This window comes from Georgenia muralis (genome assembly GCF_003814705.1).
In the GTDB taxonomy this organism is placed as follows: domain Bacteria; phylum Actinomycetota; class Actinomycetes; order Actinomycetales; family Actinomycetaceae; genus Georgenia; species Georgenia muralis.
The window spans coordinates 2,960,916-3,018,586 of record NZ_RKRA01000001.1 but is presented as its reverse complement, the minus strand read 5'-3'; the positions used below and the strand labels follow the sequence as shown (position 1 = coordinate 3,018,586).

Sequence of the window (57,671 nt, the reverse complement as noted above, 5' to 3'; positions counted from 1 at the left end):
GGTGATGGCCCTGGTGGAGCGAGGACTGGTCGAGCTCGAGCGACCGGCAGCGCGCTACCTGCCGAAGCTCCCGATCGACCCGGGCGACGTCACCGTCCGTGAGCTGCTCGGCCACCGCAGCACGATCCTGGACTACACCGGGCCTGTGGGGGTCGACGCCGCCGCACGCCGGCCCGGCGACGCCTGGGAGACCACCGAGATCCTCGCACTCCTGCCCGAACCCCCAGAGCCGATACGCTCGGCGACCTACTCCCCCACCGACTACCTCCTGCTCGGCCTGCTCGTGGAGGAGGTCACCGGGCAGCCCCTGGACCAGGCGCTGCGCGAGGACGTCCTCGAGGCGCCGGAACTCGCCCGCCTGGTCGTCCAGCCGGCCGAGCGCCCCGCCGGCCCGGTCGCCCTCTCCGTGCGCCGGTCCCACCCGGCGGCCCTCCACGAGGAGGGCGGCCGCTACCTGCCGAGCCTGCGCGACGCCAGCTACGCGGGCGCCGCGGAGGGCATGGCCGGGGACGCGCCGTCGACCGCGCGGTTCATGCACCTGCTGTGCGGCGGGCACCTGGTGTCCCGGACGTCCCTGACCGAGATGGCCACGACGGATGGGCCGGTGCCCTGGGGGCTGGGGTTCACCGACGTCACCAAGAGCGTGGGCCCGCCGGCCGTCGGCAGCTTCGGACAGAGCTGGTACCACTTCGCGACGGCGCTGTGCCTGCCCGAGCAGGGCGCCGTCCTCGTCCTGCTCACCAACGACCCGTACGCCCCCGCCGTCGACGGCGCCGTGCCCCGGATGGTCGAGGCCCTGCGGGCCGGGTGAGGGCTTCCCTACCCCTCGCCGCGGTGGAGCCGCTCCAGCCGGTGCCTCTCGGCCGCGATGATCCCCAGGGCCACGAGGGCCACGAACAGCCCCAGCGTCGCGAGCCACGGCTCGATGCGGAAGACCGCGACCTGGGTGAGCAGGACGTTGACGAGCACCGCGCGGCGCAGCCACTGGAACGCGCGGTAGCGGTCGCGCCGCAACCACGTCAGCGCCCGTCCGACGGCGGCGAGGCTGAGCCCGACCGTCACCACGGTCGTCACGCGTGCCCACGTCGGGTCCGCCGCCTCGTCGAGGCTGAGGACGACCGCGCCGAGCGAGACCGCGACGAGCGCGCCGAGGGCGACCCCGACGCTGCGCAGAGCCCACTCGCGCCCCGCCACGGCGCGCATGACGCGCTGCAACCGACGGCCGGCGGCGTCGAGCGGGTCGGGTACCTCGGCGTCGTCGTCGGGGACGACGGCGAGCAGGGCCGCCGTCTCCGCGCTCCCCCGGGCGCCGTCGCCCTTGGCGAGGAGGTCCTCGGCGACGGCGCGGCGGCGTTCGCTCAGCCCGCCGGCGATCCCGGCGACGGCGTGGTCCGCGGCCGCCGCGACGTGCTCGATCGGGTGCGGCGGCCGGCGGCCGTGCAGGACGTCGGCCAGGAGCACCACCCCCACGAGGGTGAGGTACATGATCATCGGGGCCGGGGAGAAGAAGTAGTCGTTGTCCTGGGTGAGGAACTTCCCGACCTCGTCGATGAACAGGCCGAACCCCACCCCGCCGACGAACGCGACGAGCGGTCGCACCACCGGACCGGCGAACGACAGAGCGAGGACCATGGCGATCGCCATCGCCAGCCCGCCCCACAGGACGTGCGCGACGTGCAGGGTCTCGCCGCCGATCTGGGGGAACCCGGTGAGCTGGAGGTAGCCGCGCGTGACGACGATCGTCAGCACCGTCGTCACGACGAACCCCAGGACGTGGTCGACGGCCTTGGGGTCGCGCGGCAGGCCCCAGCGCAGCAGGCGGTCGGGCGCGACCGACGCGTCGGCCGCGGGCCGGCGCTCGGCGTCGCCCGTCGGTCCGCGCCCCGCGTCTCCCGGCCCGCCCATCAACGGCGTCGCTTCTCCCGCACCCGGACGCTGATCTCGATGGGCGAGCCCTCGAAGCCGAAGTTCTCCCGGAGCCGGTTCTCGATGAAGCGGCGGTAGCCGGCCTCGATGAAGCCCGTGGCGAAGATGACGAAACGGGGCGGCCGGTTGGAGGCCTGGGTCGCGAAGAGGATCCGCGGCTGCTTCCCACCGCGCACCGGGTGGGGGTGTGCCGCGGTCAGCTCGCCGAGGAAGGCGTTGAGCCGGCCGGTGGGGATGCGGGTGTCCCACGAGTCCAGCGCCGTCTCGAGCGCCCGCACGAGGCGGTTGGTGTGCCAGCCGGTCTTCGCGGAGATGTTGATCCGCGGGGCCCACTGGATCTGGACGAGGTCGAGCTCGATCTCACGCTCGAGGAACGGACGGCGGTCCTCGTCCATGAGGTCCCACTTGTTGTAGGCGATGACGAGCGCCCGGCCGGAGTCGATCACCTGTTGGATGACGCGGGTGTCCTGCTCGGTGAGCGGCACGGAGGCGTCGACGAGGACGACGGCGACCTCGGCCTTCTCCAGCGCCGCCTGGGTGCGCAGGGAGGCGTAGAAGTCCGCGCCGGAGGTCTGGTGGACGCGGCGGCGGATGCCGGCCGTGTCGACGAACCACCACGGCTTCCCGCCCAGCTCGACGATCTCGTCGACCGGGTCGCGCGTGGTGCCGGCCGTCTCGTGGACGACGACGCGCTCGGCCTTGGCGAGAGAGTTCAGGAGCGAGGACTTGCCGACGTTCGGCCGGCCGAGCAGGGCCACCCGGCGCGGGCCGCCCTCGGGCATGGGCGCCGCGACGGCGGAGACCTCGGGCAGGACCTTCATCGCGGCGTCGAGGACGTCGCCCGAGCCGCGGCCGTGCAGGGCCGAGACGGGGTAGGGCTCGCCGAGGCCGAGGGCCCACAGGGTGGCGGCATCGGCCTCCTGCATCGGGGAGTCGACCTTGTTCGCGACGAGGATCACCGGCTTGCCCGAGCGGCGCAGCATCCGCACGACCCGCTCGTCGGTGTCGGTCGGGCCGGTCGTCGCGTCGACGACGAACATCACGGCGTCCGACATCTCGACGGCGACCTCGGCCTGCTCGGCCACGCGCGCGTCGATGCCGGCGACGTCGACCTCCCAGCCGCCGGTGTCGACGAGCGAGAACCGGCGACCGGCCCACTCCGCCGGGTAGCTCACCCGGTCGCGGGTGACGCCGGGGGTGTCCTGGACGACCGCCTCACGGCGGCCGAGGATCCTGTTGACCAGGGTCGACTTGCCCACGTTGGGCCGGCCGACGACGGCGAGCACCGGCAGGCCGGGCCGCTCACCACCCGGGAGCTCGTCCGCCTCGCCTGCCTCGAGGACGGCGAGGTCCTCGTCCTCCAGGACGTAGTCGGCCAGACCGGCGCGCAGCGCCTCGGCGCGGCGGTTCTCCTCGGCGAGGTCGGCGGCGATCTCCTCGGGGGTGCGCTCGTCGGCCGCCGGCTCGAGCTGGTCGGCGGCCGGCTCGAAGCGCTCGTCGGCCGCCGGCTGCGCCTGGTCGAGGCGGTCGTCGTCGGGCTGCTCGGCGGTGCGCTCACGCGCGGGGTCGGTGCTCATGGCGCCATTCTCCCGTGCGCACGGCCATCCGACGACCAGACCGGCCGGTCCGGGTGGTGCGATCGGTCTCGATCCGCCGGCGTCGGTACCGCGGTGCGCCCCGGCGCGGGCGCTGCACCGTGCCTCCGTCGCGGCCGCTACAGGTCGCTCTTGGGCAGGCGCACGCCCGTGACCTGCTGCGCCTGGTCCACGTGCGCCTGCAGCCCGGCGCCGATCGCCGACATGGCGTGCGCCATCTTCTCGCGCCGGCTGCTGCCCTCGGGGAAGTGCAGCCTGATCGGCTCCCCGAACGCCACATGGAGCTTGGCGCGCGGCCGCGGGACGTAGCTGCGGGGGTCTCCGGTGCGCCGGGTGCCCAGGCATGCCGCCGGGACGATCGGGGCGCCGGTGTTCACCGCGAGCCAGGCGACGCCGGCGCGCATCTCGGAGGCGTCGCCGCGTCCGCGGGTGCCCTCGGGGAAGATCCCCACCACCCGGCCCTCGTCGAGCATCGCCTTGCCGACCGCCAGCGCCGCTCGCCCCGAGGTCCGGTCCACCGGGATCTGGCCCGCCCACGTCATGAGGAAGCCGATCTTGGAGTCGAAGAACTCCTGCTTGACCAGGACGTGCGACCCGCGCGGGAGTGCGCCGTGGAGCAGGGGGCCGTCGACGATCCCCGTGTGGTTCGAGGCGATGATGACCGGGCCCTCGGCCGGGACGTTCTCGGCGCCGAGGACCGTGGTGTTCCACCACAGGTGGTCCAGCACCCAGCCCACGCGCCGCGACCACACCGGTCCCCACCGGTAGATGTCCTCCGGGCGGACGGCCTGCCCGCGGCTCTGCGCCATCAGCGCCCGCCCGCCCGGGCGGCCTCGACCACCGAGAGCACCGCCTCGAAGGTCTCCTCGACCCCGTAGGCGGAGGAGTCGACCGTGACGACCCCGTCGGCGGCGGTCATGAAGGTCGAGACGGTGGAGTCGTCGGCGTCGCGGCGCACGACCTCGTCGCGCGTGCGTGCGACCGTGGCCTCGTCGGCGGTGCCGTGGAGCTCCTTGGCGCGCCGCGCAAGACGGGCGGTCTCGTCGGCGATGAGCAGGAGGCGCACGTCGGCGTCGGGCGCCACGACGGTGGTGATGTCACGGCCCTCGGCGACGATGCCGTTGCGACCCGCCTCGGCGGCGATGATCTCGCGCTGGAGCCGGCCGAGCTCGGCGCGGACGTCGAGGTTCGTCGCGACCCTGGAGACGACGGCGGAGAGCTCGGAGGCGCGGATCGCCTCGGTGATGTCGACGTCGTCGCACACCACGCGCGGGGCGGCCGGATCGGTGACCATGACGAGCGGCATCTGCCGGACCACGGCCGCGACGCCGTCGACGTCCGTGAGGTCGACGCCGCGCCGCAGGCACCACCACGTGGCCGCCCGGTACATGGCGCCGGTGTCGAGGTAGGCCAGGTCCAGCTCGGTGGCGAGGCGCCGAGAGATCGTCGACTTCCCCGACCCCGAGGGTCCGTCGATCGCCACCACGAGCGCGCGCCCGTTCGCCTGTGCCACCGTGTCCTCCTCCTGGCGGGAGGGTGCCCCCGCCGTCCGGTCCTTCTCAGTCACGCACGCCGCCTCCTGCCCCGCCGTCGGGTGGCCGCTCACCGGCGCACCACCCGCCAGCCGCGCCGGTCGAGCTCGGCCTCGAGTGGTTCGGCGGCAGCCGGCACCACGGAGAGGACCGCGAGACCGACGCTCTGGCCGGCCGAGTGCTCGAGCTGGAGGTCCTCGATGTTGACACCGGCCTCGCCGACCTCGCTGAAGAGTCGGCCGAGCTCACCCGGGGCGTCAGGGACGAGGACGGCGACCTCGCCGTACCGGTTCGGTGCGCCGCCGTGCTTGCCGGGGATCCGTGCAGCGCCGGCGTTGCCGGCGGCGATGACCCGGGCGAGCGGACCGACGGCGCCCTCGGTCAGCGGGCCGTGGGTGGCCGCACGGTCGAGGGCGGAGATGAGGTCGTCGACGTCGGAGCGCAGGGCCCGCAGCGCACGTCCCACCGGACCGGCGTTGCCGACCAGGATGGTGGACCACAGCTGCGCGTCCGACGCCGCGATCCGGGTGACGTCGCGCAGGCCCTGGCCGGACAGGCCCAGCGCCGACTCCGGCGCACCGTGCAGGCGTGCCGCGACCAGGGACGACGCCAGCTGGGGCACGTGCGAGACGAGCGCGACGGCGTCGTCGTGCTCCTGCGCACCCAGGGTCACCGGCGCCGCGCCGAGGTCGACGGCGAGGGCGCGGACCACCCGCACCGCCTCCGGTGTCGACTCCTCGCCGGGCACGATGACCCAGGGACGCCCGGCGAAGAGGTCGGCGTCCGCGGCCGCGGCGCCGGACCGTTCACGACCGGCCATGGGGTGGGAGCCGACGTACCGCTTCGCGTCCCCACCCGCCTCTGCCTGGACCTGCGCAGCCACGAGCGCCTTGACCGACGCGACGTCGGTGACGACCGCGCCGGGGTGCTGGCGGAGCTGGGCCACCACGGCGGCCGCGGTCACGTCCGGCGGAGTGGCCACCACGACGAGCGCCGGCTCGGGCTCGTCGGCGGTGAACGGCCGGCCGGCACCGAGGTCACGGGCCAGCGCCTGCGCCGTCGGGGACAGGTCGGAGAGGTGGACGTCGAGACCCACCGACGTCAGGGCCAGGCCGATCGAGGCACCCAGCAGCCCGGTGCCCACGATCTTCACCGGTCCGGTCGTCGACACGGTGGCGGCGGTCGGGTTCACGGGCACCCGGAGAGGGTACCGCCCGCTCTGTCAGCCCTCGGCGGGCTCACCGGTGACGCGCACGACGTGCGGGCGTCCCACCACTCCCAGAGGGTCATCAGGACCACCACTCCCCTGACAGGACCACCGCTCCCCTGACGGGCACCAGGACACGCGGGTGCCGGGCCACCGCACGAGCCGCGTCGCGAAACGTCACGGCCGGGCCCGACAACCATCCCCACCGTGGTGCCACCGTCCTGACCTCGCACGACGCACGCTTCGAGGGCGATGATGCTCCTATTGGTTGTCGAGCTGCTTGGAGCCATTGGCGGTAGGCGCGGGCGAGGTCGTCGTCGCGGCGGGTGCCGCGTTCGATGGTGGAGATGTGCATGGGCCAGACGCCGAAGTGGGCGGCGGCCTGGGTCAGGGTGATGTTCTTGGCCTGTCGGGCGGGGCGCAAGTCCGCGGTCGCGGGGGCCGTGACGACTCGGGTGAGGTACTTGAACATCTCCCGGGCGAGGGCACGTTTGAGGGTGCGGAGGATCTCTTTGCTCGAGCGGCCTCTGGCGCGTTGTCGCTGAACGTAGGCGCGGGTGGTGGGGTCGCTGGACATGCGGACCAGGGCGACGCGGTGCAGGGCGTTGTTCGCGGCGCGGTCCCCTCCCCGGGAGAGCCGGTAGCGGCGGGTCTTGCCCGAGGAAGCGGGCACCGGTGCGGTGCCGCACAGTGCGGCGAAGGAGGCCTCGTTGCTGAGCCGGTCGGGGTTCGCGCCGGCGGTGATGAGCAGCTGGGCAGCGGTGTCTGGGCCGACGCCGTGGGCGGCGAGCAGACCGGGGTTCATGGACTCCACGACGGTACGGATGTCGCGCTCGAGGTCAGCGGCCTGACTAGTGAGGAACTCGTGTCGTGCGGCGAGGTCCTTCAACGCGCGCATGATGGCCGCGCCGACTGGGTCGTAGCGGGTGGTGCGGCTTCGGGACAGTGCGGTGACCAGCTTGGTGTTGGTCATGGAACGGTACTTCTGCCGGATCGAGTCCGGTGCGGTGACCAGGACTTGGTGGATCTGGTGGATCGTCGCCGTGCGTGCCTTGACCGCGGAGCGGCGGGCCAGGTGCAGGGCGCGCAGGCCGAGGATCTTCTCGTCCTTGGGTGGCGAGGTCGCCCGGCCGGAGAGCACCGCACGGGCGGCGTGATAGGCATCGATGGGGTCGGACTTGCCCTGGCGGCGGCGGACGGTCTTGTCGGGGCGCAGCACCTCTCGGACCTCGAGCCCGCCGGCGGCACATGCCCGGGCGATCCCGGCCCCGTAGGAGCTGGTGCCCTCGATGCCGACCCGCTCGATCGCGCCGTGGCTGTTCAGGAAGTCGTACGCCGCCCGGTAGCCCGCCGGAGTGGTCGCGAACTCGGCGTCGGCGATCTCCCGCCCCAGCACGCTCACGACAGCCACATGGATGGTCTCGGCGTGGGTGTCGATGCCTCCGATGACCTCCTCGGCCCCGTCGTCACGGTCGTCATCTCCTGGTGCCGCTGTCATGCTGGAACCGCCCTTTCGCTGGAGTCGATGGGGTCGACGCCGGTCGGGACGCTCAGACAGGACACTGGTGAGGAACCGCCAAGCTCTTATCAGGTCATGACCGGCCCGGCCGGTGCCATGCCCGAGGGGCCGGACAGATCAACTGGAAGGCAACCCAGCAGGGCGCCAGTCAGTAGGCGGGTCACGACCCCTCGGAACACGCTTCCTATCATCGGTCAAGTCCTCTGGGGTGGTGTACGGGTTCGGCGTGATTCCTTCGTGGGGTGTTAGGCGCTGATGGCGCCGGCGATGGCGGGGTCCTCCTGTTCGGTCTCGGTGGTGGTGATGAGGCTCAGGCGGGCTTTGGCGAGGGCGTCGAGGCCGAAGTAGCGGCGGCCTTCGGCCCATTCGTCGTGCTGCTCGGCGAGCACGGCCCCGACGAGGCGGATGATGCTGGTGCGGTCGGGGAAGATGCCGACGACGTCGGTGCGGCGGCGGATCTCGCGGTTGAGGCGCTCGTTGGGGTTGTTGGACCAGATCTGGCGCCACAGGGCCTTGGGGAAGCCGGTGAAGGCCAGGATGTCGCCGCGGGCGTCGTCGAGGTGGGCGTGGACGTCGGGCAGCTGGGTCTCGACGGCGTCGAGGAGCTTGTCGAACTGGGCCTGGACGGCGGGGGCGTCGACCTGGTCGTAGACCGAGTGCAGCATGGCCTTCACGGCCGGCCAGGACGCCTTGGGGCACTTGGCCATGAGGTTCGCCGCGTAGTGCGTGCGGCACCGCTGCCACGCCGCCCCGGGCAGGGTCGCCCCGATGGCCTCGACCAGGCCGGCGTGGGCGTCGGACGTCACGAGCTTGACCCCGGTCAGGCCCCGGGCGACGAGGTCACGGAAGAACGCCAGCCACCCCGCCCCGGACTCGGCCGTGGCGACCTGGACACCGAGGACCTCGCGGTGGCCGTCGGCGTTGACGCCGGTGGCGACCAGGACGGCGACCTTGACCACCCGGCCACCCTCGCGGACCCGCATCGTGAGCGCGTCCGCGGCGAGGAACGTGTACGGGCCGGCGTCCAGCGGCCGGGTGCGGAAGTCCTCGACCTGGGCGTCGAGGTCCTTGGCCATCTGTGAGACCTGGGACCTGCTCAGCCCGGTGATCCCCAGGGTCTGGACGAGCTTGTCCATCCGCCGGGTGGAGACGCCCAGGAGGTAGCAGGTCGCCACCACGCTGGTCAGGGCCGCCTCGGCGCGGCGGCGCCGCTCGAGGAGCCAGTCGGGGAAGTAGGACCCGGTGCGCAGCTTCGGGATCGCGACGTCGATGGTCCCGGCGCGGGTGTCGAAGTCGCGGTGGCGGTAGCCGTTGCGCCGGTTGGTGCGCTCGTCCGAGACCTGCCCCCACGCTGCACCACACACGGCGTCGGCGTCGGCGGAGAGCAGGGCGTTGATGAACGTGGTGAGCAGCTGGCGCAGCAGGTCCGGGGACGCCTGGGCAAGGTGGTCCTGGAGAATCCGGGCAGGGTCGATACTGGAAGGAGCGGTCATCGCAGTCGGTCCTTTTCGAGAGTGCTGTGGAAGGTTCACTCGAAGGATCACGCGGTGACCGCACTCGTCTACGACGACACGCTCACCGAGCTACCGGTACACCACTCTGCTGGACGCAACTCTATCATCAGTGTCAGTGGTCGCACCTACGTTCGACGCATGAGTTCGAGACGCGGTCGCAAGATCGACCTCGCGGCGGCGAGGGCCCGGGGCTGGGACAGCCTGGTCGAGGCCTACCTCGCCGAGATCCGCGACGCCGCGCACGCCCACACTGGAACGGCGGGTGCGACGCTGGCGCCCGTCCCCGCTGCCGGCCCGAGGCGGCTCAGGCTCGTGGACGCGGTCTACGCCGAGCCCGTCGAGCTGGCCGTCGCGTTCCGAGAGCCCGACACCGAGCTCGGGCCCTCCGCGCTCGACACCGAGCTCGGGTTCGTGACCGACATCGCGGCGGACACCGGGACCGCCACGGACACCGGCGACACCGACACGGACACCGACACCGACACCGACACCGACACCGACACCGACACCGAGTCTGTCGAGCGGGCCGCCGCCCTGGACACTGCGGCCGGGGACACGGGGATGCCGACCGCGGAGGAGATCGCGTCCGCCGCGGCCGTCCTGTCCCGGGCTGCCGGTCTGTACGGCGCTCCGCTCGCGGCGACCCTCGACCCCGTCCCCGCCCACGGTCAGGACCCGGACGTCCTCGTCGAGCTCGTCGCCCACTGGAACCGCGTGATCTCCTGGTCCACCGCCCGCCGCGGCGAGGCCGTCGCCGCCCTGGCGGACGCTGCCGCCGAGCACGGCAGACACCTTCCCGGCCGCACCGTCGACCCCGTCACGGTGGCAGGCACGGAGATTGCCATGCGGCTGACCGTGTCGAAGCAGGCCGCCATCCGGATGGTGCGGACGAGCTCCCTGCTCAACGGGCCCCTCACGTCGACCGGGCTGAGCCTCGAGCACGGCGCCATCGACCCCGCCAAGGCACAGGTCATCGCCGACGCCCTCGAACACGTACCGCACCAGGTCGCGTGGGAGGTGGAGTGCGCGGTGCTCCCTGGCGCCCAGGGCCGCACACCTCAGCTGCTCCGCCGCGACCTCGCCCACGCCCTCATCTCCGTCGACCACCACGAGGCCGAGAGGCGCCACCGCCAGGCCCGAACGGCGCGTCGCGTCTGCCACCCGAAAGCCCTTCCGGACGGTATGGCCTCGCTCTACGCCGTCCTACCGGCTGAGGACGCCATCGCTCTCGACCTCACCCTCGACCACACCGCCCGGCACGCCAAGAGCGCGGGTGACCCCCGGACCATGGACCAGCTGCGCGCCGACACACTCGCCACCATCGGTGTCAACGCGCTCACGACCGGCCAGATCCTGCTCGCCCCTGCTCAGGTCCCTCCGAACACCGGGGCGACCCCGGCCGCCGACGGCACCCCGCCCGTGGCAGCGACGCCCGGCGCGGATCGCTCGGCGCAGCCACCGCCCGCGATCTCGCTCGGCTCCGCACCGGTCCGGGTCCACGTCACGGTGCCGCTGACCACGCTCCTCGGTGGTGGGGAGCCCGGCACCCTCGAGGGGTACGGTCCCATCGACCCCGCCACTGCTCGCGCGCTCGCGCTCCGCGGCACGTGGCGGCGACTGGTCACCGACCCGCTCACCGGGACGGTCCTGGACCACGGCCGCACCACGTACCGACCGCCCAAGGACCTGGCCGACCTCGTCCGCGACCGAGACGGCACCTGTGTAAGACCGGGCTGCGGCACCGCCGCGACACGATGTCAGCTCGACCACTCACTCGCCTGGTCGCTCGGCGGCACGACGGCGTTGACCAACCTCGGGTGCGCGTGCGGCGGTGACCACGACCTCAAGACCTGCGGTCACTTCAAGGTCCGCCAGATCCGCAGCGGCGTCTTCGAGTGGACGTCCTCGCTGACCGGTCTGATCTACCGCCGCGAGGCCGACGGCAGCGTCACCTACCGCAACCCGCGCCTGCCGGACCTGCCGCGCGGTACGGCGGTCGACGCGACCGGGACCGAACCGCCGGGCGCGGACCCGCCGTACTGAGCAGGAGTCCTGGCAGGCGCCATCCCCATGCCTACAGGTCGACGGCCTTCATGAGGGTGCCGAGCTCGGTCCCACCGATGACACGCGTGCGGCCGGGCTTGAGCCCGCCGAGATGGATCGGGCCGATCCTCGTGCGGGTGAGCTGGATGACCGGGTGACCGATCTCCTCCAGCAGACGGCGAACGATGTGGTGCCGGCCCTCGTGGAGCACGATCTCCACGAGTGAGGAGTCGGGCGTCGTCTCCTTCACCACGAACGAGTGGACCTGGACCATCCCGTCCTCGAGCTCGACGCCCTTCTTCAGGGTCTTCTCCATGCCGCGCGGCACCCGCCCCTCGACCGTGGCCACGTAGGTCTTGGGCACCTCGTAGGACGGGTGCGTGAGCCGGTGGGCCAGCTCGCCGTCGTTCGTGAGCAAGATGAGGCCCGAGGTCTCGGCGTCGAGACGCCCGACGTGGAAGAGGCGCTCGGGCCGGTCGGCCACGTACTGCGCCAGGCTCGGACGCCCCTGGGGGTCGTCCATGGTCGAGACGACGCCGACCGGCTTGTTGAGTGCGAGGGTGAGCAGCGAGTCGTCGAGCTGCACGCGGAGGCCGTCCACGTGGATGACCGCGCTCGTGGGGTTCACCCGGGTGCCGAGCTCACGGACGACCTGTCCGTCGACCGTCACCCGGCCGTAGGCGATGATGTCCTCGCACGCCCGCCGCGATCCCAGTCCGGCGCCGGCGAGCACCTTCTGCAGGCGAACCCCGTCGGGCTCGTGCACGTGCTTGCTCATCGAAGCTCACTCTCCACGTCGTCCAGGGTGCCCAGGTCGGGCAGGTAGGGGGCGAGCGGCGGCAGGTCCTCCAGCGAGGCGAGGCCCATCCGCTCGAGGAAGTAGCTGGACGTCCGGTAGAGCATGGCCCCACCCTCGGTGTCCGGGCCGGCCTCCTCGATCAGTCCCCTGGTGAGCAGGGTACGCACCACGCCGTCCACGTTCACACCGCGGATGGCCGCGATCCGCCCGCGAGCGACCGGCTGGCGGTAGGCGATGACCGCGAGGGTCTCGAGCGACGCCTGCGTGAGACGAGCGGTCTGGCCCTCGAGGACGAACTTGCCGACGACGTCCGCGTGGGGCGGCGCGGAGTAGATCCGCCAGCCGCCGGCAAGCTCGCGCAGCTCGAATCCGCGACGCCTCCCGCCGCGCTCGCCCCGGTACTCCGCCGCAAGGTCCTCGAGCAGCTCGGAGACCTGTCCGGTGGGCAGACCGAGGACGCTCGCGAGATCCGCGGCCGGCACCGGCTCATCGACCACCATGAGGATCGCCTCGAGCGCGGAGAGGTGCTCCTCCGGAAGCGCGTCGTCGGGGACCAGCTCATAGTGCTGCTCGGTCATCGTTCCTCCTCCGTGGGGCCGACGGCGAGGCCGTCGTGGGCATCGGCATCGGCATCGGCATCGGCATCGGCATCGGCATCGGAAGCCTCGCCGTCGTACTCCTCCGCGACGGCTACCTCGCCCTCCTCCGACCCGGACCACCGGATGGTCAGCTCACCGAGCGCCTCGGCCTGCTCGAACGAGACCGCACCCTCCCGGAAGAGCTCGAGCAGAGCCAGGAAGCGCGAGACGACGACGGCGGTCATCTCGGCGTCCTCGGTGAGCGCACGGAATGTGGCGCTGCGCACACGCCTCAGCCGGTCGACGATGAGGGCCGCCTGCTCGCGGACGGGCACCACGGGGTTGTGCAGGTGGGAGATCTCCACTTCGGGCGCGCCGGGCCTCGGCGCCAGCGCCGCGGCGGCAAGACGGGCGAGCTCCTCCGGCCCGACCTTCATGACCAGCTCCGGCAGGAGCGCCGCGAGGTGCTGCTCCAGCGGCACGCTCCGCGGAAAGCTGCGCGCGCTCGTCGTCCACAGCGTCGCGACGTGGTCGGCGACCTCCTTGAACGCCCGGTACTGGAGGAGGCGCGCGAAGAGCAGGTCCCGCGCCTCGAGGAGCTCCAGGTCGTCCTCGTCCTCGACCGCCCCGCGCGGGAGCAGCCGGGCCGCCTTGAGGTCGAGCAGCGTCGCGGCCACGACGAGGAACTCGCTCGCCTGGGACAGGTCCCACTCGTCCTGCGCGGAGATGTAGGCGATGAACTCGTCCGTCACCTGCGCGAGCGCCACCTCGGTGATGTCGAGGCGGTGCTTGGAGATGAGCGAGAGCAGCAGGTCGAACGGTCCCGTGAAGTTGGCGAGGGTCAGCTCGAACCGGCGCTTCGTCGACGGCAGGGCGTCCGGCGACGTCTCGCCGGCGGGGGACGCCGGAGCGTCGGGGAGCGTCACGCCCGGCGACGCCGTCACGTCGGGAGGCGTCACGCCCGGCGACGCCGTCACGTCGGGAGGCGTCACGTCGGGCGCCCCCAGGGAGCCTTGGTCAGGCGGCATCGCCGCGGGCGACGAGCTCGCGGGCGAGGCGCCGGTACGCCTCGGCGCCCGGGTGGCTGGGGGCGTAGGAGGTGATCGGCTCCGACGCGACCGAGGCGTCGGGGAACTTCACCGTGCGGGAGATCATCGTGTCGAAGACCTTCTCACCGAAGGCCTGCTGCACCCGTTCGATGACCTCGCGCGAGTGCAGGGTGCGCAGGTCGACCATGGTTGCGAGGATGCCGTCGATCCGCAGCCGCGGGTTGATCCGCTCCTGGACCTTCTCGATGGTCTCCACGAGGAGGGCGACGCCGCGCAGGGCGAAGAACTCGGCCTCCAGCGGGATGAGCACGCCGTGGGCCGCCGCGAGCGCGTTGACGGTGAGCAGACCGAGTGAGGGCTGGCAGTCGATGAGGATGACGTCGTAGTCGTCCTGGACCGGCCGGAGCACGCGCGCGAGGGCCTGCTCTCGGGCCACCTCGTTGACGAGCTGGACCTCCGCGGCCGAGAGGTCGATGTTGGCCGGGACGACGTCGAGGTTCTCGACGGTCGTCCGCTCGATGATCTCGCGGACGTCGCTGCGCGGCTCCATGAGGAGGTTGTAGATCGTGCGGTCGAGCTCGTGGGCGTTGATCCCCAGCCCGGCCGACGCCGCACCCTGCGGGTCGAAGTCGACGAGGAGCACGCGACGGCCGTACTCGGCCAGCGCGGCGCCGAGGTTGATCGTGGTCGTCGTCTTGCCGACCCCGCCCTTCTGGTTGGCCATCGCGATGATCCGCGCGGGCCCGTGACCGTCCAGCGGCGTGGGGACGGGGAACTCCCGCTCGGTCGCCTCGGCCAGGCCCGTGCCTGCGCGCGCGCCGCTCTCGGGCATCAGTCCAGGCTGCTCGTTGCTCACGCCGCCACGCTAGTCGACGCCTCGCGCGCCCCCAACACGGCACGCGACGCGACGACCCGGCGATTCGTGGGGTGACGTCGCTCACCCGTCCGGCGGGAACCCCGGTGACCGACCCGGCGGGTGTCGCGCTCACCGAGCCGGGAGCAACCCTCGAAGACCGAGCCCGCCGATCGCCCACCGAGCCGCGTGCTCGACCCAGCGCTTGCTCAACCCAGCGCGCGGGGGTGCGAGGCGGCGTAGACCTCGCGGAGCGTCTGGACGGTCACCTGCGTGTAGATCTGCGTCGTGGTGACCGAGGCGTGGCCGAGCAGCTCCTGGACCACGCGCACGTCCGCCCCGCCGGCGAGGAGGTGGGTCGCGAACGAGTGGCGGAGCGAGTGCGGCGAGACGTGCTCCGTGAGCCCCGCCCGCGCCGCCGCCTGCTGGAGCACCGCCCAGGCGCTCTGCCGGCTGAGGGGGTTGCCGCGGGTGTTGAGGAACACCGCCGGGTTGCCCCGCCCGGCGGCGGCGAGCGCGGGACGCCCCCGCACGAGGTAGGCCTCGACTGCCTCGACGGCGTACCGGCCCACCGGCACCACACGTTCCTTGCGCCCCTTGCCGAACAGCCGCACGGACGCTGCGGTGAGGTCGAGGTCGTCGACGGCGAGCCCCACCGCCTCGCTGATCCGTGCCCCGGTGCCGTAGAGCAGCTCGAGCAGCGCCCGGTCGCGCAGCGGGACCGGCCCCTCCCCCAGCGACGCCGCCTCGAGCAGCGCCTCGACCCGGTCCACCGAGATCGCCTTGGGCAGGCGCTTGGCCGACGACGGCGGACGCACCTCGGCGCTCGGGTCCCCCGCCACGACGCCCTCCTCGAGCGCGAACCGGTGCCAGCCGCGCAGGGCCGTCACCGCGCGCCCCGCGGAGGAGGCGGCGAGCGCCGAACGGCCGTCGGCGCCGGTACGCAGAGCCTCGACGTAGGCGACGACGTCACCCTCGCGCACCTCGTCGAAGGCGAGCCCGCGGGCCTCGAGGAAGGCCGCGTACCGTTCGAGGTCGCGCCGGTAGGCGGCGAGGGTGTTCTCGCTCATGCCCCGCTCGACGGCCAGGTGGGCGAGGTACTCCCCGAGCACCTCCGCCGTCGTCGCCGTCGCCCCCCGCACGTCGGTCCGGTCAGTACGGCAGGAAGGGGTCGACGGCCACCGCCACGAAGACCACCGACAGATAGGTGATCGAGCCGTGGAAGACCTTCATCGCCGCCAGCTTCCCGCGCTCCGGGTGACGGGCCCGGCGGTAGAGCTGGGCCGTGGAGTACAGGAACCACGCACCTGCCGCTGCGGCGACGGCGGTGTAGACCCACCCCATCCCCGCCACCGGGACGAGCACGAGGGTGGTGGCCACCGTCGCGACGGCGTAGTAGATGATCTGCCGGGCGACGGCGAGGTCGGCCGCGACGACGGGCAGCATCGGCACACCGGCGCGGGCGTAGTCCTTCTTGAACTTCATCGACAGCGGCCAGTAGTGCGGCGGCGTCCAGAAGAAGATGACGAGGAAGAGGACGACCGGTGCCCACGCGAGCGTGCCGGTCACGGCGGCCCAGCCGATGAGGACCGGCATGGCGCCGGCGACGCCGCCCCAGACGATGTTCTGCGCGGTGCGACGCTTGAGGACGATCGTGTAGAAGACGACGTAGAGCAGGATCGCGGCGAGGGCGAGCCAGGCGGCCGCGCCGTTGACGACGAGACCGAACCACGCCACCGACACGACGCCCAGAGCGGTGGCGAAGACGATCGCCTGACGCTCGGTGAGCTCGCCGGTGACGAGGGGGCGCTGCTTCGTGCGGTTCATCAGCCGGTCGATGTCCCGGTCGATGTACATGTTGAACGCGTTGGCCGACCCCGCCGCGAGCGCCCCGCCGAGGAGGGTCGCGAGGAGCAGCCACGTCCCGGGCCAGCCGTCCGCGGCGAGGATCATCGTGGGGAACGTGGTGATGAGGAGCAGCTCGATGATGCGCGGCTTCGTCAGCGCCACGTAGGCGAGGAGCTTCGAGCGGCTCGGGCGTCCGCCCGTGGTCGCCGCCGGGTGCAGCGGCCCCTGCGCGTCGCCCGACGCGGGGTCTGCCGGGACGTGCGTCCCGTCGCTCACAGCTCGGTCCTCGTGCCCCACGGGTCGGTCGGCGGCGGGCTGGGCACTGTGCACGCAGATCCTCTCCCTGGCTTCGCCGTCCGGCGGAGGGCAGACCTCCCCCGCTCGGCCTCCATGGTACGGGGCGGGACCGGCCTCACCGGTCGGTGCGGGGCCGGCCGCACCGGGCGGGTCGTCACACGGTGCCGCTCCGTCGCGCAGCACGGTGCCGCTCCGTCACGCTCGTGGGCAGGGCCCGACGGCCGAACGGCGCCGGACCGCCGTCCGCGACAACATATGGCCCCCACACGCAACCGTGGGCGGGCCCCGGTAAGGTCGAGCGCGAGTCAAGAAACGACGCGGGGACGCCGATTTCAGACGGCGTCCGGCCGGAGAGGTTCTGGCACGGCCAGGACGGAAACGAGGATCTGTGAACGCATCGCCCGAGACCGCGCTGGACTGGTCCGACCTCGACCGGCGGGCGGTCGACACCGCACGAGTGCTGGCCGCCGACGCCGTCCAGAAGGTCGGCAACGGCCACCCCGGCACGGCGATGTCGCTCGCCCCGGCGGCGTACCTGCTCTTCCAGAAGGTCATGCGGCTCGACCCCGCGGACGACCAGTGGCTCGGTCGTGACCGGTTCGTCCTCTCGGCGGGCCACTCCTCCCTCACCCAGTACATCCAGCTCTACCTCGCCGGCCAGGGCCTCGAGCTCGACGACGTCGCCGCGCTGCGCACGTACGGCTCGAGGACCCCCGGCCACCCCGAGTACCGCCACACCAAGGGCATCGAGATGACCACCGGCCCCCTGGGCCAGGGCATCGCCTCCGCCGTCGGCATGGCCTACGCCGGCCGCAAGGAGCGCGGCCTCCTCGACCCCGAGGCGCCCGCCGGCCAGAGCCCGTTCGACCACCACGTCTTCGTCATCGCTTCCGACGGCGACCTGCAGGAGGGCGTCAGCGCCGAGGCCTCCTCCCTCGCCGGCACCCAGGAGCTGGGCAACCTCGTCGTCATCTACGACGACAACCACATCTCCATCGAGGACGACACCAACATCGCCTTCACCGAGGACGTCCTCGCCCGGTACGCGGCGTACGGCTGGCACACCCAGCGGGTGGACTGGACCAACGACGGCGGCCAGTACGTCGAGGACGTCGATGCCCTCCACGCCGCGGTCCAGGCCGCCAAGGCCGAGACCGGCAAGCCGTCGATCATCGCGCTGCGCACGATCATCGGCTGGCCCTCGCCGAACAAGCAGGACACCGGCGCCATCCACGGCTCGGCCCTGGGTGCGGACGAGGTCCGCGCCGTCAAGGAGGTCCTCGGCTTCGACCCGGAGAAGACCTTCGAGGTCACCGACGAGGTCATCGCCCACACCCGGGGCAACGTCGCCGAGCGCGCCCGCGCCGCCCACGAGGAGTGGGACGCCGCCTACGCCGCCTGGCGCGAGAAGAACACCGACGCCGCCGCCCTGCTCGACCGGCTCCGCGAGCGGGCCCTGCCCGAGGGCTGGACCTCCGCGCTCCCGACCTTCGAGGGCGGCAAGGCGGTCTCGACCCGCAAGGCCTCCGGCGAGGTCCTCTCGGCCCTGGCCGGCACGCTGCCGGAGCTGTGGGGCGGCTCGGCCGACCTCGCCGGCTCGAACAACACCACCATGAAGGGCGAGGAGTCCTTCCTGCCCGAGAAGCGCTCGACGAAGATGTTCCCCGGGAACATCTACGGCCGCACGCTCCACTTCGGCATCCGCGAGCACGCCATGGGCTCGATCGTCAACGGCATCGCGGTCCACGGGCTCACCCGGCCCTACGGCGGCACCTTCCTCGTCTTCTCCGACTACATGCGCCCCGCCGTGCGCCTCGCCGCGCTCATGGGGGCGCCGTCGACCTTCGTGTGGACCCACGACTCGATCGGCCTCGGCGAGGACGGCCCGACCCACCAGCCCGTCGAGCACCTCACCGCCCTGCGCGCCATCCCGGGCCTGGACGTCGTCCGCCCCGCCGACGGCGCCGAGACCGCCCAGGCCTGGCGCGGCATCCTCGAGCGGACCGACCGTCCCGCCGGCATCGTCCTGACCCGTCAGGACGTGCCGAACCCCGTGCGTGGTGACGGCGCCGCCGACGGCGACACGCTCGCCTCCGCGGAGGGCGTCCGCCGCGGCGCCTACGTCCTCGCCGAGGCCCCGGGCGGCAGCCCCGACGTCATCCTCCTCGCCTCGGGCTCCGAGGTGCAGCTGGCCCTGGCTGCCCGCGAGCAGCTCGCCGCCCAGGACGTCGCGGCGCGCGTCGTCTCGGTGCCGTGCATGGAGTGGTTCGACGAGCAGGACGACGCCTACCGCGAGGAGGTCCTGCCCGCCGCCGTGCGTGCCCGGGTCTCGGTCGAGGCCGGGCTCGCGATGAGCTGGCGCTCGCTGGTCGGCGACGCCGGCCGGTCCGTCTCGCTCGAGCACTACGGCGCCTCCGGCGACTACAAGGTCCTCTACGAGAAGTTCGGCATCACCGCCGAGGCCGTCGTCGCCGCCGCGCAGGAGTCGATCGCCGCCGACGGCGCCGCGCAGCCCGTGCGCGCCGGCGTGCCGACGCTGTCCGGCACCGGCGACCTGCCCAAGTAGCGCACCCCGGGGCCGGCGGCACCCGCCGCCGGCCCCGTACCGCCTCCGGCTCCGGCTCCGCCTCCGCCTCCGGCTCCGCACGCACCACCTCCCGCACCGCCCCGGCTCTGCCCGCACGACGTCCCCGTACCGCCCACATCCCGAACGAGGAGCAGCACGACGATGAGCGAGACCACCCCGACCGACCGGCTCGCCGAGCTCAGCGCGCACGGCGTCTCCATCTGGCTGGACGACCTGTCCCGCGCCCGCCTCACCGGCGGAGGGCTGCGCCGGCTCATCGACGAGCGCCACGTCGTGGGCGTGACGACCAACCCCACGATCTTCGCCGCCGCCCTCTCCCAGGGCAGCTCCTACGACGAGCAGATGGCGACCCTGGCCACTGCCGGCACCGACCTGGACGAGGCCGTCATGGCGGTCACCACCGACGACGTCCGGGAGGCGGCCGACCTCTTCGCGCCGGTCCACGAGGCGACCGGCGGCCAGGACGGCCGCGTGTCCATCGAGGTGGACCCACGCCTGGCGAAGGACACCGAGCGCACGATCGAGCAGGCCCGGATCCTGTGGTCGACCGTCGACCGCCCCAACCTCATGGTGAAGATCCCGGCCACGGTCGAGGGCCTGCCCGCCATCACCCAGGCGATCGGTGAGGGGATCAGCGTCAACACGACGCTCATCTTCTCCCTCGACCGCTACCGCGCCGTCGCCAACGCCTACCTCGACGGGCTCGAGCGCGCCCAGCGGGCCGGGATCGACCTCGCCAAGATCCGCGGGGTGGCGAGCTTCTTCGTCTCCCGCGTCGACAGCGAGATCGACGCGCGCCTGGACAAGATCGGCACCGACGAGGCCAAGGCCCTCAAGGGCAAGGCCGGCATCGCGAACGCGCGCCTGGCCTTCGAGGCGTACGAGGAGATCTTCTCCACCCCGCGCTGGGAGGAGCTCGCCGCCGCCGGCGCCCACCCGCAGCGCCCGCTCTGGGCGTCCACCGGTGTCAAGGACCCCGCCTACCCCGACACGATGTACGTCGACGAGCTCGTCGTCGACGGCGTCGTCAACACCATGCCGGAGAAGACCCTCGAGGCCGCGGCGGACCACGCGGACCTGCGCGGGGACACCGTGCACGGCACGTACGACGCCGCCCGGGCGCACCTCGACGCCCTCGAGCGTCTCGGCATCTCCTACACCGACGTCACCGACACCCTCGAGGCCGAGGGCGTCGAGAAGTTCGAGAAGAGCTGGGACGAGCTCCTCGAGACCGTCACCGCCGCGCTGGCACGGACGGCGGCGCGATGACCCGTCCCGCCACCGTCGTGTGGGCGGGTCCCGAGGAGGGCGCCGTGGTGGAGGTCAGCGCCACCGGCGACGCCGCCCGGGCCGTGGGCGACCACGTGCCCCGGCTCGTCGCCGAGAAGGTGGCCTCCCGCCTCGCCGCCCAGGACCCCACCCTGTGGGGTGAGGCCGCCGAGGCCGAGGCCGCCGTCCGGCTCGGCTGGACCGACCTGCACGCCACCTCCCGCCCGCTGCTGGCTCCCCTGCGCGCCCTGCGCGAGGAGCTCGCCGCCGAGGGCGTCGACCGGGTCGTCCTGTGCGGCATGGGCGGCTCCTCGCTCGCGCCCGAGGTCGTCGCGGGCACCGCCGGCGCCCAGCTGACGGTCCTGGACTCCACCGACCCCGACCAGGTCCGCCGCGCCCTCGACGGCGACCTGCGCGCCACCGTCGTGGTCGTGTCCTCGAAGTCGGGCAGCACCCTCGAGACCGACTCCCACCGCCGGATCTTCGAGGCCGCGTTCGCCGACGCCGGGATCGACGCCGCGAGCCGGATCGTCGTCGTCACCGACCCCGGCTCGCCGCTCCACGAGGCGGCGACGGCGGCCGGCTACCGTGCCGTCCTCGAGGCCGACCCGCACGTGGGCGGACGCTTCTCCGCGCTGAGCGCCTTCGGGCTCGTGGCCTCGGCCCTGGCGGGCGCCGACGTCGAGCAGCTCCTCGACGAGGCGGCGGAGGTCGCCGAGGTCTACGCCGAGGACTCCGAGGCCAACCCCGCGCTCGTCCTCGCCGCCGCCCTCGCCGGCACCGAGCCCCTGCGCGACAAGATCGTCCTGCGCGACGCCGGCTCCGGGCTGTTCCACCTCGGGGACTGGGTCGAGCAGCTCGTGGCCGAGTCCACCGGGAAGGACGGCACCGGCCTGCTGCCGGTGGTCGTCGGCTCACGCGCGCCCGAGCTCGACGGCGCGGCTCCCGACGTCCTGCCGGTCGTGCTCCTGCCGCTCACCGACGACGCAGCACCGGCGTCCGACGGGCCCGGCGACGCCGCACCGGGCTCGGACGGTTTCGGCGACGCCGCCGAGGCTGACGGCCGCGCTGGAGACGGCAACGACGACGACGACGCGGCCCGGACCGAGGTGACCGTCGCCGGCTCGCTCGGTGCGGTGCTGCTCCTGTGGGAGAACGCCGTCGCCATCGCGGGGCGGCTCCTCGGCGTCAACCCCTTCGACCAGCCCGACGTCGAGGCCGCCAAGTCCGCCGCTCGCGGCCTGCTGGAGTCCACCCCGCCGCCCGAGCGCCCCGCCTTCGAGGACTCCGGGGTGGAGGTGCGCGCGTCCGCGGAGCTCCTCGGCGGCGCGGACACGGTCGCGGGCGCCGTCGAGGCCCTCCTCGCCACCCTGGGCGAGCGGGGCTACCTCGCGGTCATGGCCTACCTCGACCGGGAGGGCCGCGCTGCGGACCTCCTCGGGGACGTGCGCGCGGACCTCGCCGCGCGCACCGGCCGGCCCGTCACCTTCGGGTGGGGCCCACGGTTCCTGCACTCGACCGGCCAGCTCCACAAGGGCGGCCCGGCCGTGGGCGCCTTCCTCCAGATCACCGGCGAGGCCGAGCACCAGGTGCTCGTGCCGGGCCGGGACTTCGACCTCGCCGCCCTCCTCGCCGCCCAGGCGGCCGGCGACGCCGCGGTGCTCGCCGGCCTCGGCCGGCCGGTGCTGCGGCTGCACGTGACCACCCCCGACGCCCTGGCGTGGCTCGCCGGCGTCCTGGCCGGACCGGTGAACCCATGAACGCGAACGTCAACCCCCTGCGCGACCCGCGCGACCGGCGCCTGCCCCGCATCGCCGGACCCTCCGGGGTGGTGATCTTCGGCATCACCGGCGACCTGGCGCGCAAGAAGCTCATGCCGGCGATCTACGACCTCGCCAACCGCGGCCTCCTGCCGCCGTCGTTCGCGCTCACCGGGTTCGGCCGGCGCGAGTGGTCCACCGAGCAGTTCGCCCAGGTGGTCCACGACGCCGTGCGCGAGAACGCCCGCACGCCCTTCGACGAGCGCACGTGGGCCCAGCTCGTCTCGGGCTTCCGGTTCGTCCAGGGCGAGTTCGACGACGACGACGCCTTCGACCGTCTCGCCGAGACCGTCCAGGGCCTCGACGCCGAGCGCGGCACCGGCGGCAACCACGCCTTCTACCTCTCCGTCCCGCCCGACGCCTTCCCCGTGGTGCTGCGCCAGCTCGCCCGCTCGGGCCTGTCGGACTCCACCGGCGACAGCTGGCGGCGCGTGGTCATCGAGAAGCCCTTCGGGCACGACCTGGCCTCCGCGCGGGCGCTCGACGACGTCGTCTCCGAGGTCTTCCCCCCGGACTCCGTCTTCCGCATCGACCACTACCTCGGCAAGGAGACGGTCCAGAACCTCCTCGCCATGCGGTTCGCCAACCAGCTCTTCGAGCCGATCTGGAACGCCAACCACGTCGACCACGTCCAGATCACCATGGCCGAGGACATCGGCATCGGCACCCGCGCCGGCTACTACGACGGCATCGGCGCGGCCCGCGACGTCATCCAGAACCACCTCCTGCAGCTCCTCGCGCTCACCGCGATGGAGGAGCCCGTCTCCTTCGACGCGGAGTCCCTGCGCGCCGAGAAGGAGAAGATCCTCTCCGCGGTCCGGCTGCCTCCGGACCTCTCCGCGCACACCGCCCGCGGCCAGTACGGCGCCGGCTGGCAGGGCGGGGAGGAGGTGCGCGGCTACCTCGAGGAGGACGGGATCCCCTCGGACACCGCCACCGAGACCTACGCCGCGCTGCGCCTGGACATCGACACCCGGCGGTGGGCCGGGGTGCCGTTCTACCTGCGGGCCGGCAAGCGGCTGGGCCGCCGGGTCACCGAGATCGCGGTGGTCTTCAAGCGGGCACCGCACCTGCCCTTCGACCTCTCCGCCACCCAGGAGCTGGGGCACAACGCCCTGGTCATCCGGGTCCAGCCGGACGAGGGGGTGACCATCCGGTTCGGCGCCAAGGTGCCCGGGACGGCGATGGAGGTCCGCGACGTCACCATGGACTTCGGGTACGGCCACGCCTTCACGGAGAACTCGCCGGAGGCCTACGAGCGGCTCATCCTCGACGTCCTCCTCGGCGACCCGCCGCTGTTCCCGCACCAGCGCGAGGTCGAGCTGTCGTGGCAGATCCTCGACCCGGTCATCAACCAGTGGGCCGCCGACGGCCGCCCGGAGACCTACCAGCCCGGGTCGTGGGGCCCGCCCAGCGCCGACGCCATGCTCGCCGCCGACGGCCGCACCTGGCGCCGGCCGTGAGCCCGGCCCGGACGACACGGCGCGAACGCCCGACGAGGAAGGACCAGCAGTGATCATCAACCTCCGGGGGACCACCTCGGCCAAGATCGGCAGCCGGCTCGTCTCCCTGCGGGAGGAGGGCGGCGCCGTCGCCCTGGGCCGGGTGCTGACCCTCGTCGTCCTCGCCGCCGACGACGCGACGGCGGAGCGGGCCATCCGCACCTCCAACGACGTCTCGCGCGAGCACCCCTCCCGCGTGATCGTCGTCCTGCCCGACGAGCCGCCGGCCGAGGGCACCCAGCCGCGCCTGGACGCCCAGATCCGGGTGGGCGGCGACGCCGGCGCGTCCGAGGTCATCGTGCTGCGGCCCCGCGGCGGGGGCGGCTCGACACCCGACACCCTCGTCATGCCGCTGCTGCTGCCCGACGCCCCGATCGTGGCGTGGTGGCCGACCGACCCGCCCGCCGCGCCCTCGCAGCACCCCATCGGCCTCATGGCCCAGCGCCGGATCACCGACTCCACGCTGTGCCCCGACCCGGCCAAGGCCCTGACCGCGCTGGCGCAGAACTACTCCCCCGGCGACTCCGACCTCGCCTGGGCGGGGCTGACGCTGTGGCGCAGCATCCTCGCCGCCGCCCTCGACGAGCCGCCGCTGGACCCCGTCACGGCCGTGACGGTCTCGGGCTCCCCGGTCCACCCGTCGGTGGACCTGCTCGCGGCGTGGCTGGGCCTGCGCCTGGGCTGCCCGGTGGAGATCCGCGGCGAGGGCCACGACGCCATCAGCGGCGTCGTCCTCGAGCGGGCCTCGGGCCCCATCTCCCTGCAGCGCCCGCAGGGCTCGGCCGTCGCGGCGCTGTCCCGGCCGGGACGGCCCGACCAGTACGTCAACCTGCCCATCCGCGACGTGCGCAACGGCCTCATGGAGGAGCTGCGCCGTCTCGACCCGGACGTCACCTACGGGCAGGTGCTCACCGAGGGCCTGGCCCTGCTGGGGGCGCCCGCGCTGCAGGCCTGAGCCGCAGCGCGGCCCGCCGACCGCACGAGACGAGCCCGGCCCCGCGGCAGACGCCGCGGGGCCGGGCTCATGTCGGGCGAGGGGCTCGGTCAGCCCCCGCGGCGCTCGCGCAGGGCGGCGAGGGCCTCGTCGAGGAGCGCGGCGCCGTCCTCGTCGGAACGGCGCTCCTTCACGTACGCGAGGTGGGTCTTGTAGGGCTCGTTCTTGGTCGGCGAGGGCGGGTTCTCCTTGTCCTGGCCGGCCGGCCCGCCGCACCGCGGGCAGTCCCACGTCTCGGGGATGACGATGTCGGGCTCCTTGGCGAAGCTCGGGCGCACCTCGTGGCCCTGGTTGCACCAGTAGGACACCCACACCCGGGGGGCCGCCTCGCCGCGCTCGGCCTCACCCATGGGGCCCGCGCCCACGCGCGAACCACGGATCGCACTTCCACCAGCCACGTCGCTACTCCTAGATCTCGAACTTCTGGATCAGACCGAGCAGCACCACGGCGGTCGTCCACACGAGCGCGACGCCGATGGTGATCCGGTTGAGGTTACGCTCGGCCACGCCGGAGGAGCCGATGGAGCTCGACAGCCCGCCGCCGAACATGTCCGACAGCCCGCCGCCCTTGCCCTTGTGCATGAGGACGGTCATGACGAGGAAGATGCTGGTGATCACCAGCACGACCTCGATGATGATCCGAAGGACGTCCACGGGCTCTCCGTTCCGTTCGTTGGGGCGGCGTCCGCTCGCCCGGTACAGGATAGGTGATCGCCGCGCGGGCTCGGCGCACGACCGCGCCGCGGACGCGCCCGTACCTCCGGGGGCACCGAGCGACGACGCACCACGGGGGAGGCCGACGGGCGCCGGCCTCCCCCGCGACACGTGTGGCTACAGACCGACCTGGTGGTCCTGGAAGCGCGCGATGGCCGCGAACTCCTCCGCCTGGAGGCTCGCGCCGCCCACGAGGGCGCCGTCGACGTCCTCCTTCGCCATGATCGAGGCGACGTTGGACGACTTCACCGAGCCGCCGTAGAGCACGCGCACCGTCTGGGCGACGGAGTCGTCGTACAGCTCGGCCAGCCGGCCCCGGATCGCGCCGCAGACCTCCTGGGCGTCCTCCGGCGTCGCCACCTCACCGGTACCGATGGCCCAGACCGGCTCGTACGCCACGACGGTCCGCGCGGCCTCGTCCGCGCTGAGGCCGGCGTAGGCGCCGTCCAGCTGGGCGAGGGTGTAGGAGACCTGGTCGCCCGCCTTGCGCACGTCCAGGCCCTCACCGACGCAGATGATCGGCGTGATGCCCGCGCCGAGCGCGGCCTTGGCCTTGGCGCCGACGAGGGCGTCGTCCTCGCCGTGGTACTGCCGGCGCTCGGAGTGCCCGACGACGGCGTAGCTGACGCCGAGCTTGGCGAGCATCGTCGCCGAGATCTCGCCGGTGTACGCGCCGGAGGCCTGCGCGGAGACGTCCTGGGCGCCGTAGCGGATGTCGAGCTTGTCGCCGTCGACGAGGGTCTGCACCGAGCGCAGGTCCGTGAACGGCGGGACGACGACGACCTCGACGGCCGCGGCGTCGTGCTTGGCGTCCTTGAGGGTCCAGGCGAGCTTCTGGACGAGCGCGATGGCCTCGTGGTGGTCGAGGTTCATCTTCCAGTTGCCCGCCATGAGGGGCGTGCGGGTGGTGGCCATGGGTCAGTCCTCCAGGACGGCGATGCCGGGGAGGGTCTTGCCCTCCAGGAACTCCAGGGAGGCGCCGCCGCCCGTGGAGATGTGCGAGAACGTCGACTCGTCGAACCCGAGGGTGCGCACCGCCGCGGCGGAGTCGCCGCCACCGACGATGGTGAAGCCGTCGGCGTCGGACATCGCCTGGGCGACCGCGCGGGTGCCGGCCGCGAACGCGTCGAACTCGAACACGCCCATGGGGCCGTTCCAGACGATGGTGCGCGCGTCGGCGATCTTGGCCGCGAAGGCCTTGGCGGACTCCGGACCGATGTCCAGGCCCATCTGGTCGTCCGGGATCGCGTCCGCGGCGACGACCGTGGCCGGCGCGTCGGCCTTGAACTCCGGCGCCACGACGATGTCGGTGGGCAGGACGATCTCGACGCCCTTCTCCTGCGCCTGGACGAGGTAGCCCTTGACGGTCTCGACCTGGTCCTCCTCGAGCAGGGACTTCCCGACGCCGTGGCCCTGGGCCGCGAGGAAGGTGAAGACCATCCCGCCACCGATGAGGAGGCGGTCGGCCTTGCCCAGGAGGTTGGCGATGACGCCGAGCTTGTCGGAGACCTTCGAGCCGCCGAGCACGACGACGTAGGGACGCTCGGGGTTCTCGGTGGCCCGGCGCAGGGAGTCGATCTCCTTGAAGACCAGAGTGCCCGCCGCGTGCGGGAGCCGCTGGGCGACGTCGAAGACCGACGCCTGCTTGCGGTGGACGACGCCGAACCCGTCGGAGACGTAGACGTCGGCCAGCGCCGCGAGCTCGTCGGCCAGGGCGCCGCGCTCGGCCTCGTCCTTGGAGGTCTCGCGGGCGTCGAAGCGGATGTTCTCGAGCAGGGCGACGTCGCCGTCGGCCAGGCCCTCGACGACGGCGCGGGCGTCCTCGCCCACGGTGTCCTTGGCGAGGACGACGTCCTGGCCGAGGAGCTCACCCAGGCGGGCGGCGACCGGTGCGAGGGAGTACCTGGCCTCCGGCGCGCCCTTGGGGCGGCCGAGGTGCGCGGTGACGACGACGCGGGCGCCGGCCTTCGTCAGCGCGGTGAGCGTGGGCAGGGCGGCGCGGATGCGGCCGTCGTCGGTGATGGTGGTGCCGTCGAGCGGGACGTTGAAGTCGGAGCGGACGAGCACGCGCTTGCCGCGCAGATCGCCGAGGTCCTCGATGGTCTTCATGCTTCTCCTTGGGTCCTGACAGGCGGACGTCCGCGTGCGCGAGCCTTCAGCTGCGCACGCGGACGTCCGTACTTCCGGCGGGTGGTGGGTCAGAGACGCGCGCCCACGTACTCCGAGAGCTTCACCAGCGAGCTGGCGTAGCCGTACTCGTTGTCGTACCAGGCGACGACCTTGACCTGGTTGCCGATGACCTTGGTCAGGCCGGCGTCGAAGATCGACGGGTGCGGGTTGCCGACGATGTCGGCGGAGACGATCGGGTCCTCGGTGTACTCCAGGACGTCCTTGAGCTCCTCGGTCTCCGAGGCCTTCTTGATCGCGGCGTTGACCTCCTCGACGGTGACGTCGCGGCCCGCGGTGAAGGTGAGGTCGGTGGCGGAGCCGGTCGGGGTCGGCACGCGCATGGCGTAGCCGTCGAGCTTGCCCTTGAGCTGGGGCAGGACCAGCGAGACGGCCTTGGCCGCACCGGTGGAGGTCGGGATCATCGACAGGGCGGCGGCGCGGGCGCGACGCAGGTCGCGGTGCGGGCCGTCCTGGAGGTTCTGGTCGGCGGTGTACGCGTGGATGGTGGTCATGAGACCGCGCACGATGCCGAACTCGGCGTCGAGCACCTTGGCCATGGGTGCCAGGCAGTTCGTGGTGCACGAGGCGTTGGAGATGATGTGGTGGTTCGCCGGGTCGTACTCGGTGTGGTTCACGCCGACGACGAAGGTGGCGTCCTCGTTCTTCGCGGGCGCGGAGATGATGACCTTCTTGGCCCCGGCGGCGATGTGCTTGCCGGCGGACTCGGCGTCCACGAAGCGGCCGGTGGACTCGATGACGATGTCGGCGCCGAGCTCGCCCCACGGCAGCGCGGCGGGGTCCTTCTCCTCGAGGGCCTTGAAGGTCTGCCCGCCGACGGTGATGGTGTCCTCGGTGAACGACACGTCCTCCTTGAGGACGCCGAAGACGGAGTCGTACTTGAGCAGGTGGGCCAGCGTCTTGTTGTCGGTGAGGTCGTTGACACCCACGATCTGGATGTCGGCGCCGGAGGCCAGCACAGCGCGGGTGAAGTTGCGGCCGATGCGGCCGAAGCCGTTGATGCCGACGCGGATGGTCACTATGTCCTCCTGGAGTGCGCCGCTCGGCGCACGCATTGTCCGGATCTCGTCAGCACCGCTCTGGGTGCTCCTGGACCGTGGACCGCTTCGCGCCGGGGCGCGTGGGCGGGCCGGTCCAGCAGGTCCAAGACTACCCAGTTGTGGCGATTCGTCGCGGGGGACCATCGTCCACGGACACCCTGTGAGAACGCCCACAAGGGACGTCCGTCGCGCGGGCTGCGGGGCGGGTCGCGGGGCGGGCTACAGGTCGAGCATGTCCGGGGTGAGGATCGCCTCGGTGTCCGGGATGCCCTTTTCCCTGGCGCGCTTGTCCGCCATGGCCAGCAGGCGCCGGATCCGGCCCGCGACCGCGTCCTTGGTCAGCGGCGGGTTCGATAGCTGGCCCAGCTCCTCCAGGGACGCCTGCTTGTGCTCCAGGCGCAGCCGGCCGGCCTCGACGAGGTGCTCGGGGACCTCCTCGCCGAGGATCTCGAAGGCGCGCTCCACCCGGGCGCCGGCGGCGACCGCGGCGCGGGCCGAGCGGCGCAGGTTCGCGTCGTCGAAGTTCGCCAGGCGGTTCGCGGTCCCGCGGACCTCCCGGCGCATGCGCCGCTCCTCCCAGACCAGGACGGCGTCGTGCGCACCCATCCGGGTGAGCATCGCGGAGATCGCGTCGCCGTCGCGGATGACGACGCGGTCGATGCCGCGCACCTCCCGGGCCTTGGCGACGACGTTCATCCGGCGGGCGGCACCGACGAGGGCCAGCGCGGCCTCGGGTCCTGGGCAGGTGACCTCGAGCGAGCTGGACCGCCCGGGCTCGGTGAGGGAGCCGTGGGCGAGGAAGGCGCCGCGCCAGGCCGCCGTCGCCTCGGCGACGCCGGCGGAGACCACCTGGGGCGGCAGGCCCCGCACGGGCCGGCCGCGGGTGTCGAGCAGGCCGGTCTGGCGGGCCAGGGACTCGCCGTCCTTGACGACGCGGACGACGTAGCGGTTGCCGCGGCGCAGGCCACCGCCGGAGACGACGATGATGTCGCTGGAGTGGCCGTACACCTCCTGCATCGTCTGGCGCAGCCGGCGGGCGGCGATCGCGGTGTCGAGCTCGGCCTCGACGACGATGCGCCCGGAGATGATGTGCAGCCCGCCGGCGAACCGGAGGGTCGCGGCCACCTCGGCCTTGCGGGCCGACACCTTGTCCACCCGCAGGCGGGCGAGCTCGTCCTTCACGGCGGAGGTCAACGACATGCCGGTCATCTTCGCACTCATCCTCGGGTGGTTCCTCCCGGCCCTCGTGGGCCCCGCTCGGGCTCGACGTCGCCGAGGACCCCCTCGAACGCGTCGCGGAACGCCGCCGCCAGCCGCAGCGGGTCGTGGCGCGGGGACCCGTCGCCCACCCCCACCTGGCGCAGCAGCAGCGTGGCGCCCGCCGCCGCGGCGGCGTCGGCGAGGTCGTCGAGGTCCTCCACCGCCGCCGGGTCGGCCACGACGACGTCCAGGCGGAGGTCGGGGGCGTGGCTGTGCAGGGAGCGCATGTGGTCCGCGGCGGTCATCCCCTCCGTCTCGCCGTGCTGGGCCGAGAGGTTGAGGGTGAGCGCGCGGCGGGCGCGCGTCTCGTGCAGCGCGGCGGCGAGCTCGGGGACGAGCAGGTGCGGGATGACCGAGGTGTACCAGGAGCCGGGCCCGAGGACGACCCAGTCCGCGGCGCGGACGGCGGCCACCGCCTCGGGGCTGGCGGGCGGGTTCTCGGGGATGATCCGCACCTGCTCGACGACGCCGGTGCACACCGCGACGGCGGACTGGCCGCGGATCGTCTCGGTGCCGTGCTCGCCGCGCACGGTCGCCTCGATCTCCAGGGGCACCGACGCCATCGGCAGCACCCGCCCGCGCACCCCGAGCAGGCGCCCCACCCAGTCCAGGCCGGCCACGGGGTCGCCGAGGAGCTCCCAGAGCGCCACGATGAGGAGGTTCCCGACGGCGTGGTTGTCCAGCGGCCCCGCGGTGCGGAACCGGTGCTGGAGCACGTCGCGCCAGGTCAGGCCCCACTCGCCGTCGTCGCACAGGGCCGACAGGGCCATCCGCAGGTCGCCGGGCGGGAGCACGCCGAGCTCGCCGCGCAGGCGGCCGGAGGAGCCGCCGTCGTCGGCGACCGTGACGACGGCCGTGACGTTCTGCGTGATGTGCCGCAGGGCGCCGAGCGTGGCGGCGAGGCCGTGCCCGCCGCCGAGGGCGACGACGGCCGGGCCGCGGGCACCGGGCTCGAGGCCGACCCCACGGGCACCGGGCTCGAGACCTGACGCGCGGGCGCCCGGCTCGAGGCCGGACCCGCGGGCGCCGGGCCCCGCGCCGGACGGGCGGAGGCCGGGCTCCACCCCGTCCCGGAGGGGTTCGGTCATTCCCGCCCCAGGTCCCGGTGGAGGGTGCGGACGGACTGGCCGTGCTCCCGCAGGCGCTGCGCGATCGCCTCGGTCATGGCGACCGAGCGGTGCTTGCCGCCCGTGCAGCCCACGGCGATGGTGACGAAGGGCTTGAGCTCGTTGAGGTAGCCGTCCAGCACGGGGGCGATGGCGTCGACGTACCGGTCGGCGAAGAGCGTGGCGCCCTCCTGGCCGAGCACGTAGTCGGCGACCGGCTTGTCCTTGCCGGTGAGGTGGCGCAGCTCGCTGACCCAGTACGGGTTGGTGAGGAACCGGACGTCGACGACGTGGTCGGCGTCGAGCGGCAGGCCGTACTTGAAGCCGAACGAGACCACGGTGACCCGCAGCGGGCGGTCCGCCTCCCCCGCGACGGTCTCGCGCACCTTCCGGGCGAGGTCGTGCACCGACATCTCGGTGGTGTCGATGACGACGTCGGCGCGCCGGCGCAGCGTGCCCAGGAGCTTGCGCTCCTCACCGATCCCGTCGAGCAGGCGCCGGTCGCCCTGGAGCGGGTGGGGACGGCGCACGGACTCGTAGCGGCGGACCAGCTCGTCGTCCGAGGCGTCGAGGAAGACGATCCGGTACTCCGTGCCCTGGGCCCGCAGCTGGTCGAGGACGTCGACGAGCTCGGTGAAGAACTCCCCGCTGCGCACGTCGACCACCGCCGCCAGCCGGTGCACGCCCCCCTCGGCGGGGGTCATCATCCGGGCCAGGGCCGAGAGCATCCGCGGGGGCAGGTTGTCCACGACGTACCAGTCGAGGTCCTCCAGCGCGGCGGCGGCGCGGGAGCGGCCGGCGCCGGACATGCCGGAGATGATGAGCAGCTCGGGGACCTCGGCGGGCGCGAGCGGGGTGGTCTCGTCGAGCACGGGGATGCCCTCGGGGACGGTGGGCGGCCGTGCGTCGGATCCGTTCTCGCTCATGGGGCCAGGATGCCAGGTCAGCGGCCCGGGCGTGCCCGGTGGTGCGGCGGTCGTCAGGCCCGGTGGTGCGGCGGTCGTCAGGCCCGGTGGTGCGGCGGTCGTCAGGCCCGGTGCCGGCCGGACGCCGCGCCGAGGCGACGTCCGCCTCGCGCCACGCACCGCGCGCAACGCACCGCGCGCCGCGCGCCGGCGGTCCTACCCGGGCGACCCGGCGGAGGGCGGCGACCCCAGGGCCTCCAGCACCGCGACGGCGGTGCGCGGCCCCACGCCCTTGACGGCGGCGACCTCCTCGACGGAGGCGGCACGGATGTTCTTCACCGACCCGAAGGCCTTGAGCAGCGCGGCCTGCCGGGTGGGCCCCAGCCCGGGGACGCCGTCGAGGACGGAGCGGGTCATCGCCTTGGCCCTGCGGGAGCGGTGGTGGCTGATGGCGAAGCGGTGGGACTCGTCGCGCAGGTGCTGCAGGAGGTACAGCGCCGGCGAGGTGCGCGGCAGGACGACCGGGAAGTCGTCCCCCGGGAGCCACACCTCCTCCAGGCGCTTGGCGAGCCCGACGAGGGCGACGTCCTCGACGCCGAGGTCGGCCAGGGCCCGGGCGGCCGCCGCCACCTGGGGCTGGCCGCCGTCGACGACGACGAGGTTGGGCGGGTACGCGAAACGGCGCGCCCGGCCCGTGGTGGGGTCGACCGGCCCGGAGCGCAGCGGCACGCCGTCGTCGTCGAGCTGGTCGGGGTCCTGATCCGCCAGGGCGGCGCCCACGGCGCGCTCGGCGGTGTCGTGCGCACCGGGGTCGCCGTTCTCCCGGGCCTCGGCCATCGCCTCGCGCTCGGCGAGGTAGCGCCGGAACCGCCGGCGGAGCACCTCGTCCATCGCGGCGGTGTCGTCGCGGGCCCCCTCGCCGTCCTCGCCGCGGACGATGAAGTGCCGGTACTCGGACTTCTTGGGCAACCCGTCCTCGAACACGACCATGGAGCCGACCTGGTGGCTGCCCTGGGTGTGGGAGATGTCGTAGCACTCGATGCGCAGGGGCGACTCGGACAGCCCCAGGGCCTCCTCGAGCTCGCGCAGCGCCTGCGAGCGGCTCGTGAGGTCGCCGGCCCGCCGGCTCTTGTGGAGCCGGAGCGCCTGCTCGGCGTTGGTCCGCACGGTCTCGGCGAGGGTCTTCTTGTCCCCGCGCTGCGGCACCCGGATGGACACCCGCGACCCGCGCAGGCCCGAGAGCCACTCCGTGAGTCCCGCGAGGTCCTCCGGCAGGACGGGCACGAGGATCTCGCGCGGCACCGCCGTCGTCGGGGTGTGCACGACGTCGTCGACGCTGGTCGCCTCGCCGTCGCGCACGCGGCGCCGCGACTTGCCCACGGAGCGCTCGTCGGTCGGGGCGACAGGGGCGGCGAACGCCTCGGCGTCGCCGTAGACCTGCTGGAGGAGGTGCTCGACGAGCCCGGCGTCGTCGAGGTCCTCGACCCGTTCGACCACCCAGCCGCGCTGGCCGCGGATGCGCCCGCCCCGGACGTGGAAGACCTGCACGGAGGCCTCGAGGTCGTCGGCGACGAGGGCGAAGACGTCGGCGTCGGTGCCGTCGGGCAGGACGACGGCGTTCTTCTCCACCACCCGGCGCAGGGCCGCGACGTCGTCGCGCAGCCGGGCGGCACGCTCGTAGTCCTGCGCGGCCGCGGCCGCGCGCATCTCCTTCTCGAGGCGGCGCAGGTGCGGGCCCGTCTCGCCCTCCATGAACCGGCAGAACTCCTCGGCGAGCTCGCGGTGGTCCTCGGGGGAGATCCGTCCCACGCACGGCGCGGAGCACTTGTCGATGTAGCCGAGCAGGCAGGGGCGGCCCGAGGACGCCGCCCGGCGGTAGACCCCGGGCGAGCAGGTCCGCACCGGGAAGACCCGCAGGAGCAGGTCGACCGTCTCGCGGATCGCCCACGCGTGGGTGTACGGGCCGAAGTAGCGGGTGCCCTTGCGCTTGGCGCCGCGCATGACCTGGACGCGGGGGATCTCCTCCCCCATGGTCACGGCGAGGAACGGGTAGGACTTGTCGTCGCGGTACTTGACGTTGAACCGCGGGTCGAACTCCTTGATCCAGGCGTACTCCAGCGCGAGGGACTCGACCTCGGTGCCCACCACCGTCCACTCCACCGAGGACGCCGTGGTGACCATCTGCCGCGTGCGCTGGTGCAGCGCGGAGGGATCCTGGAAGTAGCTGGCCAGGCGTGAGCGCAACGACTTGGCCTTGCCGACGTAGACGACCCGGCCGTGCGGGTCGCGGAAGCGGTAGACCCCCGGTGCGTCGGGCACCTCCCCTGGCGCGGGTCGGTAGGTGGACGGGTCGGCCATGTGTTCGAGCCTACGTCAGGACGGCGACCCTGCCGTCCCGGCGCCGCAGGTGCTACGGGGCGGGTCTCAGTGGGCGTGCACGGGCTCCACCCGCACGGGGAAGCTCACGGACCGGGCGACGTGGTTGTGCTCACGGGCCTCGTGGTGCAGCCGCGCCGCGGTCTCCTCCCCCACCGGATCGGCGTACGTGACGCGCGGGCGCAGCACCACCTCGACGAACGGCCCGGAGCCGGCGCCCTCGACCCGCTGCGTGGCGATGGCCCGGTCGGTGTAGGCGAGGACGACGACGCCGTGCTTGGCGGCCGTGCGCAGGAACCACAGCATCTGCGCCTGCGAGATCGAGCCGACGAACAGCTCCTCCGCGCGGTAGCGGCTGACGTCGGTACGCACCTTGAGGTCGGAGGTGGCCAGGAGCGTGGGCTTGCCCTCCACCCGTACCTCGTGGTCGCGCGAGTAGCTCGTGTAGCTGGCCGTGCCGCGTTCGTCCGCGCCCGTCCAGTCGACCGTGACGTTGTACGTCTGGAGTGCTCCCATGCCGACACGCTAGCCGTCACACGCGGCCCGGGCGAGGACCTCTGCCCGCGCCGTGCCGATCCCACGCCCGGGCGCGCTCCCGGCGGGTTGCCCGGCCGGCGGGCTGCGGGTGCCCGGCCGGCGGGCTGCGGGTGCCCGGCCGCCGGGCGGCTGGGCGTCCCTCAGACCCCGGCCGGCACCCGCCGGTCCTGCAGCGCCTCGGCGAGGAACTGCCCCGTGTAGGACCCGGCGACGCGGGCGACCTGCTCGGGCGTCCCGGTGGCCACGACCGTGCCGCCGCCGGAGCCGCCCTCCGGGCCCATGTCCACCACCCAGTCGGCGCTCTTGATGACGTCGAGGTTGTGCTCGATGACGACGACCGTGTTGCCCTTGTCCACCAGCCCCTGGAGGACGGCGAGCAGCTTGCGGATGTCCTCGAAGTGCAACCCCGTGGTGGGCTCGTCGAGGACGTACACCGTCCGGCCGGAGGAGCGCTTCTGCAGCTCCGAGGCGAGCTTGACCCGCTGGGCCTCCCCGCCGGAGAGGGTGGGGGCGGGCTGCCCGAGCCGGACGTAGCCGAGCCCGACGTCGGCGAGCGTGCGCAGGTGCCGGGTGATCCCGGGGACGGCGCCGAAGAACTCGGCCGCCTCCTCGATCGGCATCTGCAGCACCTCGGCGACCGTCTTGCCCTTGAAGTGGACCTCGAGGGTCTCCCGGTTGTACCGCGCGCCCTCGCAGACCTCGCAGGGGACGTAGACGTCGGGGAGGAAGTTCATCTCGATCTTCAGCGTGCCGTCGCCCTTGCACGCCTCGCACCGCCCGCCCTTGACGTTGAACGAGAACCGGCCCGGCCCGTACCCGCGGACCTTGGACTCGGTCGTCTCGGCGAAGAGCTTGCGGACGTGGTCCCACACGCCGGTGTACGTGGCCGGGTTGGACCGCGGGGTGCGCCCGATCGGCGACTGGTCGACGTGGACGACCTTGTCGAGGTCGTCGATGCCTGTGACCCTCGTGTGCCGGCCCGGCACGGAGCGGGCGCGGTTGAGCTGGTTCGCGAGCACCTGGTACAGGATGGAGTTGACGAGCGTCGACTTGCCCGAGCCGGAGACGCCCGTGACGGCGACGAGGGTGCCCAGCGGGAACGAGACGGTGACGTTGCGGAGGTTGTTCTCCTTGGCGCCCACCACCGTGATCTGCCGGCTCTTGTCGACCTTGCGCCGCTTGGTCGGTGTGACGATCTGCCGCCGCCCGGACAGGTAGGCGCCCGTGACGGACTCCTCCGCCGCGAGGAGGCCCTCGAGGTGCCCGGAGTGCACCACCTTGCCGCCGTGCTCGCCCGCCCCCGGACCGATGTCCACCACCCAGTCCGCGGCGCGGATGGTGTCCTCGTCGTGCTCGACGACGATGAGGGTGTTGCCCAGGTCCCGCAGCCGGGTGAGGGTGTCGATGAGACGACGGTTGTCCCGCTGGTGCAGCCCGATGCTGGGCTCGTCCAGGACGTAGAGCACGCCGACGAGACCCGAGCCGATCTGCGTCGCGAGCCGGATGCGCTGCGCCTCGCCGCCCGAGAGGGTCGCCGCACCGCGCGAGAGGGTGAGGTAGCTCAGCCCGACGTCGAGGAGGAACCCGAGGCGGGCGTGGATCTCCTTGAGGACCTGACCGGCGATGGCGCTCTCGCGCTGCCCGAGCACCAGGGAGTCGAGGAACGCCTTGGCGTCGGCGATCGACAGGTCCGACAGCTGGGCGATCGACAGGTCGCCGATCCGCACGGACAGGACCTCCGGCTTGAGCCGCGCACCCTTGCAGACCGGGCACGCCACCTCGCGCATGTAGCCCTCGTACCGCTCCCGCGACCACTCGGACTCGGTCTCGGCGTGCTTGCGCCGGACGAACGAGACGGCGCCCTCGAAGCCGGAGGTGTAGGCCCGCTCCCGGCCCCACCGGTTGCGGTAGCGCACCCGGACCTCGTAGTCGTTGCCGTGCAGGACGGCGTCCTTGGCCCGCTTGGGCAGCGCACGCCAGGGCGCGTCGACGGAGAAGTCGAGCTGCTCGGCCAGGGCCCGCAGCTGGCGCAGGAAGTACTCCGACTGGGCGGCCCACGGGGCCACCGCACCCTCGGCGAGGCTCAGCTCCTCGTCGGGGACGATGAGCTCGGGGTCGACCTCGAGGCGCGAGCCGATGCCCGAGCACTCCGGGCACGCGCCGTAGGGGGCGTTGAAGGAGAAGGTCCGCGGCTCGATCTCCTCGAGCGCGAGCGGGTGGTCGTTGGGGCAGGCGCGCTTCTCGGAGTAGCGCCGCTCGCGGGCGGGGTCGTCGGCGTCGAGGTCGACGAGCTCGACGAGCACGAGGCCGTCGGCGAGCCGCAGCGCCGTCTCGACGGAGTCGGTGAGGCGCTGGCGGACGTTCTCCCGGACGACGAGGCGGTCGACGACCACCTCGATGTCGTGCTTGAGCTTCTTCTCCAGCGTCGGCGGCTCACTGAGCGGGACGACCTCGCCGTCGACCCGGGCGCGGGCGAAGCCCTGGGACTGCAGGTCCCGGAAGAGCTCGGAGTACTCCCCCTTGCGACCGCGCACCACCGGGGCGAGGACCTGGAACCGCGTGCCCTCGGGCATCTCGCGCAGCCGGTCGACGATCTGCTGGGGGGTCTGGGCGGTGACCCGTTCGCCGCACACCGGGCAGTACTGGGTGCCGGCGCGCGAGAAGAGCAGCCGGAGGTAGTCGTGCACCTCGGTGATCGTGCCGACGGTCGACCGCGGGTTGCGGTTGGTCGACTTCTGGTCGATCGACACCGCCGGCGACAGGCCCTCGATAAAGTCGACGTCGGGCTTGTCCATCTGCCCCAGGAACTGCCGGGCGTAGGACGAGAGCGACTCGACGTAGCGGCGCTGGCCCTCGGCGAAGATGGTGTCGAACGCGAGGGACGACTTCCCCGACCCGGACAGGCCCGTGAACACCACGAGGCTGTCGCGCGGGAGGTCGATGGAGACGTTGCGGAGGTTGTGCTCGCGCGCGCCGCGCACGAGAAGCTGGTCACTCACCCCAAGATGATAGGCAGAACTGACCCACATCGCACGAGTGTTCGATGTCACGTCCGCGTCCGGAGGAACCGATGCCCCGTCCCGAGCCGCACGACGGCGCCGGCTCCCCCGCCATGCCCGACCCGGACGACGCCCGCTCCCCCGCCGCCGTGCCCGACCCGGAGAACGCCGCCTCCCACGTCCATCCCGGCGGCCCGCCCGTCGTCCACCGCCTGGGGCCGGTGACCCTGACCAAGCTCTCCGTCTCCGCCGAGGACAACAACGCCTACCTCGTCTCGGTGCCCGGCGCGCAGATCCTGGTCGACGCCGCCGACGACGCCCCCCGCCTGCTCGAGCTCGTCGCCGCGAGCGGCGACCCGCTGACCGCCGTCGTCACCACGCACCGGCACTGGGACCACCACCGCGCGCTCGCCGCCGTGGTGGCGGCGACGGGGGCGCAGGTCCTCGCGGGCGCGCAGGACGCGTCGGAGCTGCCCGTGCCGGCGGACCGGCTGCTCGTGTACGGCGCCACCGTCGCCGTCGGGGACCTCACGCTCGACGTCGTCGCGCTGCGCGGGCACACCCCCGGCTCGGTGGCGCTGGCCCTGACCGAGCCGGCGAGCGCACCGAATCCGGGCCGGGTACACCTGCTCACCGGGGACTCGCTGTTCCCGGGCGGGCCGGGCCGGACGTGGTCGCCGGCGGACTTCACCTCGCTCATGGACGACCTGGCCGAGCGGGTGTTCGCCCGCTTCGGCGACGACACGGTCGTCCACCCGGGCCACGGGGACGGGACCACCATCGGCGCGGAGCGCCCGCACCTGCAGCAGTGGCGCGCCCGCGGGTGGTGACCGCGACCCCTGGCGGGCCGCGCGCCGCTACCCTGACGACCATGACGATCTTCGCCGTCGAGTACGTCTACGACCTCAACCGCACCAAGGACATCGAGACGCTCCGCCCCCAGCACCGGGCCTTCCTCTCCGACCTCAACGGCAAGGGTGTCGTCATCGCCTCCGGGCCGTGGCTCGACAACGCCACCCCCGGCGCACTGCTGCTGGTCCGGGCGGAGAACCACGACGAGGCCGTCAAGGCGCTCGACCCGGACCCGTTCCACCGGGCCCACCTCATCACCCGCCGCACCGCCCGCGCGTGGAAGCCGGTCATCGGCGACATCAGGTGATCGGACGCGCGCTGCGCACCTGGGTGGACCCGTTCGTCGTCGCGCTCGTCCTCGTCCTCCTCCTCGGTCTGCTCGTCCCCGTCCCCGCGGCTGCGCGCGACGTCATCGCCACCGCCGGCGACGTCGCCGTCACGGTGCTCTTCCTCGTGTACGGCATGCGGCTGTCCACCCGGGAGGTGCTCGCGGGCATGCGCAACGTGCGCCTCCAGGGCGGCATCCTGGCCGCCACCTACCTGCTCTTCCCGCTGCTCGGCCTGCTGCTGCACGCCGCCGCGGTGCCGCTGCTCGGGGCGGCGCTCGCGACCGGCATGCTCTACCTCACCCTGCTGCCGTCGACGGTCCAGTCGTCGGTCTCCTTCACCTCCATCGCACGCGGGAACGTCGCCGGGGCGATCACGGCGGCCACGCTCTCCAACGTCCTGGGCATGGTGGTCACGCCGCTGCTGGTCCTCGCGCTCATGGGCCGCTCGGGCTCGGTCGGTCTGGGCGGCCTGCGCGACGTCCTGCTCCAGCTGCTCCTCCCGTTCGTCGTGGGCCAGCTCCTCCAGCCGTTCGTCGGCGGATGGGTCCGGGCTCGGCGGTGGCTGACGCTCACGGTGGACCGCGGGACGATCCTGCTCGTGGTCCTCGGCGCCGTGACCGCGGCCACGGCGGCCGGCGTGTGGGAGGGGGTCACGTGGGGCATGGTCGCCGCGCTGCTGCTCCTCTCCGCCGCGCTCCTGGCGGTGATGCTCTCCGCCACGTGGACGGGTGGGCAGGCGCTGGGGCTGGACCGGGCCGACCGGGTCGCCCTGCTCATGGCGGGCTCGAAGAAGTCCCTCGCGACCGGCCTGCCGATGGCGGCCGTCCTCTTCCCGGTCGCGACGGCGGCCACGATCGCGGTGCCCGTCATCATCTTCCACCAGCTCCAGCTCGTCGTGGCGGCGGTGCTGGCGCGGCGGCTGGCGGTCCGGGCCGACTGACCCTCGATCTCCGACCGCCGCGGTCGCAATCCGTGCGGGGTCGACGGCCGTACCACCGGTGACGACGTCCCACGACGACGTGGGGCGCCCCGCCGACGAAGGAGTCAGCATGAGCGTGCGCAGGATCCTCGCCACAGCCATCTGTGCGGCCGGCCTCGTGGTCGCCCCCGCCGTAGGGGCCTCGGCCCACGTCCACGGCATCAACCCGCTGCGCTGCACACCGGCCGCGGACAACGCCGGCGCCCGGCAGACCGAGCAGACCCCCGCCGGGCAGGGCGGGCCGCTCACCGGTGTGGGCATCATCCCGATCGCGATGGGCGGCAACGTCGAGCGGCGGGACGCGGACCACTTCGGGGCCTGCAAGGAGTAGACCCGCCGTCAGAGCCCGGCGGCGGCCGCCGAGATCGCCTCGGCGGCGGCACGTACCGCGGCGACGTCGTCCTCGGGCACGCGCCCGTCAGGGAGGGTGACGGTCGTCAGGGCGAGGTCGACGGCCGCCACGACCCGGCCGGTCGCGTCCCGCACCGGTGCCGCCACCGAGGTGAGTCCGCGCTGCAGCTCCTCGGCCACGACGCAGTGGCCCTGCGCCCGCACGCCGGCGAGCGTCGCGACCAGCTCGTCGTCCTCCGCCAACGGGGCGGCGACACCGCCGCGCAGCACGTCGCGGAGGGCGCCCTTGGGGAGCGCGGCGAGCAGGACCCGGCCCAGGGCGCTCGTGCGGGCGGGCAACCGGGTGCCGATGTCCGGCACGGCGTCGACGATCCGGCCCGCGGCGACCCGCTCCACGTGGACGACGTCCGCCCCGTCGAGGACCCCGAGCGCGCTGGAGCGCCCGGTCGACCGGGTGAGGTCCTGCATGGGGCCGACCGCGATCGCGGGCAGGCGCAGGCTCGCCCGGTAGGCCTCGCCGAGCTCGAGGACGCGGGGCCGCAGCGTGAAGTCCCGGCCGTGGGCCAGGACGTAGCCGACGTCGACGAGGGTGAGGAGGACGCGGCGGGTCACCGCGCGGTTGAGCCCGGCGGACTGCGCGACCCTCGCCAGGGTCATCGGCTCGTCGGCGGCGGCGAGCGTCTCGATGACGGCGAGGCCGCGTGCGAGGGACTGTAAGCCCTCCGACGCGGGTGCCACCGGGTCCATGGACCGTCTCCTCGTTCGTCAGCCGTGCAGGTGTTCACGGAGGATACCGGCGCGGGGTAGGCACCGGACGCGGCCGACCGGCAGCGGCGTCAGGACAGGACGTGGCTGACCGGCACGAGGTCGGCCTCCACGGCTGCCGCGGCCGCGCGGAGCTCGGGCAGGGCGCGGCGCAGGAACGCCTCCGCTCCGCCCGGCTCCGCCATGGTCGCGACGTTGACGGCGGCGACCACGGTGCCCGTCCGGTCCCGGACGGGCACCGCCAGCGACCGGAGCCCTTCCTCGAGCTCCTGGTCCACCAGCGCGTAACCCTGACGGCGGGTCAGCGCCAGGATCGAGCGCAGCCGGTCGGTGTCCGTCGTCGTGTACGGCGAGCGGCGCTCGACCCGCACGGTGGCGACGAACCCCTCGATCCATTCGGGTGAGCGGGCCGCGAGGAGGACCCGGCCCATGGAGGTCGACTCGGCGGGGAACCGGGTGCCCGTCCGGATCCGCACACGCATGAGGTCCCGGGTGGCGGCGCGGGCGATGTAGACGATCTGGCCGGCCTCGAGCACCGACGCCGACGCCGATGCACCGAGCCGCTCCGAGAGGGTCGACAGGTGCGGGCGGGCGACGTCGGCGAGGCTGAGGTCGGCCAGGCGGAGGAAGCCGAGGTCGAGCAGGCGCGGCCGGAGGGTGTAGTCACGCCCGGACTGCTCGGCGTACCCGAGCTCGACGAGGGTGGTCAGCGCGCGGCGGGCGGCGGCGCGGGGCAGGCCCGAGCGGGCCGCCACCTCGGACAGCCCGAGCCGGGGGTGGTCCGCATCGAAGACCTTGATGACGCCGAGCCCGCGCTCGAGGGAGCGGATGGACTCCGGCGAACCGGCCGTCACCGGCCGCTCAGTCGTCGTGGTCGGTACGCCGGCCGTCACCGGCGCCGCGAGCCGCGGCACGCCGGTCCTCGTCACGGGGGTCGTCCCCCTCGTCCGTGTCCGACGGCAGAGGGGCTGCACCCTCCTCGCGGGGGAGGTGCCGCTCCCCCTCGGTGGTCTCGCCACCGGACTTGAGGACCTCCTCGGCGGCGGCCAGACGCTCGTCCTTCTTGTTCCGCCGCAGGCTGGCCACGATCGTGATGGCCAGGACGCCGACGATCCACAGGAGGGAGACGACGATGGACGGCTCGGGCAGGACGTCCCAGTGCTCGCCGCCGTTGATGAAGGGCAGCTCGTTCTCGTGGAGTGCGTGGATGAGGAGCTTGACGCCGATGAAGCCGAGGATCGCGGCGAGACCGTAGTGCAGGTAGACGAGCCGGTCGAGGAGGCCGTCGATGAGGAAGTACAGCTGGCGCAGGCCGAGCAGGGAGAACGCGTTGGCGGCGAAGACCAGGTACGGCTCCCGGGTGAGGCCGAAGATGGCCGGGATGGAGTCGACGGCGAACAGGATGTCGGCGCTGCCGATCGCGAGGATCGCCAGGAACATCGGGGTGATCATCGTCTTGCCGGCGTGGCGGTGGACGAGCTTGCCGCCGACGAACCCGTCGGTGACCGGGACGAAGCGGCGCACGAGCCGGACGAAGCCGTTCTCGTGGTACTCGTCGTGCTCGTCCGGCTTCTCCACGCCCTCGCGGGCCTGGGCCACGGCCGTGTAGATGAGGAACGCCCCGAAGAGGTAGAAGACCCAGGAGAAGTTCTCGATGACGGCGGCGCCGGCGGCGATGAAGATGGCCCGGAGCACCATGGCGATGACGATCCCGGCGAGCAGGACCTCCTGCTGGTACTTCCGGGGGATCCGGAACGCGGCGATGACGATGACGAAGACGAAGAGGTTGTCCACCGAGAGGCTCTTCTCGGTCACGTACCCGGCGAAGTACTCACCGGCGTAGACACCGCCGTAGCCGATCCACACGATGAAGCCGAAGACGATCGCCATGGCCACGTAGGCGACCGACCACCAGGCGGCCTCCTTCATGGAGGGGGCGTGCGGGGTGCGGACATGGCCGATGATGTCGACGGCGATCATCACGACGATGATGCCGATGAGCAGGATCCAACCGAGAGCGTGGACGTCCACATTTCCTCCGGTACGTAGGGGCGGGTACCGGAGGTCTCTTCCCGCCCGGGCGACGGATCGCCGGGCCGATGGCACCGAGCCGGTCCACGACCGGCCGTGATGACGGCACCACTGTTGTGGGGAATACTCCCCTCCGCCCGGCCAGGATACGGCACCCCCCTGGGCCCGGCCACGCGGGTCCACCGTGGCGCTCGCAACACCGGCGACGCCGTCGCGGGCCAGGGATGCGGCGTCAGGCGTTCGCGGCCGTCATCTGCCGGAGCTCCTTCTTGAGGTCCGAGATCTCGTCCCGCAGACGGGCGGCGAGCTCGAACTGGAGCTCCTCGGCGGCGGCGTGCATCTGGTCCGAGAGGTCGTGGATGAGCTGCGCCAGCTCGCTGGCAGCCGCACCGGCGAGCTTCTCGCGGGCGGTCGTGCCGCCCCGCTTCCGGTCCTTCCCGCCGGCCCCGCGGTAGCCGCCCTCGAGCAGCTCGGCGGTGTCGATGTCTTCCCGGACGAGCATGTCGGTGACGTCCGCGATCTTCTTGCGCAACGCCGTCGGCTCGATGCCGTGCTCGGTGTTGTAGGCCACCTGCTTCTCGCGGCGGCGGGTGGTCTCCTCGATCGCGTGCGCCATCGACGCCGTGATCCTGTCGGCGTACATGTGCACCTGGCCCGAGACGTTTCGCGCGGCGCGCCCGATGGTCTGGATGAGCGAGGTCGAGGACCGCAGGAAGCCCTCCTTGTCGGCGTCGAGGATGGCGACGAGGGACACCTCCGGCAGGTCGAGCCCCTCCCGGAGGAGGTTGATGCCGACGAGCACGTCGTACTGCCCCAGCCGCAGCTCACGCAGCAGCTCGACCCGGCGCAGCGTGTCGACGTCGGAGTGGAGGTAGCGCACGCGGACGTCGCGCTCGAGGAGGTAGTCGGTGAGGTCCTCGGCCATCTTCTTCGTCAGCGTCGTGACGAGCACGCGCTCGTCACGGTCGACCCGGTCGCGGATCTCGCCGAGGAGGTCGTCGATCTGGCCCTTGGTCGGCTTGACGACGACCTCGGGGTCCACGAGCCCGGTGGGCCGGATGATCTGCTCGACGACGCCGTCGGACTGGCTCAGCTCGTACGGCCCGGGAGTCGCGGAGAGGTAGACCGTCTGGCCGATGCGCTCGAGGAACTCCTCCCACCGCAGCGGCCGGTTGTCCATCGCCGAGGGCAGGCGGAACCCGTGGTCGACGAGCGTGCGCTTGCGGGACATGTCCCCCTCGTACATCGCCCCGATCTGCGGGACGGTGACGTGCGACTCGTCGATGACGAGGAGGAAGTCCTCGGGGAAGTAGTCCAGCAGGGTGTGGGGGGCGGTGCCGGGCCCGCGGCCGTCGATGTGCCGCGAGTAGTTCTCGATGCCCGAGCAGGTGCCGATCTGGCGCATCATCTCGATGTCGTAGGTGGTGCGCATGCGCAGCCGCTGGGCCTCGAGGAGCTTGTTCTGGCGCTCGAGGTCGTCGAGCCGCTCGGCGAGCTCGGCCTCGATGGTCCCGATCGCCCGCTCCATCCGCTCCGGCCCGGCGACGTAGTGCGTGGCCGGGAACAGATGGACGGCCTCCTCGCGCCGCACCACGTCCCCGGTGAGCGGGTGGAGCGTGCTCAGGGTCTCGATCTCGTCGCCGAAGAGCTCGATCCGGATGGCGAGCTCCTCGTAGACGGGGATGATCTCGATCGTGTCCCCGCGGACGCGGAAGGTCCCCCGGGTGAACGCCATGTCGTTGCGGGTGTACTGCATGGACACGAAGTGGCGCAGCAGGTCGTCCCGGTCGACCCGGTCCCCGATGCGCAGCTGGACCATCCGGTCGACGTACTCCTGGGGCGTGCCCAGGCCGTAGATGCACGAGACCGACGCGACGACGATGACGTCGCGACGGGTGAGGAGGGAGTTCGTGGCGCTGTGCCGCAGCCGCTCGACCTCGTCGTTGATCGAGGAGTCCTTCTCGATGTAGGTGTCCGTCTGCGGGACGTACGCCTCCGGCTGGTAGTAGTCGTAGTAGGAGACGAAGTACTCGACGGCGTTGTTGGGCAGGAGCTCGCGGAACTCGGTGGCCAGCTGGGCCGCCAGCGTCTTGTTGGGCGCCATGACCAACGTGGGGCGCTGCACCTGCTCGACGAGCCAGGCGGTGGTCGCGGACTTGCCCGTACCGGTGGCGCCGAGCAGGACGATGTCCTTCTCCCCCGCGCGCAGCCGCTCGGTGAGCTCCTTGATCGCGGTGGGCTGGTCGCCCGAGGGGACGTAGTCGGAGACGACCTCGAAGGGTGCCACCGCACGCTGCAGGTCGGTCACTGGGCGCATGGGTCAACGGTACGTCGGGGCACCGACATCGGGCGGGGCGAGGTCCGTCGTTCGGCCCAGGGCGGACGGTCCGGGGTCCTCCGGGAGCAGGCCGGCCAGGAGGAGATCCCCGCACCGACGATGTCCGCAGTGCGCCCCGCTGGTCATCCGGAGGCGGTCAGCCGGCCGGACGGACAGCGGGCTACCTCCCGGGGGTCGTCAGCCTGCGGTGAGGCCGGACCCGTGCGCCGCCGGCAGCAGCCGCTCGCGCCAGAGCCGGCCGACGGCGGAGAGCAGCTCGTCCGTCGTGCCGGAGTTGTCGAGCCAGACGTCGGCGACGGCGCGGCGGGCGTCGTCGTCGGCCTGGGCCCGGATCCGGGCACGCGCGTCGTCCTCGGTCATGCTGCGGGAGGAGACCAGCCGGGCCGTACGGGTGTCCTCGTCCGCGCCGACGACCACGACGAGGTCGTAGTGGTCGGCGAGGCCGTTCTCGACGATGAGGGGCACGTCGTGGACCACCACCGCATCCGGCGCCGCAGCCTCCTGCCGGCGCCGGCTCTCGGCGGCGACGAGGGGGTGGGTGATCTCCCCGAGCCGGCGCAGCGCGGCCGGATCGGCGAAGACCCGCGCGGCGAGAGCCTGACGGTCGAGCGAGCCGTCCGGGCGGAGCACCTCTGGCCCGAACTCCGCGGCGACCGCCGCGAGCCCGGGGGTCCCGGGCTCCACGACCTCGCGCGCGATCCGGTCGGCGTCGACGACGACGGCACCCAGCCGCGCCAGCTCCGCGGCCACGGTCGACTTGCCCGAGCCGATGCCGCCCGTGAGGCCGACGCTCAGCACGGCCGGGCCGGGGCGGGAGACGAGCGCACCTGCCCAGGCTACCGGCGTCGTCGCCGCCTCCCTCTGCGCCCCGGCAGGAGGACCGGCAGGATGGGCATGACACCGAGCCCGGAGGGACCGGGCCCGGGAAGGAGGACACCACCATGCCGAACCCAGTCGTGAGCAAGGGCAGCGCCACCTGGCGGGGCAACCTGTTCCAGGGCTCCGGGACCGCCCGGCTCGACACCTCCGGACTCGGGACGTTCGACGTCAACTGGAAGGCCCGTGCGGAGGAGGCCGGGGGGACCACCTCCCCCGAGGAGCTCATCGCCGCCGCGCACGCCACCTGCTACTCCATGGCGTTCTCGAACGAGCTCGACCAGAACGGCACCCCGCCCGCCCAGCTGGACACGTCCGCCGAGGCCACGTTCGTCGCCGGCGAGGGCATCACCGGCATCCACCTCACGGTGAACGCCCAGATCGAGGGCATCTCCGAGGAGGACTTCCAGCGCATCGCCGAGGCCGCCAAGGTGGGCTGCCCGGTGAGCCAGGCATTGACCGGCACCACGATCACCCTCACGGCCACCCTGGTCTGAGCACGGCCCGGCGAGAGCGGACCTCGACGCGGCACGCGAGCCGGACCGTCGGTGGCGCGAAGGCTCACACCCAGTCGCGCTCCAGGCACCGGGCACCGGGCACCGGGCACCGGGATCCGGGTACCGGGCACCGGGCACCGGGCACCGGGCACCGGGCACCGTGATCCGGGCACCGCGAACCGGGCACCGGACGAGGGACCCGCGCTCAGTCAGCAGGTTCGAGCCCAATCAGCACCCAACGGGACGAGTCAGCACCGACATTCCTGCTGACTCGTCCCGTTGCCTACTGCCTCGACGAGGGAGGCGCTGGACCACACCGGGATCCGGGTACCGGGCACCGGGCACCGGACGAGGGACCTGCGCTCAGTCAGCAGGTTCGAGCTTAATCAGCACCCAACGGGACGAGTCAGCACCGACATTCCTGCTGACTCGTCCCGTTTCTTGCTACCTCGACGAGACGCGCGCCGGACCCACGGCAGGCGGGAGCGCCGGCGGCGCACCACAGGCGCCCGAACCCCACGGCACCCGGACCACCCGTAGCGCGCAAGCAGGCGACCGGACCCCGCGGCAGGCGGTTCGTCGGCGGCGGGCACGCGGGACACCGGTAGCGCGCGGGTAGGCGTCGGGCCCGTACGGCAGGACCGTCGGCCCAGACGCGGCGAGGCCCGCCGTCCCCCTCGGGGGACGGCGGGCCTCGTCAGCTCAGAGCCGGGTGGCTCAGTTGCCGGTGAGCTTCTCGCGCAGCGCGGCGAGGGCCTCGTCGGACGCCAGCGTGCCGGCGGCCTCGGCCGGGGCCGAGCTGTAGGTCGCCGGGCCGGCCTGACCCGCACCGGAGACCCCGGCGTCGGCAGCCTCGGCGTCGGCGTCCTGGGCGGACGCGACCTGCTTCTTGTGCGCCTCCCAGCGGGCGTGCGCCTTGGCGTACTCGGCCTCCCAGGCCTCGCGCTGGGTCTCGTAGCCCTCGAGCCACTCGTTGGTCTCGGGGTCGAAGCCCTCGGGGTACTTGTAGTTCCCCGCCTCGTCGTACTCCGCGGCCATGCCGTACAGCGACGGGTCGAAGTCCTCGCTGCTGGGGTCGACGCCCTCGTTGGCCTGCTTGAGGGACAGCGAGATCCGACGGCGGTCCAGGTCGATGTCGATGACCTTGACGAACACGTCGTCGCCGACCTTCGCGACCTGCTCGGGCAGCTCGACGTGACGCTGGGCGAGCTCGGAGATGTGGACCAGGCCCTCGATGCCGTCCTCGACGCGAACGAACGCGCCGAACGGGACGAGCTTGGTGACCTTGCCCGGCACGACCTGGCCGATGGCGTGGGTGCGCGCGAAGGCCTGCCACGGGTCTTCCTGCGTCGCCTTGAGCGAGAGGGAGACACGCTCGCGGTCCATGTCGACGTCGAGGACCTCGACGGTGACCTCCTGGCCGACCTCGACGACCTCGTTCGGGTGGTCGATGTGCTTCCAGGACAGCTCGGAGACGTGCACGAGGCCGTCCACGCCGCCCAGGTCCACGAACGCGCCGAAGTTGACGATCGACGAGACGACGCCGGGACGGACCTGGCCCTTCTGCAGGGTCTGCAGGAAGTGCGAGCGCACCTCGGACTGGGTCTGCTCGAGCCAGGCGCGACGCGAGAGGACGACGTTGTTGCGGTTCTTGTCCAGCTCGATGATCTTCGCCTCGAGCTCCTTGCCCACGTAGGGCTGGAGGTCGCGGACGCGGCGCATCTCCACGAGGGAGGCGGGGAGGAAGCCACGCAGGCCGATGTCGAGGATGAGGCCGCCCTTGACGACCTCGATGACGGTGCCGGTGACGACGCCGTCCTCGTCCTTGATCTTCTCGATCGTGCTCCAGGCGCGCTCGTACTGGGCGCGCTTCTTGGACAGGAGGAGCCGGCCCTCCTTGTCCTCCTTCTGCAGGACCAGGGCCTCGATCTTGTCGCCGACGGAGACGACCTCGTCGGGGTCCACGTCGTGCTTGATGGAGAGCTCGCGAGAGAGGATGACGCCCTCGGTCTTGTAGCCGATGTCGAGGAGGACCTCGTCCCGGTCGACCTTGACGATGGTGCCCTCGACGATGTCCCCGTCGTTGAAGTACTTGATGGTCTCGTCAATGGCGGCGAGGAAGTCCTCGGCCGAGCCGATGTCGTTGACGGCAACCTGGGGGGACGTCGGCTGCGTGGGCGTAGTGGTGGTCATTGAGCTGTGGACTCCGATGCGGACAGGAAGTAGTGCGGACAGGATGGGTGGTGCTGAACTGCAGGCAGCATGAAGACATACATGCGCCCGTCGATCCTACCGACGCCGGAGACGGCGCGGCAACCGGCCCTCCCGGCCCCGGGCCCGGCACGGCAGTGACGTCGGTCTCCCCCGCCTCGGCCACACTGGGCGGGTGGACATCACGAGCGCGGGCTACGAGAGCGTCGACGGTGCGGCGGCCGCCCGGGCGAACGCCGAGTGGTGGAGCGCCGGGGCCGGCGACTACCTGGCCGAGCACGGCACGTTCCTCGGGGAGGCCGACTTCCGCTGGTGCCCCGAGGGACTGCGCGAGGCCGAGGCGCACCTGCTCGGTCCGGTGACGGCGCTGCGCCGCCTGCGGGTGCTCGAGGTGGGCGCGGGCGCCGCACAGTGCTCGCGGTGGCTCACCGCGCAGGGTGTCGACGTCGTCGCGTCCGACGTCGCGGAGGGGATGCTCGCCCGGGCGGCCGAGCTCGACGCCGTCACGGGGGTCCCGGTCGAGAAGGTCCTCGCCGACGCGCGGTCCCTGCCCTTCGCGGACGGCTCGTTCGACGTGGCCTTCACCGCGTACGGCGCCATCGCGTTCGTGCCCGACGCGGCCGCGATCCACGCCGAGCTGGCCCGGGTGCTCCGGCCGGGGGGTCGGTGGGTCTTCGCCGTCACCCACCCGATCCGTTGGGCCTTTCCGGACGACCCGGGCGAACGGGGCCTGACCGCGGACCGCTCCTACTTCGACCGCACCCCGTACGTCGAGCGCGACGCCTCGGGGGCACCGGTCTACGCCGAGTACCACCGCACCCTGGGCGACCACGTGCGTGACGTCGTCGCCGCGGGCCTCGTGATCGACGACCTGGTCGAGCCGGAGTGGCCCACGGACAACTCGTCCGTGTGGGGCGGGTGGGGACCGGTGCGCGGCGCCCTGCTGCCCGGCACGGCGATCTTCCGGACCCACCGGCCGTAGCGTCGACCCGGCGGCCGTCACGTCGACCTGCCGACCGTAGCGGCGACCGCCGACTGCGGCGTCGACGCGCCGGCAGCGACCGGCCGACCGGGCGCCGTCGGTGTGCCTCAGTGCGCGGCGTCGCGCCAGGACCGGCCGGTGCCGACGGAGACGTCGAGGGGCACGGACAGGTCTGCCGCGGCACCCATCTGGGTGCGGACGATCCGCTCGACCTCATCGGCCTCGCCGGCCGCGACCTCGAGGACGAGCTCGTCGTGGACCTGCAGGAGGATGCGCGAGCGCAGGCCGGCCTCGGCCAGGCCCTGCGCGGTGCGGACCATGGCGACCTTGATGATGTCCGCGGCGGAGCCCTGGATCGGGGCGTTGAGCGCCATCCGCTCGGCCATGTCCCGGCGCTGCCGGTTGTCGCTGGTGAGGTCGGGCAGGTAGCGGCGCCGGCCCATGATGGTCTGGGTGTACCCGGTGCGGCGGGCCTCGTCGACGACGCCGGTGAGGTAGTCGCGGACGCCGCCGAACCGCTCGAAGTACTCGTCCATGAGCGTGCGCGCCTCACCCACCTCGATCTTGAGCTGACGGGAGAGACCGAACGCGCTGAGCCCGTACGCGAGGCCGTAGCTCATCGCCTTGATCTTGCTGCGCTGCGCCGCGGTGACGGCGTCGGTCGGCACCTCGAAGACCCGCGAGCCCACGTAGGAGTGCAGGTCCTCGCCCGAGCGGAACGCCTCGATGAGCCCGGCGTCACCGGACAGGTGCGCCATGATGCGCATCTCGATCTGGGAGTAGTCGGCGGTGAGCAGGCTCTCGTACCCCTCCCCCACGACGAAGCCCTCGCGGATGCGCAGCCCGTCCTCGGTGCGCACCGGGATGTTCTGCAGGTTCGGATCGGTGGAACTCAGGCGTCCGGTCGCGGCGATCGTCTGGTGGAAGGTCGTGTGGATGCGCCCGTCCGCGGCCACGGACCGGAGCAGGCCCTCGACCGTCTGGCGGAGCCGGATCTGGTCGCGGTGCGCCAGCAGGTGCTCAAGGAACGGGTGGCCGGTCTTGGCGTAGAGGTCGGCCAGGGCGTCGGCGTCGGTGGTGTAGCCGGTCTTGGTCTTCTTCGTCCGGGGCATGTCCAGCTCGGTGAACAGCACCTCCTGGAGCTGCTTGGGGCTGGAGAGGTTGACCTCGTGGCCGATCGCCTCGTACGCCTGCGCGGCGGCCCGCTCGACGGCGTGGTCGAAGTCGCCGCGCTGGGCGTCGAGGTTGGCCACGTCCGCGGCGATCCCGGCCCGCTCCATGCCCTCGAGGACGCGCTGGACGGGCAGCTCGAGGTCGGTGAGCAGCGCGGTGGCCTCACGGTCGGCCAGGTCGGCGCCGAGCGCCCCGGCGAGCTCGACGACGGCGGAGGCGCGCAGCCCCGCGACCCGGTCGCTCGCCTCACCGTCGAGGGAGAGCATGGCCTGACCGCCCTCGCCCTCGTCCTCGCGCAGCTCGCGCTTGAGGTAGCGCAGGGTGAGGTCCGGCAGGCTGTAGCTGCGCTGGTCGGGGTGGCACAGGTACGCCGCCAGGGCGGTGTCCATGACGACGCCGGTGAGCTCGAGACCGCGCCCGCCCAGGGCGTGCCAGGCCGACTTGGCCTCGTGCAGCGCCTTGGGGGCGTCGCCGTCGGCGAGCCAGGCCGCGAGGGCCTGCTCCTGATCCTGGTCGACCTCGGCGAGGTCCACGGTCACCGCGTGCCCGGCGTCGTCAGCGACGGCGAGCGCCCACGCGTCACCGGTCCCCTGGGCGGCGCTGCCTGTGACGTCCAGGCCGAGCAGGCGCCCGGCCCGCGCCGCGAACCAGGGCGCCAGGCCGCCGTCGAGCGCGGTGTGCGCGACGACGTCGACGTCCAGGGCGGGCGCCGGCTCGGCCGGCCCCTGCGCCTCGGGGAGGGAGTCGAACAGCCGCTTGCGCAGCACGTCGAACTCCAGGGCGTCGAAGACCTGGTGGACCTTCTCGCGGTCGAGCGGTCGACGGGCGAGGTCGTCCACGCCCAGCGGCAGCTCGACGTCGGTGAGGAGGTGGTTGAGGCGGCGGTTGCGGATGACCTGGTCGAGGTTGTCGCGCAGGCTCTGGCCGGCCTTGCCCCCGATGAGGTCGGCGTGGGCGATGACGTTGTCGAGCCCGTCGTACTGCACGATCCACTTCGCGGCCGTCTTCGGGCCCACCCCCGGCACACCGGGAAGGTTGTCGCTCGTCTCCCCCACGAGGGCGGCGAGGTCGGGGTAGCGCTCCGGCGGCAGGCCGTACTTCTCGGCGACGGCCGTGGGGGTCATCCGGTTCATCGTCGAGACGCCCTTGACGGGGTACAGGACGGTCACTGCCTCGTCGACGAGCTGGAAGGTGTCGCGGTCGCCCGAGCAGATGAGCACCTCGAGCCCGGCGGCCGCCGCCTGGGTCGCGAGGGTGGCGAGGATGTCGTCGGCCTCGAACCCGGCCTTCTCCAGGACCGGGACGTTCATCGCACCCATGACCTCCTGGATGAGCGGGACCTGCCCCTGGAACGGCGCCGGCGCGGCGTCGCGGTTGCCCTTGTACTCGGCGTAGTCCTCGGTGCGGAAGGTCCCGCCGGCGACGTCGAACGCGACGGCGACGTGCGTGGGCCGCTCCTCCGCCATGAGGTTGATGAGCATCGAGACGAACCCGTAGACGGCGTTCGTGTGCTGACCGGTGGTGGTGGAGAAGTTCTCCGCCGGCAGGGCGTAGAACGCGCGGAACGCCATCGAGTGGCCGTCGACGAGGAGCAGGCGGGGGGACTCGGTCACGGGTGCCACCCTAACCGCCGCCACCGACGCCGCCGCCGGCGCGTCGACACGCCGATACCCCGGACGTGCCACCGCGGCGCGGGCGCGCTCACGGCGGCGCGGGCGCGCTCACGGCGGTGCCTGCCCGGCCGTGCCACGCTGTCCCCATGACCGTGCACGAGATCATCGACGACCTCCGTGGCTCCGGCGCGGACGCACTGGGCGCAAAGCTGGGCATCGAGGTCCTCGAGGCGTCCGCCGGACGGGTCGTGGCGCGCATGCCCGTCGCGGGGAACACCCAGCCCTACGGCCTGCTGCACGGCGGCGCGTCCGCGGTCCTGGCCGAGTCCGTCGGCTCCTACGCCGCGGCGATCCACGCCGGCGCCGGCCGGGTCGCGGTGGGCACCGAGCTGAGCGCCACGCACCATCGAGGCGTCCGCGACGGCTGGGTGACCGCGACCGCCGAGGCGCTGCACGAGGGTCGCACCACAGCGAGCTACGGGATCACCATCGTCGACGACGCCGGCCGGCGGGTCTGCACCGCCCGGCTGAGCTGTCTGGTCCTCGACCGGTCCTGACCACTCAGGTACGTCCTACGCCCTCCGCGGCGCTCACGCGCAGCTCGGCCGCGCGCACGTCGGCCGCGCGCGGTTCGATCGCGCGCGGTTCGCCCACGCGCGGTTCGCCCACGCGCGGTTCGGCCGCTGCCGCCGACGAAACACCGTCGTCCGGTGGGCGCAACGCCACGGAAACACTCCGTCCCTAGTCTCGCGGCACCGGACGGCCTCCACCGTCCGGCCCGCTCGGCCACAGGACGGAGCCCTCATGAGACCGGCAGCCAGAGCGTGGGCCGGCGCCCGCGCCCTCCTGGGCCTCCTGCTGGCGGCCCTGTGGCTGCTCCAGCCCGCGACCGCCGTCGCCGCCACCGCGACCTGCACCCCCGACGCCACCACCGCCTGCCTGGCCGGCACCATCCGCACGGCCGACGGTGAGCCGGCCGTCGGGGTCGAGCTGAGCGTCGAGGGGCCCGGCGGGACGGTCGCGGCCGTCACGGACGGGACGGGCCGGTGGGTCGCGGCCGTCACCGAGCCGGGCGAGCACACGGTCACCCTCGACGAGGCCACGCTGCCCGACGGCGAGACGCTCCGGGACCCCGCGGCCAACCCCCGCACCGTCACCGTCACCCTCGGCAGCTCCGCCGGCGCCCTCTTCCCCCTGGGTCCGCCCGCGGCGGCGCCTGCACCGGCCGGCGACGATGCGAGCGAGGCCGCCACCGGCGGCTCGGACGGGACGTCCGACGAGGTCGAGCTCGCCCCCGAGTCGGCCACCGCGACCGGGGCGAGCGCGGGCCGGGTCGGCCAGCTCGTGGTCAGCGGCCTGATCTTCGGCCTGCTCATCGCCCTGGCGTCGGTGGGCCTGTCCCTCATCTACGGCACCACGGGGCTGAGCAACTTCGCCCACGGCGAGCAGGTCACCCTCGGCGCCCTGCTCGCGTACTTCTTCACGCAGGTGGTGGGCCTGCCCCTGCCGGTCGCCGGGCTCCTCGCCGTCACCGCGGGGCTGGTCGTCGGCTACGTCCAGGACCTGGGCATCTGGGCACCGCTGCGCCGCCGGGGGGTGGGTCTGACCCAGCAGATGATCGTCACCATCGGCCTGGCGATGGCTCTGCAGTACGCCTTCAACCTCTTCGCCGGCGGCGGGAGCCTGCGGATCGTCACGTCGAACCCGCCGATCATCGACGTCGGGCCGGTCAGCCTCACCCAGCAGTCCGCGGTCTCGGTGGTGATCGCCGTCGTGGTGCTGGTCGCCGTCGCGCTCTTCCTGGGGACCACCCGGCTCGGCCGCGCGACGCGCGCGGTCTCGGACAACCCCGCCCTGGCTGCCGCCTCAGGGATCGGTGTCGACCGGATCGTGCGTCTCGTGTGGACGATGGGCACGGGCCTGGCGGCCCTCGGCGGGGTGCTGCTCGGGCTCTACCTGTCCGCCACCCGGTGGAACATGGGCACGGCGCTGCTCATGCTCATGTTCGCCGCCGTCACCCTCGGCGGCCTCGGCACGGCGTACGGCGCACTCGTCGGCTCGCTCGTCATCGGCCTGGTCGTGGAGCTGTCCACCCTCGTCATCCCCAGCGACATGCGCTACGCCGCGGCGCTGGTCATCCTCATCCTCGTTCTGCTGCTGAGGCCCCAGGGCATCCTCGGCCGCGCCGAACGCGTCGGCTGAAGGGCAGCGCCATGGACTGGTCCAACCTCCTCACCAACGTGGCGGGCGAGCTCTTCGCCCCCACCACGGCCGCGTTCGCCCTGGCTGCCATCGGGCTCAACGTCCACTTCGGGCTCACGGGGCTGCTCAACATGGGCCAGGCCGGCTTCATGCTGCTCGGCGCGTACGGCTTCGCCATCGCCACCATCGCCGGTTGGCCGCTGTGGGCGGCCGTCGGTGCCGCCGTGGCCGCGGCCGTGGCCTTCGCCGTCCTCCTCGGCATCCCGACGCTCACGCTCCGCGGTGACTACCTGGCGATCGTCACGATCGCGGCGGCCGAGATCGTCCGGCTCGTGGGCCGGTCGACCGCCCTGACGGACGTCACCGGCGCCTCCAACGGCCTGCTGGGCAACTCCTTCAAGCAGACCTTCCAGGACGCCTCCCCCTTCCCCGACGGCAGCTTCGCCCTCGGCCCGTTCAGCTATGCGATCAACGCCTCGAACAGCTGGTGGCTGCGCCTCGTGGGCTGGGCGGTCGTCGTGCTCGCCGCCCTGCTCGTCTGGCGCCTCATGCGCAGCCCCTGGGGACGGGTGCTCAAGGGCATCCGGGAGGACGAGGACGCGGTGCGATCGCTCGGCAAGAACGTCTTCGGGTACAAGATGCAAGCTCTCGTGCTCGGTGGCGTGCTCGGCGCCCTCGCCGGGATCCTCTACGTCCTGCCGCGAGCGGTGCAGCCGGACTCCCTGGGCCGGCCGACGACCTTCTACGTGTGGACGATCCTCCTGCTCGGCGGGGCGGCGACGGTGTTCGGACCCATCATCGGCTCGATGCTCTTCTGGGCCTCCCTCATGCTCATCAAGGGCTTCATGCGCGCCGTCGTGCCGTCCGACGTCATGAGCGTGGCCCAGATCGAGGCCTTCGGCTGGATCCTCGTGGGCGTGACCCTCATGGCGCTCATCATCTTCCGACCACAGGGCATCCTCGGCGACAAGAAGGAGCTGGCGATCCATGTCCGTTGACACCACCCGCCCCCGCGCGGACCTCACGCACACCGAGCGGGCCCCGGGCTCGGCCAAGCCGGACCCGATCCTCGTCGTCGACGACGTCAAGCGCTCCTTCGGGGGCATGACCGCGGTCGACGTCGAGCACCTCGAGGTCCCCCGACACGCGATCACCGCACTCATCGGGCCCAACGGCGCGGGCAAGACCACCCTGTTCAACCTGCTCACCGGCTTCGACCGGCCGAGCTCGGGGCGGTGGTGGTTCGACGGCCGGCAGGTCGAGCGCCTGGGTGCGGCGCGGGTCGCCCGTTCGGGCATGGTCCGGACGTTCCAGCTCACCAAGGCGCTCAACCGGATGACGGTGCTGGAGAACATGCGCCTGGGTGCCACGCGCCAGCCCGGCGAGCACCCCGCCGTCGCGCTCGTCCCCCGGCTGTGGCGCGCACGGGAGCGGGACATCACCGACAGGGCCATGACCCTGCTCGAGCGGTTCCGGCTCGACACCAAGAAGGACGACTTCGCCGGCAGCCTCTCCGGCGGCCAGCGCAAGCTCCTCGAGATGGCGCGGGCCCTGATGTCCGAGCCCCGGATGATCATGCTGGACGAACCGATGGCCGGGGTGAACCCGGCCCTGACCCAGTCCCTCCTCGCGCACATCACCGACCTGCGCGACGAGGGGATGACCGTCCTCTTCGTCGAGCACGACATGCACATGGTGCGCCACATCTCCGACTGGGTGGTCGTCATGGCCGAGGGGCGCATCGTCGCCGAGGGCCCCGCCGACTCGGTCATGCGTGAGCCGGCCGTCGTCGACGCCTACCTCGGCGCCCACCACGACACCGACCTCGGCGACGACGCCCTGCTCCAGGACTGAGGACCGATGACCACGACGCCGACCCGCCCCGTCCACCTCGGCGAGCCCGACGGCTCCCCGCTCCTGGCCGCCGAGGAGCTCGTCGCGGGCTACCTGCCGGGCGTCAACATCCTCGAACGGTGCAGCCTGCGGGTGCACCGCGGTGAGCTGGTGGGCATCATCGGACCCAACGGGGCCGGGAAGTCCACGCTCCTCAAGGCGCTGTTCGGGCTGGTGACCGTCCGATCCGGACGGGTCACGCTCGACGGCGAGGACGTCACCAACGAGCGGGCGGACAGCCTCGTGCGCCGGGGGGTGGGCTTCGTCCCCCAGAACAACAACGTCTTCCCCGGCCTGACCATCGAGGAGAACCTCCAGATGGGCGTCTACCAGGCGCCCAAGAGGTTCGCCCAGCGCTTCGCCGCCGTCGTGGAGATCTTCCCCGACCTCGGCGAGCGCCGCCGTCAGCGGGCCGGGTCGCTGTCCGGCGGCGAACGGCAGATGGTCGCGATGGCCCGCGCGTTGATGATGGACCCCTCGGTCCTGCTGCTCGACGAGCCCTCCGCGGGCCTGTCCCCCGTGC

Annotated in this window: 48 protein-coding genes and 1 pseudogene (2 of these 49 cut by a window edge); 18 read left to right on the top strand and 31 right to left on the bottom strand. The window is 72.9% G+C overall.

Annotated features, from left to right (window positions below; all coding sequences use genetic code 11):
- Positions 1-811, top strand: the 3' portion of a protein-coding gene (locus tag EDD32_RS13555; protein ID WP_170175295.1) for a serine hydrolase domain-containing protein. Its footprint begins 167 nt before the window's first position; 811 of the gene's 978 nt are visible here — the last part of the coding sequence; the start codon falls outside the window, past its left edge; the stop codon is at positions 809-811.
- An 8-nt stretch (positions 812-819) separates the two neighbouring features.
- Here EDD32_RS13555 and EDD32_RS13550 read toward each other — a convergent pair whose 3' ends face one another.
- From EDD32_RS13550 to EDD32_RS13520, 7 genes are all read right to left on the bottom strand, one after another.
- Positions 820-1,905, bottom strand: a complete 1,086-nt coding sequence (locus EDD32_RS13550; protein WP_123918281.1) for a hypothetical protein — start codon at positions 1,903-1,905, stop codon at positions 820-822.
- Positions 1,905-3,503, bottom strand: coding sequence for a ribosome biogenesis GTPase Der (der, locus tag EDD32_RS13545; protein WP_123918279.1), 1,599 nt, complete (start codon positions 3,501-3,503; stop codon positions 1,905-1,907). Before der ends, EDD32_RS13550 begins: the two co-directional genes overlap by 1 nt.
- A gap of 137 nt (positions 3,504-3,640) precedes the next feature.
- Positions 3,641-4,330: a lysophospholipid acyltransferase family protein gene (locus tag EDD32_RS13540; protein WP_123918277.1), complete on the bottom strand. Its 690-nt coding sequence runs from the start codon at positions 4,328-4,330 to the stop codon at positions 3,641-3,643.
- The gene (cmk, locus tag EDD32_RS13535; protein WP_123920544.1) at positions 4,330-5,034 is read right to left on the bottom strand and encodes a (d)CMP kinase; all 705 of its coding nucleotides are present in this window, start codon (positions 5,032-5,034) and stop codon (positions 4,330-4,332) included. The genes EDD32_RS13540 and cmk overlap by 1 nt, the downstream gene beginning before the upstream one ends.
- 89 nt (positions 5,035-5,123) lie before the next feature.
- Entirely contained in the window at positions 5,124-6,251 is a 1,128-nt protein-coding gene (locus EDD32_RS13530) for a prephenate dehydrogenase (RefSeq protein WP_123918275.1), read from the bottom strand.
- A 91-nt stretch (positions 6,252-6,342) separates the two neighbouring features.
- Positions 6,343-7,758 (bottom strand): IS110 family RNA-guided transposase, encoded by a 1,416-nt coding sequence (locus EDD32_RS13525; protein ID WP_246006131.1) that lies wholly within the window; start codon positions 7,756-7,758, stop codon positions 6,343-6,345.
- Positions 7,759-8,024: 266 nt separating this feature from the next.
- Positions 8,025-9,272, bottom strand: coding sequence for an IS256 family transposase (locus tag EDD32_RS13520; RefSeq protein WP_123916160.1), 1,248 nt, complete (start codon positions 9,270-9,272; stop codon positions 8,025-8,027).
- Between the two features lie 159 nt (positions 9,273-9,431).
- Here EDD32_RS13520 and EDD32_RS13515 point away from each other — a divergent pair, with 159 nt between their 5' ends.
- The gene (locus tag EDD32_RS13515) at positions 9,432-11,336 is read left to right on the top strand and encodes an HNH endonuclease signature motif containing protein (protein WP_123918273.1); all 1,905 of its coding nucleotides are present in this window, start codon (positions 9,432-9,434) and stop codon (positions 11,334-11,336) included.
- A gap of 31 nt (positions 11,337-11,367) precedes the next feature.
- Here the strand turns inward: EDD32_RS13515 and EDD32_RS13510 are convergent, their stop codons facing one another.
- From EDD32_RS13510 to EDD32_RS13485, 6 genes are all read right to left on the bottom strand, one after another.
- Positions 11,368-12,114 (bottom strand): pseudouridine synthase, encoded by a 747-nt coding sequence (locus tag EDD32_RS13510; protein ID WP_123918271.1) that lies wholly within the window; start codon positions 12,112-12,114, stop codon positions 11,368-11,370.
- On the bottom strand, positions 12,111-12,713 hold the full coding sequence (gene scpB, locus EDD32_RS13505) for an SMC-Scp complex subunit ScpB (RefSeq protein ID WP_123918269.1): 603 nt from the start codon (positions 12,711-12,713) through the stop codon (positions 12,111-12,113). Before scpB ends, EDD32_RS13510 begins: the two co-directional genes overlap by 4 nt.
- Positions 12,710-13,639 (bottom strand): segregation and condensation protein A, encoded by a 930-nt coding sequence (locus EDD32_RS13500; RefSeq protein WP_425459487.1) that lies wholly within the window; start codon positions 13,637-13,639, stop codon positions 12,710-12,712. Before EDD32_RS13500 ends, scpB begins: the two co-directional genes overlap by 4 nt.
- 91 nt (positions 13,640-13,730) lie before the next feature.
- Positions 13,731-14,594, bottom strand: a complete 864-nt coding sequence (locus EDD32_RS13495) for a ParA family protein (RefSeq protein ID WP_123920543.1) — start codon at positions 14,592-14,594, stop codon at positions 13,731-13,733.
- A 230-nt stretch (positions 14,595-14,824) separates the two neighbouring features.
- Positions 14,825-15,757, bottom strand: a complete 933-nt coding sequence (xerD, locus tag EDD32_RS13490) for a site-specific tyrosine recombinase XerD (RefSeq protein ID WP_211338822.1) — start codon at positions 15,755-15,757, stop codon at positions 14,825-14,827.
- Between the two features lie 10 nt (positions 15,758-15,767).
- Positions 15,768-16,739, bottom strand: a complete 972-nt coding sequence (locus tag EDD32_RS13485; RefSeq protein ID WP_123918263.1) for a heme o synthase — start codon at positions 16,737-16,739, stop codon at positions 15,768-15,770.
- 409 nt (positions 16,740-17,148) lie between these two features.
- On the opposite strand from EDD32_RS13485, the gene tkt reads away from it, so the two are divergent.
- From tkt to EDD32_RS13455, 5 genes are all read left to right on the top strand, one after another.
- A complete protein-coding gene (gene tkt / locus EDD32_RS13480) occupies positions 17,149-19,326 on the top strand; it encodes a transketolase (protein ID WP_123918261.1) in 2,178 nt (725 codons plus the stop codon).
- 162 nt (positions 19,327-19,488) lie between these two features.
- Positions 19,489-20,616 carry a transaldolase gene (tal, locus tag EDD32_RS13470; RefSeq protein WP_123918260.1) on the top strand — a complete coding sequence of 376 codons (1,128 nt, stop codon included), beginning with the start codon at positions 19,489-19,491 and terminating at the stop codon, positions 20,614-20,616.
- The gene (locus EDD32_RS13465; RefSeq protein ID WP_123918258.1) at positions 20,613-22,376 is read left to right on the top strand and encodes a glucose-6-phosphate isomerase; all 1,764 of its coding nucleotides are present in this window, start codon (positions 20,613-20,615) and stop codon (positions 22,374-22,376) included. Before tal ends, EDD32_RS13465 begins: the two co-directional genes overlap by 4 nt.
- Positions 22,373-23,899 carry a glucose-6-phosphate dehydrogenase gene (zwf, locus tag EDD32_RS13460; protein ID WP_123918256.1) on the top strand — a complete coding sequence of 509 codons (1,527 nt, stop codon included), beginning with the start codon at positions 22,373-22,375 and terminating at the stop codon, positions 23,897-23,899. The genes EDD32_RS13465 and zwf overlap by 4 nt, the downstream gene beginning before the upstream one ends.
- Positions 23,900-23,948: 49 nt before the next feature.
- Positions 23,949-24,893, top strand: coding sequence for a glucose-6-phosphate dehydrogenase assembly protein OpcA (locus tag EDD32_RS13455; RefSeq protein ID WP_123918254.1), 945 nt, complete (start codon positions 23,949-23,951; stop codon positions 24,891-24,893).
- An 89-nt stretch (positions 24,894-24,982) separates the two neighbouring features.
- Here the strand turns inward: EDD32_RS13455 and EDD32_RS13450 are convergent, their stop codons facing one another.
- From EDD32_RS13450 to uvrA, 11 genes are all read right to left on the bottom strand, one after another.
- Positions 24,983-25,330: an RNA polymerase-binding protein RbpA gene (locus EDD32_RS13450; protein WP_123918252.1), complete on the bottom strand. Its 348-nt coding sequence runs from the start codon at positions 25,328-25,330 to the stop codon at positions 24,983-24,985.
- A 10-nt stretch (positions 25,331-25,340) separates the two neighbouring features.
- Entirely contained in the window at positions 25,341-25,586 is a 246-nt protein-coding gene (gene secG / locus EDD32_RS13445; protein WP_123918250.1) for a preprotein translocase subunit SecG, read from the bottom strand.
- 177 nt (positions 25,587-25,763) lie between these two features.
- Complete coding sequence (gene tpiA / locus EDD32_RS13440) at positions 25,764-26,561, bottom strand: triose-phosphate isomerase (protein WP_123918248.1); 798 nt, start codon at positions 26,559-26,561, stop codon at positions 25,764-25,766.
- Positions 26,562-26,564: 3 nt separating this feature from the next.
- On the bottom strand, positions 26,565-27,755 hold the full coding sequence (locus tag EDD32_RS13435; protein ID WP_123918246.1) for a phosphoglycerate kinase: 1,191 nt from the start codon (positions 27,753-27,755) through the stop codon (positions 26,565-26,567).
- 89 nt (positions 27,756-27,844) lie between these two features.
- Positions 27,845-28,852 carry a type I glyceraldehyde-3-phosphate dehydrogenase gene (gene gap / locus EDD32_RS13430; protein WP_123918244.1) on the bottom strand — a complete coding sequence of 336 codons (1,008 nt, stop codon included), beginning with the start codon at positions 28,850-28,852 and terminating at the stop codon, positions 27,845-27,847.
- Between the two features lie 240 nt (positions 28,853-29,092).
- Positions 29,093-30,073: a DNA-binding protein WhiA gene (gene whiA / locus EDD32_RS13425; RefSeq protein WP_123920542.1), complete on the bottom strand. Its 981-nt coding sequence runs from the start codon at positions 30,071-30,073 to the stop codon at positions 29,093-29,095.
- 17 nt (positions 30,074-30,090) lie between these two features.
- A complete protein-coding gene (locus tag EDD32_RS13420; RefSeq protein ID WP_123918242.1) occupies positions 30,091-31,221 on the bottom strand; it encodes a gluconeogenesis factor YvcK family protein in 1,131 nt (376 codons plus the stop codon).
- Positions 31,218-32,165 (bottom strand): RNase adapter RapZ, encoded by a 948-nt coding sequence (gene rapZ / locus EDD32_RS13415; protein WP_123918240.1) that lies wholly within the window; start codon positions 32,163-32,165, stop codon positions 31,218-31,220. The genes EDD32_RS13420 and rapZ overlap by 4 nt, the downstream gene beginning before the upstream one ends.
- A gap of 195 nt (positions 32,166-32,360) precedes the next feature.
- On the bottom strand, positions 32,361-34,502 hold the full coding sequence (uvrC, locus tag EDD32_RS13410) for an excinuclease ABC subunit UvrC (protein WP_123918238.1): 2,142 nt from the start codon (positions 34,500-34,502) through the stop codon (positions 32,361-32,363).
- 66 nt (positions 34,503-34,568) lie between these two features.
- Positions 34,569-35,036, bottom strand: a complete 468-nt coding sequence (locus EDD32_RS13405; protein WP_123918236.1) for an OsmC family protein — start codon at positions 35,034-35,036, stop codon at positions 34,569-34,571.
- Positions 35,037-35,197: 161 nt separating this feature from the next.
- The gene (gene uvrA, locus EDD32_RS13400; protein ID WP_170175294.1) at positions 35,198-38,086 is read right to left on the bottom strand and encodes an excinuclease ABC subunit UvrA; all 2,889 of its coding nucleotides are present in this window, start codon (positions 38,084-38,086) and stop codon (positions 35,198-35,200) included.
- Positions 38,087-38,127: 41 nt separating this feature from the next.
- On the opposite strand from uvrA, the gene EDD32_RS13395 reads away from it, so the two are divergent.
- The 4 genes from EDD32_RS13395 to EDD32_RS13380 all read left to right on the top strand — a co-directional run bounded on the left by EDD32_RS13395 (position 38,128) and on the right by EDD32_RS13380 (position 40,547).
- Complete coding sequence (locus tag EDD32_RS13395) at positions 38,128-38,886, top strand: MBL fold metallo-hydrolase (protein ID WP_246006130.1); 759 nt, start codon at positions 38,128-38,130, stop codon at positions 38,884-38,886.
- 41 nt (positions 38,887-38,927) lie between these two features.
- Positions 38,928-39,215, top strand: a complete 288-nt coding sequence (locus EDD32_RS13390) for a YciI family protein (RefSeq protein WP_123918232.1) — start codon at positions 38,928-38,930, stop codon at positions 39,213-39,215.
- Entirely contained in the window at positions 39,212-40,177 is a 966-nt protein-coding gene (locus EDD32_RS13385; RefSeq protein ID WP_246006129.1) for a bile acid:sodium symporter family protein, read from the top strand. Before EDD32_RS13390 ends, EDD32_RS13385 begins: the two co-directional genes overlap by 4 nt.
- A 109-nt stretch (positions 40,178-40,286) precedes the next feature.
- A complete protein-coding gene (locus tag EDD32_RS13380) occupies positions 40,287-40,547 on the top strand; it encodes a hypothetical protein (RefSeq protein ID WP_123918230.1) in 261 nt (86 codons plus the stop codon).
- Between the two features lie 8 nt (positions 40,548-40,555).
- Here the strand turns inward: EDD32_RS13380 and EDD32_RS13375 are convergent, their stop codons facing one another.
- The 5 genes and pseudogenes from EDD32_RS13375 to coaE all read right to left on the bottom strand — a co-directional run.
- Positions 40,556-41,314 (bottom strand): IclR family transcriptional regulator domain-containing protein, encoded by a 759-nt coding sequence (locus EDD32_RS13375; RefSeq protein ID WP_123918228.1) that lies wholly within the window; start codon positions 41,312-41,314, stop codon positions 40,556-40,558.
- Between the two features lie 89 nt (positions 41,315-41,403).
- Positions 41,404-42,186: an IclR family transcriptional regulator domain-containing protein gene (locus EDD32_RS13370; protein ID WP_246006128.1), complete on the bottom strand. Its 783-nt coding sequence runs from the start codon at positions 42,184-42,186 to the stop codon at positions 41,404-41,406.
- 7 nt (positions 42,187-42,193) lie between these two features.
- Complete coding sequence (locus tag EDD32_RS13365; protein ID WP_123918226.1) at positions 42,194-43,363, bottom strand: TerC family protein; 1,170 nt, start codon at positions 43,361-43,363, stop codon at positions 42,194-42,196.
- A gap of 232 nt (positions 43,364-43,595) precedes the next feature.
- Positions 43,596-45,680, bottom strand: a complete 2,085-nt coding sequence (uvrB, locus tag EDD32_RS13360; protein ID WP_123918224.1) for an excinuclease ABC subunit UvrB — start codon at positions 45,678-45,680, stop codon at positions 43,596-43,598.
- Positions 45,681-45,911: 231 nt separating this feature from the next.
- A pseudogene (coaE, locus tag EDD32_RS13355) lies at positions 45,912-46,499 on the bottom strand (dephospho-CoA kinase); the annotation flags it as partial.
- Positions 46,500-46,642: 143 nt separating this feature from the next.
- On the opposite strand from coaE, the gene EDD32_RS13350 reads away from it, so the two are divergent.
- Entirely contained in the window at positions 46,643-47,074 is a 432-nt protein-coding gene (locus tag EDD32_RS13350) for an OsmC family peroxiredoxin (RefSeq protein ID WP_123918220.1), read from the top strand.
- Between the two features lie 717 nt (positions 47,075-47,791).
- On the opposite strand, the gene rpsA is transcribed toward EDD32_RS13350, so the two are convergent.
- Positions 47,792-49,267 (bottom strand): 30S ribosomal protein S1, encoded by a 1,476-nt coding sequence (rpsA, locus tag EDD32_RS13345; RefSeq protein ID WP_123918218.1) that lies wholly within the window; start codon positions 49,265-49,267, stop codon positions 47,792-47,794.
- A gap of 193 nt (positions 49,268-49,460) precedes the next feature.
- Here rpsA and EDD32_RS13340 point away from each other — a divergent pair, with 193 nt between their 5' ends.
- On the top strand, positions 49,461-50,267 hold the full coding sequence (locus EDD32_RS13340) for a class I SAM-dependent methyltransferase (protein ID WP_123918216.1): 807 nt from the start codon (positions 49,461-49,463) through the stop codon (positions 50,265-50,267).
- 107 nt (positions 50,268-50,374) lie between these two features.
- On the opposite strand, the gene polA is transcribed toward EDD32_RS13340, so the two are convergent.
- Positions 50,375-53,011, bottom strand: a complete 2,637-nt coding sequence (polA, locus tag EDD32_RS13335) for a DNA polymerase I (RefSeq protein ID WP_211338975.1) — start codon at positions 53,009-53,011, stop codon at positions 50,375-50,377.
- Positions 53,012-53,199: 188 nt separating this feature from the next.
- On the opposite strand from polA, the gene EDD32_RS13330 reads away from it, so the two are divergent.
- The 5 genes from EDD32_RS13330 to EDD32_RS13310 form a co-directional block, all read left to right on the top strand.
- Positions 53,200-53,610 (top strand): PaaI family thioesterase, encoded by a 411-nt coding sequence (locus EDD32_RS13330; RefSeq protein ID WP_123918212.1) that lies wholly within the window; start codon positions 53,200-53,202, stop codon positions 53,608-53,610.
- 247 nt (positions 53,611-53,857) lie between these two features.
- The gene (locus EDD32_RS13325; RefSeq protein WP_123918210.1) at positions 53,858-55,255 is read left to right on the top strand and encodes a branched-chain amino acid ABC transporter permease; all 1,398 of its coding nucleotides are present in this window, start codon (positions 53,858-53,860) and stop codon (positions 55,253-55,255) included.
- Positions 55,256-55,266: 11 nt separating this feature from the next.
- Positions 55,267-56,253: a branched-chain amino acid ABC transporter permease gene (locus EDD32_RS13320; protein ID WP_123918208.1), complete on the top strand. Its 987-nt coding sequence runs from the start codon at positions 55,267-55,269 to the stop codon at positions 56,251-56,253.
- Complete coding sequence (locus EDD32_RS13315; RefSeq protein WP_123918206.1) at positions 56,243-57,109, top strand: ABC transporter ATP-binding protein; 867 nt, start codon at positions 56,243-56,245, stop codon at positions 57,107-57,109. Before EDD32_RS13320 ends, EDD32_RS13315 begins: the two co-directional genes overlap by 11 nt.
- 6 nt (positions 57,110-57,115) lie before the next feature.
- Positions 57,116-57,671 carry the 5' portion of an ABC transporter ATP-binding protein gene (locus EDD32_RS13310; RefSeq protein ID WP_123918204.1) on the top strand. It continues 245 nt past the right edge of the window, so the window shows 556 of its 801 coding nt (coding positions 1-556); it begins with the start codon at positions 57,116-57,118; its stop codon lies off the right edge, out of view.

Excerpts from the sequence above, each read along its gene's own strand:
- EDD32_RS13550 (WP_123918281.1), bottom strand. The coding sequence starts at position 1,905 with ATGGGCGGGCCGGGAGACGCGGGGCGCGGACCGACGGGCGACGCCGAG.
- der (WP_123918279.1), bottom strand. The coding sequence starts at position 3,503 with ATGAGCACCGACCCCGCGCGTGAGCGCACCGCCGAGCAGCCCGACGAC.
- EDD32_RS13540 (WP_123918277.1), bottom strand. The coding sequence starts at position 4,330 with ATGGCGCAGAGCCGCGGGCAGGCCGTCCGCCCGGAGGACATCTACCGG.
- EDD32_RS13525 (WP_246006131.1), bottom strand. The coding sequence starts at position 7,758 with ATGACAGCGGCACCAGGAGATGACGACCGTGACGACGGGGCCGAGGAG.
- EDD32_RS13520 (WP_123916160.1), bottom strand. The coding sequence starts at position 9,272 with ATGACCGCTCCTTCCAGTATCGACCCTGCCCGGATTCTCCAGGACCAC.
- EDD32_RS13515 (WP_123918273.1), top strand. The coding sequence starts at position 9,432 with ATGAGTTCGAGACGCGGTCGCAAGATCGACCTCGCGGCGGCGAGGGCC.
- EDD32_RS13510 (WP_123918271.1), bottom strand. The coding sequence starts at position 12,114 with ATGAGCAAGCACGTGCACGAGCCCGACGGGGTTCGCCTGCAGAAGGTG.
- scpB (WP_123918269.1), bottom strand. The coding sequence starts at position 12,713 with ATGACCGAGCAGCACTATGAGCTGGTCCCCGACGACGCGCTTCCGGAG.
- EDD32_RS13495 (WP_123920543.1), bottom strand. The coding sequence starts at position 14,594 with ATGCCCGAGAGCGGCGCGCGCGCAGGCACGGGCCTGGCCGAGGCGACC.
- tal (WP_123918260.1), top strand. The coding sequence starts at position 19,489 with ATGAGCGAGACCACCCCGACCGACCGGCTCGCCGAGCTCAGCGCGCAC.
- EDD32_RS13465 (WP_123918258.1), top strand. The coding sequence starts at position 20,613 with ATGACCCGTCCCGCCACCGTCGTGTGGGCGGGTCCCGAGGAGGGCGCC.
- zwf (WP_123918256.1), top strand. The coding sequence starts at position 22,373 with ATGAACGCGAACGTCAACCCCCTGCGCGACCCGCGCGACCGGCGCCTG.
- tpiA (WP_123918248.1), bottom strand. The coding sequence starts at position 26,561 with ATGGCCACCACCCGCACGCCCCTCATGGCGGGCAACTGGAAGATGAAC.
- EDD32_RS13435 (WP_123918246.1), bottom strand. The coding sequence starts at position 27,755 with ATGAAGACCATCGAGGACCTCGGCGATCTGCGCGGCAAGCGCGTGCTC.
- whiA (WP_123920542.1), bottom strand. The coding sequence starts at position 30,073 with ATGTCGTTGACCTCCGCCGTGAAGGACGAGCTCGCCCGCCTGCGGGTG.
- EDD32_RS13420 (WP_123918242.1), bottom strand. The coding sequence starts at position 31,221 with ATGACCGAACCCCTCCGGGACGGGGTGGAGCCCGGCCTCCGCCCGTCC.
- rapZ (WP_123918240.1), bottom strand. The coding sequence starts at position 32,165 with ATGAGCGAGAACGGATCCGACGCACGGCCGCCCACCGTCCCCGAGGGC.
- uvrC (WP_123918238.1), bottom strand. The coding sequence starts at position 34,502 with ATGGCCGACCCGTCCACCTACCGACCCGCGCCAGGGGAGGTGCCCGAC.
- EDD32_RS13405 (WP_123918236.1), bottom strand. The coding sequence starts at position 35,036 with ATGGGAGCACTCCAGACGTACAACGTCACGGTCGACTGGACGGGCGCG.
- uvrA (WP_170175294.1), bottom strand. The coding sequence starts at position 38,086 with ATGTGGGTCAGTTCTGCCTATCATCTTGGGGTGAGTGACCAGCTTCTC.
- EDD32_RS13395 (WP_246006130.1), top strand. The coding sequence starts at position 38,128 with ATGCCCCGTCCCGAGCCGCACGACGGCGCCGGCTCCCCCGCCATGCCC.
- EDD32_RS13390 (WP_123918232.1), top strand. The coding sequence starts at position 38,928 with ATGACGATCTTCGCCGTCGAGTACGTCTACGACCTCAACCGCACCAAG.
- EDD32_RS13380 (WP_123918230.1), top strand. The coding sequence starts at position 40,287 with ATGAGCGTGCGCAGGATCCTCGCCACAGCCATCTGTGCGGCCGGCCTC.
- EDD32_RS13375 (WP_123918228.1), bottom strand. The coding sequence starts at position 41,314 with ATGGACCCGGTGGCACCCGCGTCGGAGGGCTTACAGTCCCTCGCACGC.
- uvrB (WP_123918224.1), bottom strand. The coding sequence starts at position 45,680 with ATGCGCCCAGTGACCGACCTGCAGCGTGCGGTGGCACCCTTCGAGGTC.
- EDD32_RS13350 (WP_123918220.1), top strand. The coding sequence starts at position 46,643 with ATGCCGAACCCAGTCGTGAGCAAGGGCAGCGCCACCTGGCGGGGCAAC.
- rpsA (WP_123918218.1), bottom strand. The coding sequence starts at position 49,267 with ATGACCACCACTACGCCCACGCAGCCGACGTCCCCCCAGGTTGCCGTC.
- polA (WP_211338975.1), bottom strand. The coding sequence starts at position 53,011 with ATGGCGTTCCGCGCGTTCTACGCCCTGCCGGCGGAGAACTTCTCCACC.
- EDD32_RS13330 (WP_123918212.1), top strand. The coding sequence starts at position 53,200 with ATGACCGTGCACGAGATCATCGACGACCTCCGTGGCTCCGGCGCGGAC.
- EDD32_RS13325 (WP_123918210.1), top strand. The coding sequence starts at position 53,858 with ATGAGACCGGCAGCCAGAGCGTGGGCCGGCGCCCGCGCCCTCCTGGGC.
- EDD32_RS13320 (WP_123918208.1), top strand. The coding sequence starts at position 55,267 with ATGGACTGGTCCAACCTCCTCACCAACGTGGCGGGCGAGCTCTTCGCC.
- EDD32_RS13315 (WP_123918206.1), top strand. The coding sequence starts at position 56,243 with ATGTCCGTTGACACCACCCGCCCCCGCGCGGACCTCACGCACACCGAG.